This is a genomic window from Klenkia brasiliensis (assembly GCF_900100695.1).
Lineage (GTDB): Bacteria > Actinomycetota > Actinomycetes > Mycobacteriales > Geodermatophilaceae > Klenkia > Klenkia brasiliensis.
The window spans coordinates 619592-677262 of sequence record NZ_FNCF01000001.1; the positions used below are offsets into that span (position 1 = coordinate 619592).

Consider the following 57671-nt stretch of genomic DNA (forward strand, 5'->3'; position numbering starts at 1 on the left):
GAGCCGAACTCCACATCTCCTCCGTCACCTGTACACCCGGGGTCCATAAAGCATTCCAACCGTAGCCGATCCAAGGCTGCGCGTTGATAAACGGGAGTACGGCAGCCCAAATAATTGTTCTTCCGGTCAGGGATGCATCACGACCGAGCAAACCAGAAGCTGCCGAGTAATTGGTGAAAATTATTAGCGCGAAGCCCGCAACCATCGCCGTCACGGCCGCGAGCGTCACCCGTCGGCCAACTTCGCTCATTTTGCGAGTCTGCCTCACAACTAAGCCCAGTAAGAGAACCGCCGCCAGGACAACGAGCGATGTGCTGCTCCGCGCTAAAAGGAGGCACAATAACGTCAGAATTAACCAGAAGCACTCTTTGTGCTTGCGCCCAAGCGACCACTCTCTATCCCAAAGCGCAACCGTACTTATGATGATGACGACCATCACGAACGACGCTACATTGCGCTGAACGAAAAGACCAGTAAACGCTCCTGCCTGATAAAAGCTCTGCTCGCGCCCAATGCTCGGTACAAAGACATACGTGATGGCACTGAGCGCAACCACAACTCTTAGCCCACTCAAGAAGGCCGCCAGAGTCTGCTCGGGACCACAGGTTTCCCACACAGCCGCGGCGGCGAGCAGGAGTAGGAGGGACAACACAACACCATCAAATGTGGCGCCGCCAGCAACCGACCAGAAAGAAGATGCGCCAATCCAGCCGAAAAATATCAGGGATGACCAATGAATCGGAGAGAGCAATGTGCGGCGCGCACACAAAAGGAGTACCACGACACATGCCCCGACGGTCAACGGGCCGCTAAGGCGGAATGGCGACACCGAGACGATCGCCACCAGCGACGCGAAAGCAAGCCGCGCGAGCTGGCGTCGAGAAACCCCGTCCTTACCGCCCGTCAGTGGTTCGCTGTATCCCTGTGCATTTGCTGCAGCCAAGACCGTCTCCCTGCTAAGAACACCGCGATCCATATAACGGCAGTCACTGTCGAACTGCAGGCTATTACCCATAATCCTCCACTTGCTGCCATCCAGATACAGAACGCCGCTACGCTACCTAGAATTGGCAGCGCCAGAAGCGCGCGCACTTTGATCTGCACACCGATCTGCCGATTTGCGCGCAAAAGGACACCGAAGCAACCACCGACTAAGCTGGCGATTAGCTGCACTATGAGCGGTGGCAGGTACTCCCGTGCGTCCCTCCAGTCGCCACCCACCAGGGTGGAGATCCAAGGGCTTGGCAGGAACCAAAGCAACAACCCATAACTGGCGAACGCGACACTGCCGGCAGCTGCCACAGCGGAAGCGAATCGGAGAGCAGAAAGGTCATACCTGCCAAACTTTCGGATGCGCTCGGCCAACAACGGCTGCAAGGCCGCCAGCAGGCCCGAAATTACCACCATGGCTGGCCCCATGAGGATCTGAACTTTTCTGACCAACCCGAGCGAGTCGAGCGAGACCAAGACCGACAGCAATAGTATTGCAATTTGACCCGAAGCCTGTGTCAGCAAGAAGTCGGACACTAGCCTGACCGAGCGACCAAAATTTCCTACTATCCACCTTGAACCAGCGCGGAACTCGGCCCCACGCCATCCTCGCCCACGCAGCAGCAGGCCAAGACCAATTAAGCCCCCTGGCACTGACGACAGACCCCAAATGGCAACAACAAGAGTGCTTGACCGGAGACCGGCTGAGCAAGACAGCCACACCCAAAACGCAGCATTAATGGACCAGCAAGTTGAGATAAGCAACGCTGCACCCATTCGCCGCTCTGCGTAGCAAGTCCATCGCACGTGGTCCTGCAAGACCACCGCCGCCAAGGCTACCGCCAGAAGCGACCATTCCCACCAAACGAAAGAAACTTGCATCAAGAGAGTCGCCACCGCGGCGGCTGCCGCGGCAATTGGCCAGCAGGTCGTCCCAAGGGCAGTTAAACTTGGAAGAGCATTGCTTAAGAATTCAGAAGTACGAGGTCGGGAGGACTCTCCGTACGACAAAATTAGTGTGTCGCCGAACCAGCTGCGTGTCGCCGCCTGCAATGTCACGGCTACGAGGAGTCCTACAGAGAACTGCCCGAAGACCGGCAGGCTCACGTAGTGGGCGACGACCAGGCTCGTAAGGAGATTGCCTAGGCTGGAGACGCCGGCGTCAACCATCCCGAGAGATAGTCTGGACCCTCCCGTCTTCGACCCCAGCGACTTCAACGGTGCCATCAGCGGGCTGGAAATGATGCGTAGACCCGCATCAGGTCCCCTGCCAAACTTTCCAATGCGAAGTTGTTGACGAAGACCTCACGGCTTCGTTCACCTGCACGATCCAGCGGCACCCTTTTCAGGAAGCCTGCCAATAGGGCAGCCACGGAGCTAGCGGAGTCACCCGGGTGGAAAAGAATGCCGTTTTGCCCATCGCGCACAGCCTCTCGGCATCCGCCGACGTCCGGCACAACAACGGGAAGCGACAGCGACAGCGCTTCGAGTAGCGCTAGCGGCAACCCTTCACGCTCAGAACAGAGCAGAAACACGTCCGCAGATGCTAACGCCCGCGCTGGATCGTCAGAGTGACCATGCACATGGAAGTTCTTCACCTGAGCGACTCGCGCCGCGTCGATGACCTCCTGTTGCAAAGACCCTCCCCCGAACCAATGGAATGAGACATTGAGCCCATGGTCCCCGAGTGCTTGGCACAATCTGACCGCGAATAATGGTCGCTTTTCCGGCTCAAGTCGCCCAAGCGTTACAATCTTAAGCAGCGAGTCCGCAGGGTCGGGACTCAGTGTCCTAACAGCCGTTCCGCTTTGATCATCTACCCTATTAGTTACCACATGCAAGCGTGCCTCCGTCCAGGGATATCGCTCCCTTACATGTGCAGCCACTGTTTGAGAACACGCGACTATAGCGTCGGCGCGGTACGACAACTTTCGCGTCGCACCGGCGTCGATGACGTTGTGCACGTGCTCTACGCTTCTCACCCTAAAGAGTCGGCCCCAGGCCGTCGAAACGAGCGAGACACCGCGTTGATGGCTGTGAACTAGCTGAACGGGCCCATTGATCCATAGGCGCGTGAGCCTGATGAACAGAGTCAGCGGCCACAAGAAGTGCCGTCTCGATCGTTCCCCAATGACGGAAGCACCCTGCGGCGGCTTCATAGACGGGTCCACCGGACCGTCAATCACTATCGCGACATTTAAACCCTCGTCGATCAGGACTTGACACAGGTTGAGAACGACACGCGGCAACCCCCCACGGTTTAAATTGTCTGTAACCATAACGATGGTCGGCGTCGCGACCTTCCGGCGCCGACCAAGGGACGCGAATTGACCGTCTCGAAGCGGAGGTCGGCTAATCATTTTTGACCATTTTTATGGTTCCAGCCAGCGGCTTGCGATCGGCGACCGGAATCTCACTGGTCTCGGGTCGGGCGCCCACTGCAATAAAAAGGATGATCTCATCGGCCGGGTCCGCTCCCAAAATTCGAACGACCTCACGACGATCCCGCCTGTACAGGCAGGCGTTTAGGGGCACCGCCCCGAGACCTTCTGCCTCGAGCCCCAGCAATACCGACATCGAGAATAATCCACCGTCGACGAATCCTTGATTGCGCTCAACCGGGCTTATAAAGAAAGCATTTGAGCACGTGATCGTCAAAAGGATCTCGGGCATAACATCGTATGCGAAGCCCCGTTGGTGCTGAAGAATTCGCGCAATGGTCTGCTTATCCTCGCACCAAAACACAGACCAAGCTTGCCTATTGCAGACAGAGGGTGTCTTCAGAGCTGATTGAATAGATCGCTCGACGCCATTCGGGTCTATCGGCTCACCCGTAAATTCCCGAATGCTCACCCGCCGTTTGAACAAGGAATAAAAGTTGTCGCGAACAACTTCATCCGCCAACTCCGATGTGACCCTCTGGGTACCAGCCCCAGCGCGCGCGCGCAGCCGTTCTTCCGCTAGGACGATCGGGTGAAGCAGTTTGTCTAGAAACTGGGTATCAACATCAGCAGCCTCATGACGTTCGCGATACCTTTGAATGACTGAGATTCCCTGATCGAAGGCAAAGGAGTCTGTCCCATATCCTAATTCGATACAACGAGCCAGTGAATCACTCAAGTTCCTGATCGCCGACGTGCCTCGACGGGGTTCCCACTTTCTGCTTTGGGCAAGTCCTTTTTCAATTGAATGCACAAAGTACAGAGTTCGCCCGTGGATTTGATCCCGCGATGAGTCAAAGGTCGAGAGGGACGAACCCCGCCAAAAGCGGGCGGCGTCGGAGACCGCATACATCCCTAGACGGCCTGCCTGTGCAGCTCGCTTGATGAGCTGCCGCCGCCGGCTGTTGTGAAGGGGCATTAGCGCACCGGGTTCATGAGGCGGCCCAGATATTGGCGCGACTTCAATCGCTGTTCGTCGATCCGACTCGAAACTAGATCGAAGTCGAGGGTGGCCGGCAGCACTTCAGTCAGCTGATCAACATCATACAGGCCCCTCCCTCGTAGTCCGAGTTGCTCCAAAAGGAACGTCAATTTCTCCTCGTTGCCGTATCCATGGGTGCGGCTTCGGCGGATAAGACTTACGAACGGGGTTTTGCTGATAACCGAGAAGATAGTTCCGTGAAACGTATCAGTCACCACAGCCTGAGCTCCAGCGAAATAGCTTAGTACCTCCAGCGGGCTGCAATCGACGAATGTCCCCTCACCAGGCTGGATTCCGCCGATAAAAACAATCTCAAGCCCAGCGTTCTTCGCATACCGCTGGACAGTTCTACTCTCCGATTCGGAGAAGCGTCCGGAGTAGCCGTAAACAACTACATATGGTTTCGGTCGTTTGGCATGGACGAGGTGTTGAGGAGAAAATTCGTGAATTAGGGTCGGGTCCAGATGTAGCTCTGGGTCCGTCCCAATAAGCTCTTGCACAATTGCCCTAGAATTTTGATCCCGAACCGATAGCGCAGCAAATCGCCGCAAGTCCGAGGCTAGCTCGGCCTTGATGCCGGCAGCAACAATTTTGTCCATCGTGGTGTTTCCGAACGAAGCCGCATAGCTAGCTAGGGTGCTCGCGGACGATCCATGACCGAAGAGTTGCCTCGCATAACCAACGTCGGGGTTCGGCTGGACGCAGTTGAACACCTCGTCGCTACCGATGATCTGTAGGTCAACCTCAGTGCCAAGATCACGCTCTGGGGTAATGTCAAGTTGTGAAAAGTACCGACGGTCGTATGACCGCTTGTGATTCAAGAACGCGATCTTGTTGCGGGGTTTTCCTGGTCCGCCAGCATGGGCGAGGGCTTTAGACAGCTTCCCCGCCAGGCCGATTTTGCTGCCGCGGGGACCCGTTCCAGGGCCGATAAGCGGATCACCGGGCTCGTAGTCAATGAATCGGACCTCCGCGTTCGGCTGAATCTGACGGAGAGTGTGACTAAGAGCAAAGGCTTGCAGCGACGATCCATAATTCTTTATGCGCTGCATCGACATGATTCCAACCGTCAACATATGTATCGCTCCCCGGTCGCGAAGGTCGAGCTCAGCCGCTTCTCGAAAAGTGCACTTCCAGATATGGTAGCGTCCCGCGGCACCCTACCATGCGACTGGAATTCGGTGACCGTTATGTTGGCTTCGGTCAATCAAGTTAAGATTAAGTTACTTCGTGGCAACATTAGCCTGCTCACGAGTCGTGATGTTGCTGCGCTAGCCATGAGCCACTCTGCGGCACACCAGCCTCTCTTGATCGGTAACCTTAATCTGCACGGTGTTTTCCTGCGAGAATCAAACGAAAAGTTTGCCCGGTTTTGCGCCCAGGTCGACATTATGTTGGCGGACGGTATGCCACTTGTTTGGCTCTCCGGTGCACCGGCGTCCGCTCGGATCAGCAGCACCGACTGGATAACGGAGCTGGGCGTATTGGCCCACGGCCTCAAGGTCCTGATCGTGTCCGGCACGCCGTCCGATGCGGCTGTAACGCAACAAGTGCTGACCGCCCGCTTTCCTCGCATTCATTGGGATTGCGTGGACGGCTACGCAGGGGCGGTTATGAGTTCAGAGCTAAGATCGAAAATTGACACTGCGAACGTCATCCTGGTCGGCATGGGAATGCCGTTACAAGAGGAATGGATTCTCGAGAATTTCTCTTTGCTCGCCCCAAAAGTGGTCGCCAATGTGGGTGGGTGTTTCGACTATTTTAACGGACGCCAGAAAGTTCCTCCCCGGCTGCTTAGCAGCGTCGGGCTTGAGTGGTTATTTCGTCTGCTACATAGTCCTAGACGACTAGGGCGACGGTATCTAGTGGAGCCGCTCCACTTAATTCTGATCATCACCCGCCGAAGCTTGTTTGGATATGGGAAAGGCGCAACTAGCTCCGCTCCTGAAGGGCATCGTCGATCCTAGCTCCCAAAGCCGCGGTGGAGAACTTATCGTGCGCCACGGAGCGGGCGTAACGACTAGCTTGATAAAGACTATCGGAGGACAGGTTTGTGATTGCTGCCGGGAATTGGTCCATCGATTGAACTAGAGCCGCTGCCGCCTTGGTGGGGATTCCCTCCATACCCTGATAAGTAGAAACGACGGGAATTCCATAGCCCATAAAGGTGAGAGTTTTTAACTTAAGCCCTGCTCCCGTAAGAATGGGAACAATGCCCACTCGTGCTCCGCGGAGAGCAGTTGATAGCTCGGGGGCATAACCGACATAATCCACCATTGACTGAGCCTTTAGCCACCGTTCTTTACCCTTCGACGCCCCACCGCCGACAACTCGAACCGTGAAGCCATGGGCGTCGAGCCATTTTCCATTTGTTCGGATAAATTCCTTTAATCCATCCCAATTTGGACCATAATTGAGCGTCCCCATCCACAGTAATGTCCGGGATTCGGGATCAAATCCAGTCGGATCGATGGGAACGTCGAACACAGATGGGATTACTTCGACCACCGGAGTCGAATAGTATTTTGCAAGTCGTTCGTGTTCCGCGGTCGTCGTAACCCAGACTTGGTTGGCCACCCCGAGCACGCGTTTCTCAAATCGGAAGGCCAATGGTGCCTGCAGTGCACCGCGTATTCGCTGCGTGATGCCGCGCGCTTCCCTCACGGCCCGCAAGTCCGAGCTTACGAGGACGTTGCTTTTGTCCCAAATCAGCTCCGAATTCGACCTGCGAGCCGCTAGTCCCGCCGCTTCTCCGAGCAGGATCAGAGTTGAGAATTCTCCTGCTTCGATCCGGTCGCCGACCATCCGCACAGATTGGGGTGTCACTAGGGTGAGGACCCAGGGGGGAATACCCTGGGCTAGCCCTTGCAGCGTTCGTCTAAGTCTCGAAGTGACGGATCGTGACGATGTTTCTAGGCGTGGGGCAAGAACCCATTCGATGGACGGATTTCGAGCGGCAACTTCTCGTATGTGGGCCTCTGAAGTTCCGTCTCGTCTGATCGTGATGACGGTTGTTTGATATCGTTTCGCAATTTCGTCGATTATCGCAAGGCGTCGGAGCGCGTCGCCGTGATTCTGCGGCCACGGGAAAAATGGGCTGAATATCAGGACCTTTGGACCAGCCGCGCACATGGGCATAGCCTACATTCTACTGCCTCCGAGCGGAGCCCGGGCGACCTTCATTGGTCCAAATGGCTTCTGGCCTTTTGCGTAGGGCGGACACGTGAAAGTGGCCGATGAGAAGTTCTAGATGGTCATCGCACTTGCGCGTAGTCGCACTTGTCGCAGGCGGGATCTGCAGCCCGAGGGAAAGATGTGTTGAGGCACATTCCGTATCATCTAGACTATAGTATTTACATACTGGGTTTTCTCCACTCCTACCCATGAGCGACCGGTCTTTGTCAACTAGGAAAACGGCAGTTTTCAGGCAACCGCTGTCGCCGTCGGTTGGACTCCCGGCGCCTCAGTTCCGGTCTTAGCGTAGGGCTGGACCAGCGACCTCAATATGCGCGCCACGCATGCTTGAATCTGCTCAGCAACAGCCACTATGTCCGCCTCATTCCCAATTAGATCGGGTAGGTCGTCCGATCCATCAAACGCCCGATGAAACCGGCGCAGGGAGGCCATTCCGGCGACGAAAGCACGAGCGTGGGCCTCAAACTCCGGCGCTAGCGGAACCTCGACCTGCAACGCATCGCAAAGTCGCGCAGCCTCGAGCAACGTAAAGGTGCTCCGGAGACGGAGCGGGTGCAGTGCCAGTGCCGCGTCGCGCTGGATCGCACCCATGGTGAGTACGAGGTCCGCATGATCGAGGACCTCGCTGGTCATCCAACGGGCACGGTGGTTCTCCGCGCGCAATCCAAGGCCGGCCAAAACTCGCTGGGCGGGTGCGGGAATGACCGCGCCTATTTGAGGGCGCACCCCCACGCTCTCGATCTGAATAAGGTTGCGGTCTGGATCCCACTGGGCAAGCAGAGATCGCGCCATGAGGTCGGCCATGGCCGAGCCCCACACGTTGGTGGTGCAGACGAAGACGATGCGCACAGATCAGACCGTAGGGACCGGCCCGTCACACACCGGCTCGCCACGCTCACTCATTGTCGACATGTCTGCACCGGGGTCTCGGCAGCACTCGCCAGCCCGTCGTCGCCGATCGCCATCCGACCAGTGACCGATACAGCACCGGCCGCCGTCCCTACATCGGGGCGGCGGCCGGTTTCGTCACGACGAATGTCAGCGGGTGGCGGTGCGCAGCGCTCCCCGCAGCAGGACGGTGGCAGCGACGAGTCCGCCGGCGTTACCGGCGAGCAGACCGGCCACCGCGGTCAGGACCAGGTCCCCGCCGGTCGAGCCCAGCAGCAGTCCGACGGTCAGCGCGACGGCCAGCCCGGTGAGCAGTCCGACGACCAACAGCCACCAACCCTGTCGCAGGACCTCGCGCACGTCCGCACCCACTGTGGACTCCTCACCATCCGGAACCGGCGGGAAGTCGACCGGCGGCGATGAAGCTAGCGTGATCGCACCGCTACGCATGGTTAGGTCCGCAGGTGTCGCTACGTGTCGTCCCCACCCGCACCATCAGCCCCGGGCGGTTGTCAGCTCGTGCGCGCCGACTCCACCAGCGGAGCGATCTGCTGGGACAGGAAGACGTGCCCGGCGTCCAGCAGCGAGATGCCGTCGATGGGCGACACCAGCCCGTTCGGGTCCGAGAACCAGCCCAGGGTGAGCGGGTCGACGTAGGTCGCCCCGGCGGCCGTGGCCGCCGTCCGCACCGCGTCGGACACCGCGGTCAGCTCCGCCGGCGCACCCGAGCTGCTCCAGCACGGCCCGATGACTACCAGCTTGGTCGTCGGGTCTGCGGCCAGGATCGCCTGGAAGGTGCTGGTCGCCGCAGCCTGCACCTCGGCCGGCGTCGCCGCCACGTCGTTCCGGCTGCCGAACACCACCGTCACCGCGGCGTCCGCCGGCGGCTGCGCCTGCACCAGCTGCGGGTAGGTCTGCCCCGTCGAGCCCGGGCGCACATAGCCGGCGAGGGTTGCCGCCCGCAGCTCCAGCTGCATGCCGAGCTGCTGCGCCACCAGCGCCGGCCACCCGGCCGCACCCTCGCCGCCCTCGGAGTTGCCCGACGAGTAGCCGTCGCCGTAGACCGCGAGCGCGCCGCCCTGCGACGTCGTCTCGGCCGTACTCGGGGACGTGCTCGCGGTGGAGCTCCCGCTCGGTGTCGACGAGGTGCGGGTGCTCGACGTCGCGGTGGCGGAGGCCGCCACGGCCGGACCGGCGTCGGGAGCGCTGTTGTTGCGTTGCACCAGCAGCAGGACCAGGCCCACGTTGGCGAGCAGCAACACCACGATCGCGATCAGGCCCCACCGCGGGGGACGCTCCAGGGACACCACTCGTGCCAACCTACTGAGACCCCGGTGCCGAGCCCGACGCCGTGGCGCGCCCCTCACCACCTGCGACCGGGCCAGCGCGAACGGGCACGAGCATGGGCCTGATAAGCAGTTCCTGTGAACCAGTCCGTTCCTGATCACCGCATGCCCGGCGTAGGGGCGGCCGCCGCCGTCCTCGGGTTCGTCGAGGCGGGCCTCGCTCTCGTCGTCGTCACCGCGATCCTCGTGGACGAATCGGACCGGTACAGCTCCAGCGGTGGCACCGGGCTGCTGGCGCTGATCCTGCTGGTCCTGCTCGGGCTCGCCGGCGTTACCGCCGTCGGCAGCCTGCTGGTGCTCCGCCGCGCCACCCGCGCCCTGCTCGTCGGCGCCACCATCGCCGAGCTCGTCGCGATCGCCGGCCTCTAGGTGGTGCTGCTCGTCGAGTTCAGCACCGACGACTTCGTCGACTACGGCCCCGGCGTCTGGGCGGCAGCGACCGTGATGGCGGTGGTCGCGGCGACGACCCCCGTCGTCCGGCTGGTCCTGGTCTCCCGGCCGTCGGTGACGAGCTGGATCAGCAACCGTCCGCCGGCCGAGCCCGTGTGGTCCGCCGAGCAGCAGCAGTGGGTGCAGCGACGCAGCACCACCGCCGCCGCCGTCCTCGCCGTCCTGACGCCCCTGCTGCTCGTGCTCGTGCTGGCCGTCGTCGTGCTGAGCACCCAGGAGGAGCGCGTCGACTACGGCATCCCGGAGCCCCCGGAAATCAGCGGCGACTAGACCTCCCTCCGTGCGGTGAGCCGCGTTGACCGCACCGGTGCGTTCGCACATGATCGCGCTCCACCGGAGACCGTCCGGCCTGGTCACACGGGGGTTCCGCACGATGTCCCAGCCCTACCCGATCTACGCCCCGCAGCCGCGCACACCCGGCCTGGCGATCGCCGCCGCCGTCCTCGGCTTCGTCGACGCCGCCTCCGTGCTGAGCATCGTGGTGTTCGTCCTCGCCGAGACCTCGGCGAGCGGGACCAACGGGGCCGGGGTCGGCATCGCGCTCGGGTCGGCGCTCGCCCTCGCGGTGTCCGCCGTCCTGCTGCTGGGCAGCCTCGCCCTGCTGCGCGGCACCGGGCGGACCCTGCTCGTCGTCGGTGCCGCGCTGCAGGTCGCGGTGACCGTGGCGCTCGCCGTCGCCGTCCTCCTCGCGATGGGTGACGACCCGTTCGGGTTCGCCGACTCGGTGCGCGGCCTCGTCATCGGGGCGGTGGTCGTGTCGTTGGCGACGCCCGTCGTCCGGCTGGTTCTCGCCCTGCAGAGGCCGGTGGCTGCCTGGCTCACCTCCCGCCGCGCGGCCGCGCCGGTGTGGCAGCCCGAGACCGGCCAGTGGGTGACCCCGCGCCGGTCCCCCGGCACCGCCGTCGCCGTCCTGGCGCCCGTCGGTGCGCTGGCCGTCGCCACCGTGCTGGTGCTCGCGACCGCGCCGGAGTCCTCCCCCGCCGAGGAGGCCGCGTACGGCTGGTTCGCCTCTGACCCGGCCCTGGGGTTCGACCCGTACGCGATGGACCCGTACGCGACCGACCCCTACGGCCTGGGCTACGGGCCCAGCGAGCCGATGCTCGACCCGGACGCGACCCAGTACGCCGACCTGTACCAGGGCGGCGAGCCCGTCGCCCCGCCCACTGCCGGCGACCAGGACTACGACGAGCAGTACGACGCCTTCGCGCAGAGCTGCTTCGAGGGGGCCGTCGGGTCCTGCGACGACCTCTACTACTCGACCCAGAGCGGGTCGTTCTACGAGTGGTACGGGTCGACCTGCGCCGGCCGGCTGGACGCACTCACGTCCGGGACCTGCATCTACGTCCCGTTCGACGAGGACTGACAGGCCTGGCGCGGAGGCCGCCCGGCACGGTGATGGGCTGCGACCGGCAATCAACGGGCATCACTGGTCGCGCCCGCGGCCGGGACCCGAGACCATCCGGGCGTGGACCTCGACCTCCTGGCCGCCTTCTCCCCCTCGAGCGGGCAAGGTGGTGGTCCGATGGACTGGCCACAGTTCATCACCTTCGCCGTGGTGTTCGTGCTCATCGGCGGCTGGATCTTGTGGAACAAGATGAAGGGCCGCGGGTGAACCAATGCCGCACGCGCAGGCGGTGGCGACATCATGCGCCCCAGATCGGGTCGAAGTCGGGGTGGTCGGCGTACTGCTCAGCGATGGGCCGGAGAGCGGCGACCGTGCCGTCCCGGAACCCGAGCAGCCAGTCATGCGGGTCGGAACGATCGTCGCCGGGTCCTGTCCGGCGGGCAGCCTGTTGGGCTGCGGCCACGAGGCAGCGGGTGGCGTAGCAGGCGCGGAGCACGCGGTGAGGCGACCACCCCACGTCACCGATGACGTCGCCGTCCTCGATCAGGACGGCCCAGTCCTCGTCGCCTTGACCGACGCCGAGCTTGGCCCTTCGCTCGTCCTCGGCGACACGGGCCAGGACGAAGTCGGTGATGTGCACGGGCTCATGCTGACGCGGCGAGATCGAGCCCGCCGAGCCCGAGTGGGCACTGACGGACTGACGCGTCTCCTTCGCTCTGGGCTAGTCGTCGGATGCGACGACCAGGACGAGGCTCCGTGCAGGCCGGTCGATGGCGACGAATTCGTGGAAGCCCGTCGCCCCCACCACCCCACCCCAGTCATGCTGTCCGTCAGGGCGGAGGTCTGGGAGGTAGTACAGCGGGGTCACCGAGAGAAGTGGGAAGACCCTCTTCTCGAGGATCACGTGGGTCTCTGACGAAGGCGGCTCGGGGTCATCAGCCCACTTCTGGATCGTTGCCCGGGCCGAAGCTGGGTCCGTGGACTGGAAGCTTGCTGGCTGGATGGCGTGCAGCCAGTAGGGCCCGTGAACGAAGGGCTCCTCCTGCTCGGCCGGCTCGACCCGGTAGGACTCCGCGTAGGTGTCCCGGTACTGGCGGTCCGCCAGGAGCGTCGCCACGAGGTCGTGGTCGCTGCCGTTCTCCTCGATGGCGAACCTCTTGATGTCCACCCAGCTGTACAGACCTTCGTCCATGGGCAGGAGGTCGTGCCCGACGAACGTGAGGATGGGTGGCGGCACGCCGGCATGGTGCCATGTGGTGGGGTACCTGCCCGCCTCGTGAACCGGGCCCTGGCGTGCCCCGCTGAGCGAGCAGTCCAGTGCGTCTGAATCCGCCATACCTGCCGACTGCCACATGCCCCGCTGCCAAGCCCGGCTGTGCAAGGCGTCCCGTCCGTCCAAGGCTGACGAAGTCCCAGCCGCCTCATCCGGGTGAGTCGCGCACAGGTGACACCAATACGAGACATGCAGGGCTCATCATCTGCTCACCCGGCCGTTGGTGCCGGCCCAACAGGGAGACCTGCATGTCCCTCGGTTCCTGGTACCTCAGCCGTGGCCGCATCGACCGGCCCACCTTCTGGCTGAAGTACTTCCTGCCCCTCGCTGTCCTCGGCATCGTCGCCAGCGTCCTCGACGTCGCCCTGTTCGGTGGCGAGGCGACCGCCACCACCACCTCCACGTCGGCATCCGTCTCCTTCGACACCGGCGGCCCCATCACCCTGGTCGTCACGCTGCTGACGCTGGTGCCGTCGATCTCCTCCGCCGTCACCCGCCTGCACGACACCGGCCGGTCCGCCTGGTGGCTGCTCATCGCGCTCGTGCCGATTGCCGGGTTCATCGTGCTCATCGTCTTCTGGGCGCTCGCCGGCGACGCGCAGCCGAACAAGTACGGCCCGCCGACCGGCAACACCCGCGGCTACCCCGACCCCGGCTACCCGCAGGCCTCCTACGGGGTCTGACCTCCCCCAGCAACGGCACCGGCCGCCGTCCCCCGGTGGGGACGGCGGCCGGTGCCGCTTGACAGGGCGGGCGGTCGCGGTGCTGACCGCCTGGCGCCCCCTAGGCTCCTTGTCCCACGTCGTCGACAGTGCCCTCCGTGGCTCTCGGGCGGGCCACCGGGGCGGACCGCGCAGGGCTCAAGGGCACGACGAGGTACTCCAGCGCGTCCGAGTTCACAGCCATCCGGCCGGCTGCACGGCGTGCCTCTGCTTCGTCGTCGAAGCGCACCGCCTGGGCCTCGTACGGGGACCAACGCTCGGCGGAACGGCCGCCGTCGTCCCGGTAGCGATCGTCCTGGAAGTACCAGGACCGGCGACCATCCGACAGGCGGACCTGGATGCCCCATCCAGGTCCGCTGCGAGCCGGCCGCGATCTGCTCTTGTTCTTGCCCACCCCGACATCCTCCGGCCACGGGCAACCCGGACATGCCCGCCGTCGTCCTGCAGCTGACAAGCAGACACCTCTGCCACGACCATGCCTACGTGAACTCCGACGTCGTGACCGCCGCTCCCCTCAACCCGGGCAATGGCGGTGGCGGCGGTCCGGTGGACTGGCCTGTCTTCATCACCTTCGCGGTGGTCTTCCTCCTCGTCGGCGGCTGGATCGTCTGGAACAAGATCAAGGGGCGCGGCTGAAGCGGTCACACGAGCTGCGCCCGCAACGGCACCGGCCGCCGTCCCCTTGGTGGGGACGGCGGCCGGTGTCGTCGGGCGGTGCGGGTCAGGCGCGGCGGCGGGTGGCCACCAGGGCGCCGGCGCCGGTGGCCAGCAGGCCGCCGCCGACCATGGCCATCACCGCGGTCGGGGTGCCGGTGTTGGCCAGCACGGCCGGCTGCTGCGCGACCGGTTGCACCACGACGGGCGCGGCGACCGGCTGGGTGGGCTGCGCCGGGGTGGTCGGGTGCGCGCCCTCGTCGACCGCGCACGCCACGACCTCGCCGCTGCCGGTGATCGACGTCGTCAGGTCACCGACCAGGTAGACCTCGTAGTCGACGGTGAAGGCGCCCTCGGCGACGGTGGCGTCCTGGTCCTCGGTCACCGGGATGGTGACCGCGCCGGCGCCGGCCCCGTCGGTGTCGAACTCCGCCGGGACGAAGGGCTCGTCACCGGACGCAGACACGAAGCCCTTCGACGTGGAGACGACCACGTAGGACGAGTCGGGCAGCAGGCCGGTCGCCCGGAAGTCCAGCGTCAGGGTCTCGGGCACCAGGCAGTCGCGGGTGACGGCCAGCTCGGCCTCGCCCTGGCAGGTCTGCACGACCTCGACCTCGCCGGACGCGATCGTGTTCTCGTCCGGCTGCTCCACGTCGTAGTTCACGAAACCGGTGGCGTTCGGGACGAACTCGGTGAACAGCTCCACCACGCCGTCCTCGTCGGCGGGGAACGGCTCCGACCGGGCAGTGCGGTCGCCGTTCGCGTAGATCGTGTACGCCACGCCCGGCTCGGCACCCTCGACGTAGACGTCCAGCACGCCCACACCGTCGCAGCCCACCGAGGCGTAGACCTCGTGCGTCGGGAAGTCGCCGGGCGCGCAGTCGGGGAACGGCAACCCGCCGTCGCCCTCGGACTCCGCGGTCACCTGCAACGCGGGCAGGCAGCCCTCGTCGGTCCCCCCGGTCGGGTCGGCCGAGGCGATGCCGGCTCCCCCGGCCCACGCCACGGCGAACGCCGCACCCACCACTGCCCACTGCCGAACCCGCACGCACCGCTCCCGCCGTCGGGGTCCGGCCGGGCGCCGGACCTCAGGTGTCGGCGGGCAGGTTCACATCCGATCCGCAGGTTCCCGCAACGCAGACCCATGGTTGCGCGGACGATCCGGTCCGGCGTTGCGCGCCGCAACCGTCCGTGAGCGGACGGTGCAGTCCGCTACGACATTCGGCCCTCAGGCCCCGGCGGGGTCCAGCCGGTCGGCGGTCCAGGCCGCCGGCACGCAGACCAGCTCGTCGACCGCGGTGCCGGGCGAGCGGCGGCGGAGCATGCGACCGGTCGAGACCGCCACCAGGGGCGCGCTCGCACACCATCCGACCAACCCGGCCGCCACCCACCACATCACGGCGACAGGATGGCCCCCGCCGCGCGTCACAGGAAGGACCTGTGACGGCGTGTCACCAAGCGATTGCGATCAGTACGCTCCGGAACCCTTGACGACGGCGCCGAAGGTCTTGGCCAGGATCATGAAGTCGAAGGACAGCGACCAGTTCTCGACGTACCGCACGTCGATGCGCACCGACTCGTCCCACGACAGGTCCGACCGGCCGCTGATCTGCCACAGCCCGGTGATGCCCGGCTTCACCAGCAGCCGGCGCCGCATGTCGACGCCGTAGGCCTCGACCTCGCGGGTCACGTGCGGCCGCGGGCCGACCAGCGACATGCTGCCGCCGAGCACGTTGAACAGCTGGGGCAGCTCGTCGAGGGAGTAGCGCCGCAGCACCGCGCCGACCCCGGTGATGCGGGGGTCGGCCTTCATCTTGAACTGGACGTCGTTGCCCTCGTTCGAGGTGGCGAACAGCTGGTCGACCTCGCGGTCGGAACCCGGCCGCATGCTGCGGAACTTCAGCACCTCGAACGGCTGGCCGTCCATGCCGATGCGCTGGTGCCGGTAGAACACCGGACCGGGGCTGGTCAGCTTCACGGCCAGCGCGATCACCAGCAGCGCCGGCGCGGTCATGAGCACCAGCAGCCCGGCCACCGTGCGGTCGAAGGCCGACTTCGCCCAGCGCCGCGGGCCGCTGAACTCGGGGCTGTCCATGTGCAGCAGCGGCAGGCCCGAGACCGGCCGGATGGCGACCCGGGTACCGACGATCTCGGTCACCGCGGGCGCGAGCAGCAGCTCCGCGCGGGTGGCCTCCAGCTCCCAGCCCAGCCGGCGCAGGTCCGGCCCGTCGAGCTCGGGGGACGGCAGGACGGCGACGGTGTCGACCTCGTACCGGCGCACCACCTCCGCGACCTGGGTCATGTCGCCGAGCACCGGCAGGCCGTCGAACTCGTCCTGGGACTCGTCCACGCCCTGGCCGGGGGGCAGCACGCAGCCGATCACGCGGTAGCCGTGGTGGGCCTCGCGGTCGATCTGGCGGTGCAGGTGGGCCACGCCGCTGCGGTGGCCGACGATGACCGTGGTCTGGGTGTGCCGGCCGGCGATCCGCTGCCGGTGCAGCACCTTCCGGTGCACCCACCGGCCGAGCAGGGTCAGCACGGCGGCCATCGGGATGGCCGTCATGGTGAACCCGCGGGCCAGGTCGAGCTTGAGCGCCCAGGACACGAACGCCACGCCGCCCAGCAGCGCGAGGGTCGCGCGGGCCACCCGGCGGTACTCCTCCGGGCCGATCCAGAGGTAGCGCTCCTCGTAGCTGCGGGCGGCGAACATCAGCGCGACCCAGCCCAGCGGCATCGCGAAGGCGAGGAAGCGCGCCGCCGACTGCGGGACACCGTCGATGGGGGCGTCGTCCCCGAAGTGCAACCAGTAGCTCACCGCGGTGGCCAGCGTCGCGGCGACCAGGTCGGTCAGCGCGATGCGGCGGCGGTAGGCGCCCCGCCAGGCCCGGCGGGCGTCGGTCCCCTGGCCCCGGAGCCGGGACGCGAAGGGCCGACGGCGGGTCCGCAGCGGGCGGGCCGGCCGCGCGTGCGGCGCCCGCGCGGCGGTGCTCAGGTCGGTCGAGTCGATCACGTGGTTCGGTGTCCCCCGCACGGAGCCCCCGCGGGCCCTGGTGGTTCCTGCCGCCCTCCGTTGGACGCTGACTGGGGTGAACCGTAACCGCCGTCGTCACGCTCCGTCGCCCCGGAACAGGGTCTTGACAGCGAATGTCACGGGAAGTTCACGAACTCCGCGACGAGTCGCGGTTCATCGATCACGGTGAGTGACGACCACTCCGGAGTCGAGCCGCCGGTGTGCCGTTCTACGGCTCGACGCAGGACCGGATATGAGTCGACTCACACGGACCCCCACCCGAGGGGGTCACCACCGCCTCCGCGGGACAGCAATGCCCTCTACCCTCGTCCGCTGGAGACCGTCACGGCAGGGACGTCGGGCGACGAGCCTGAGGAGCCCCGTGTCCGAACAACCCGCAGCCGACCCCGCCGTCGAGGTGACCGCCCGCCGCGGCACGGTGTCCGGCGGGCTGTGGAACGCGGCCGCCACGGTGCTGCCGATGGGCAGCACGCTGGCGCTGTCCATCGTCATCAGCCGCGAGCTCGGCGCCGCCGTCCTGGGCGAGCAGAGCGTCATCGCCTACGTGGCCTCGCTGCTGGTCTCTGTCTTCATCTTCTCCTTCACCACGGCGAGCATCCAGCTGCTGGCCACCGCGGTCGGCGCCCGGGACGACGACCGGCTGGCCTGGCTGGCCCGCTGGTCGGGCTCGGCCCACCTGTCCGGCGGTGTGCTCGCGGCAGCCCTGATGACCGGCATCGGCATCTTCCGCGACGACTACAAGCTGCTGTGGTTCCTCGCCGCGGCCACGGCCCTGGTCGACGCGCTGGGCTGGTCGCGCACCGTCCGCGACATCGCCCACCGCGGCTGGACCCGCACCTCCCGGCGCCGGCTGGTCGCCCAGGCCGCCGCCCCGCTGATGTCCATCGCCGCCATCTACCTGGGCTGGGGCATCGAGGGCGTCTTCACCGCCCAGCTCGTGGTGGCCGTCGGCCTGCTGACCTCGCTGGCCTTCCTCGACCGGACCCTGCCGCACCCGCCCCGGCGCCGCGCCGGCCGGCCGGACTGGCGGCCGGTGGCCCGCACCTGGCTGATGTTCACCGGCTCGCTGCTGATCAGCCAGATCGTGCAGCGCCGCATCGAGCTGGTCTTCCTCGACCAGTACCACGACGGCCCGACCGTGGCCATGTTCTCGGTGGCGGCCAACGTCATCACCATCCCCGTCGTGCTCACCAGCACCCTCATCGGCGCCTCGCTGCCGGCCATCGCGGCGCGCTACGTGCAGGACCCCGACGTCGTCACCGCGGTCATGGGCCGCACCGCCCGGGTCGTGTGCACCCTCGGCGTCCTGCTCAGCGCCGCCACCCTCGCCGTCGGCCCGGGCCTGGTGCGCACCGCCTACGGCGCCGAGTTCACCCAGGCCGCCGAGATCGTGCGCTACCTGGCGCTCATGCTCCTGGTCGTCCCACTGGGCCAGGTCTGCACCACGCTGTGGACCGGCATCGGGCGGTTGACCCCCGTGCTGTGGTCCGGCGGCACCGCGGCCGCGGTCGACGTCCTGCTCTCGCTGGTGCTCATCCCGCCGTTCTCGCTCACCGGCGCGATCATCGCCACCTTCGCCGCGCAGACCGTCGGGGCCGTGCTGATCCTGGGCTACACGGTGCGGCGCGGCATCGCGCTGCAGCTCGCCCCGCTGCGACTGCTGGCGGCGGTCCTGGTCAGCGCCGTGGCCGCGGCGGCCGCGATCCTCGTCCGGGCCGAGGTCGACGGCCTGCTCGGCGACCTCGCCGCCGGCACCGTGTTCCTCGTGCTGGCCGCCGTCGGCGTCCGGCTGGCGCGGGTCTTCGCCCCCGCCGACCTCGGCTGGCTGGCCGACGCCCTGCCGGGGCCGGTCGGCCGCGGCGTCCGGCTGCTGGCGCCGTGACCCGCCGGGGGGACGGCGCCCTGCGCATCGCCCACGTCGTCGTCACGCCGTCCTTCGCCGGCACCGAGCGCTACGTCGTCGAGGTCGCCGCCGCCCAGGCCGACCGCGGCCACCGGGTGGCCGTCGTCGGCGGCTCCCCCGACCGGATGCGCTCCGAGCTGCCCGACGCCGTCGACTGGCTGCCCGGCGCCACCGCGCCCGCCGCGCTGACCTCCCTGCGCCGCTCCGGCCGCCGCGACGTCGTGCACTCCCACATGGCCAAGGCCGACTTCGTCGCGCTCGCCGCCGCCCCGGCCACCCGCGGCCGCCGGTTCTCCACCCGCCACATCACCGCGGCGCGGGGCTACGGGCGGGCGGCCCACCTGCTGGCCCCTGTGGTGCGGCGGGCGCTGCACGCCGAGCTGGCGGTCAGCGACTTCGTCGCCCGAGAGGTGGAGACCCGGCCCGACGTCGTGCTGCTCAACGGCGTGCGGCCGCAGGAGCCCGGCCCGGAGCAGCGCCGGCCCGTCGTCCTGGTCGCCCAGCGGCTCGCCCCGGAGAAGGACACCGGCACCGCTCTGGCCGCCTTCGCCGCGTCCGGGCTCGCCGCGCACGGCTGGACCCTCGTCGTCGCCGGCGACGGCCCCGAACGGGCCGACCTGCAGCACCGGGCGCTGGAGCTGGGCCTGGGCGGTGCCGTGGAGTTCCGCGGCTGGGTCGAGGACCCCGCCGACCTGCTGGCCTGCTCGGCCGTGCTGCTGTCGACGGCCCCCGCCGAGCCGTGCGGCCTGTCCATCCTGGAGGCCATGGCGGTGGCCACGCCGGTCGCCGCCGCCGCGGCCGGCGGCCCGCTGGAGACCGTGGGCCGCGCGCCCGGGGCGGCGCTGTTCCCGCCGGGCGACGCCGCGGCGGCCGGGGCGGTCCTGGCCCGGCTGGCCGGTGACCCCGCAGGGCGGGCCGCGTACGGCACCGCCCTGCGCGAGCTCCAGCGGTCGAGCTTCGACCTGGCCGGCCACGTGGACCGGCTGGAGCAGGTCTACCGGGCCTGACCCCGCAGGCCCAGCACGGCCCGCTTGGCACCGCGCAGGGCGCGCTTGTGCAGCGGGGCGGTGGCGAAGTCGATGACCCAGGCCCGGCGGGTGTGCTCGCCGTGGTTCTGGCCCGCGCCGTGGACCATGTAGAAGTCGTGCATCGTCACGCCACCGGCCCGGCAGGGCACGTCGACGGCGGAGTCGTCGTCGACCTCGAGGTGGAAGACCTCCTTGCCGCCGGGGCCGATGCGGGTCAGGTGCTCCATGCGGCCGGCCAGGTGGCTGCGCGGCACGTAGCGCATGCACCCGTCGACGACGTCGGTGTCCTGGAAGGGCACCCAGATCGCCAGGCCGTGGTCGAGCACCTGGTCGAACCCGGCGTCCTGGTGCCACGAGGTGCGCCCGCCGATGCCCGGGGGCTTGTAGATGGCGTGGTCGTAGGTGGAGTAGGTGCCGCTGCCCAGGACCGCGCGGGCCACCTCGTGCGCGGCCGCCCAGACGGCGGTGTCGCGCAGGCGGGGCTCGAGGGTGGAGCAGTCGAGGACCTCGGGGACCGTGGGGCGGCCCGGCTGGCCGCCGGTGCCCAGGTCGTGCGCCTTGTCGGCGGGCAGCTCGTCGAAGCGGTCGAACAACCCGTCCAGCAGGCGGCGGGTCTCGGCCAGGTCGGCCGCGCTGACCCCCAGCTCGGGGAGGTGGGCGTAGCCCTCGGACCGGACCTGGTCGGCGAGGTGGCCGTACCGGCCGGTCGGGGCCGTGGTGGACGTCATCCGGGCAAGGTATGACGCTCCGTGTGCACCGGGCCCGGCGAGTTCCCCGTTCTCCCGGCCTGTCGCGCCCCCCGGCGGCACGTCGTCACGCTGGGTGCAGCTCGCCTCGCACCGGACGGTCGGCCAGGTGGGCGGCCAGCCGCAGCGCCAGCGCCACGATCGTCAGGGTCGGGTTGGCGTACCCGGCGATCGGGAACACGCTGCTGCTGGCGACGTAGAGGCCCTCGACGCCGTGCACCCGCAGGTCGGGGTCCACCACGCCCTGCGCCGGGTCGACCGACATCCGGGTGGTGCCGGCCGGGTGGAAGGCGTCGGACACGGCCGCGCGCCAGGCGTCGTCGTCGGTCATCGCCGGCAGCTCGGTGACCTCGGCCAGCCCGTGCGACCGCAGGTCCTCGGCCACCCAGCGGGCCATCGTCCGGCTGGTGCGCACCTCGGTCTCCGACACCCGCCAGTCCACCCGCGGCAGCGGCAGCCCGAAGGCGTCCCGGTCGGCCGCGTCGAGGGTGACCCGGCTGTCGGGGTCGGGCACCTGCTCCAGCCACACGTCCAGCCGCACCCGCGACGCTGGCCGGCCCGAGGACAGCCCGCGCGCCCAGCGCCGCCAGCCCGTGCGGACCGTCGGGCCCACCGCGCGCAGCGCCAGCCGGAGGTCACCGGCCAGGCCCTGCGGCACCCGCCGCCGCTTGAGCGCACCGGCCAGCCGGCGGACGGCGTCCAGCTCGGGCTCCTCGACCTCGTGCACCAGCACCGCGTTGGCCGCCACCAGCTCCTCGCGCTCCTGCGCGGCGGGGGCCAGCCGGACCTTGGGCCAGATGCGGGCGTCGCGGGCGAACAGGTGCGACGTGCGGTCCTGCAGCCAGGCGCGCCGGGTGGGCGCGACCTCCAGCAGCGGCACGACCGGGTGGTCCTGCAGGAACCGGCCGGTCAGCGCGCGGCCGGTGCCCAGCCCCACCCCCTCGGGGTCGGACAGCATCAGCAGCCGGGCGCTCTCCACCGCCCCGGCGGCCACGACCACGCGGCCGGCGGCCAGGAACAGCTCCCGGCCGGCGGCGTCGCGCAGCTCGACGCCCTGCACCCGGTCCTCGACCACCCGCACCCCGACCGCGGTGGCCTGCACCAGCGTGGTCAGCGTGGTGCTGGTGCGCAGGTGCTCGTGGAACCGGTCGCCCAGGTGCGGGGTGGCCGTGTACTCGGCGAAGTCGGCCAGCAGGCGGTCGCCCGACCAGGGCAGGGGCGAGAGCCGGCGGTGCTCGGCCCACCGGGAGTCGTCGTAGCCCCGGCCGCTGAGCCCGAACCAGCGCTCGGCCGCGTCGTACCAGGGGTCGAGCACCTCGAGGTCCAGCGGCCAGCCGCTGTGCGGGAGCCAGGACCGCTGCGCCAGGTCGCCGCTGCGCAGCCGGGTGCACTGGCCGTGCCAGAGCTGGGTGGCCCCGCCCAGGCTGCGCTGGCGGCCGTCCTGCAGCCCGCGGTAGTGCAGGCCCCCGACCACCGCGCCCTCGTTCAGCGGCGCGGCGGCGGCGATCGCGGCGTCGTCCCGGGCGTCGCCGCCGGACTCCAGCAGCACCACCGGGGAGCCGAGCTCCTCCAGCCGGAGCGCGAGCGCCAGGCCGGCCGCTCCCCCACCCACCACGACGGTGGCGTCGGGTCGGGCCAGCTCGGGGGCCGAGGGCTCCAGGGTGGCCAGGTCGACGATCATGCGGTGCGGGGCTCCGTCCGTGGGGGCGGCCGACGGGTGCCGGCGTCCCCCCAGCATGACCGCCGCCACCGGCCCGTGCGCACCACCGGGCCGTGATCCCGGCGACCCCGGCACCGCTAGCGTCCACCCCGACGTCGGACCACCGGGGCCGCACCGCGTCCCCGCGCCCCCCGAGGAGCCCGCCCGTGCGCATCCTGCTGCTGCTGTCCGACCTCGGCGACAACGGGGCCCACCGGGTCGCGCTGGAGCGCGCCCTCGCCTGGCAGCGGGCCGGGGACGAGGTCGCCCTGCTCAGCCTCGTGCACCCCGGACCCGGTGACCTGGCGGTCCCCCGGGAGCTGCGCCTGCTGTTCGCCACCGACGACCCGCGGCCGCTGCGCGTCGCGCTGCCCGCGGGGCTGGCGCGTGCCCGCCGGTGGGCCGCCCGCGCCGACGTCGTGGTGTCCGCGACCGAGATCGGCCTCGGGCTGCTGGTGGCGACGGCGGCGGCCCGGGCCGCCCGGCGGCCGGTGAGCGTGCTCGTGCAGTCCGACCCGGCGCACGCCCTGGCCTCCTACGTGCCGCCCTGGGCGCAGCCACCCACCCGCGCGGCCCTGGCCACGGCGACCCAGGCGGTCTGCGTCGGCGTCGACCTCGCCGCCCGGGTGGCCCCGCTGCGGCACGACCGGGAGACCGTCGCGGTGCCCAACGCCGTGCCCGGGCCGGAGGTCGCCGCCGCCGCGCGCCGCGGCCCCCGCCGCGACCCCGGCGCACCCCCGCTGGTGGTGGGCTGCGGCCGGCTGACCCGGCAGAAGGGCTTCGACCTGCTGCTGGAGGCCGTGGCGGCGGCCCGCGGGCTCGGCGCACCGGCCGTGGAGGTGGTCGTGCTGGGCGAGGGCGACGACCGGACGGCGCTCGAGGCGCAGGCGGAGCGGCTGCTCGGCCCCGGCGTGGTCGCCTTCCCCGGGCACGTCGCGGACCCGCACGCCGTCGTCGGGACGGCGGACGTGTTCGTGTTGCCCTCGCGCTGGGAGGGGTACGCGCTGGCGCTGGTCGAGGCGCTGGCCGCCGGGACGCCGTGCGTGGCCCTCGACTGCCCGACCGGGCCCCGCGAGGTGCTCGCCGACGGGGCGTTCGGCGCCCTGGTCCCTGCGGAGGACGTGCCCGCGCTGGCCCGGGCGCTGGCCGACCACCTGGCCGACCCCGCCCCGCTGCGGGCCGCCGCCGCCCGGGCGGTGGTGGAGGCACCGCGGATGTTCGACCCGGCCGCCGCCGCGGCCGAGCACCGGGCCGCGCTGGCCCGCCTGGTCGACGGCCGGCGCTGACCCGGGGCCGTCAGGCCCTCGGGGTGGCCAGGGCGGCGAGGGCGTCCTGCACGGCCTGCGGCGCGGGGCCGGCGGCGACCGCGGCCACCGCGCCCGCCAGCCGCCCCGGGCGGGAGGTGGCCAGCACGACCTCGTCCACGCCCTCGGGACGGCGGGCCAGCAGCGCGCGGGCCAGGCCGTCCTCGGCGTCGTAGCCGGTGCCGGCCACCGCGGCCCGCCACCGCTGCGCGGCGGCGGGGTCCTCGCGCAGCCGGTCGCCGAGCTGCCGCAGCGCCCCGCCACCGGCGCCGAGCAGGCCGTGCCCGACCCGCGTGGTCACCGTGGGCGGCAGGTGCACCGGCGGGTCCAGCGGGCCGGCGGCGTACTGGGCGACGGTGAGCACGCCCTCGCCCCGCTCGACGGCCGCCGCGGTGAGCTCGACCTGGGTGGCCACGCCCACCGCGCCGACGTCCCCGGCCTGCACCGCGCGGCGCAGCACGGCGACCAGCTCCGGGGTGACCTCCGCGGGCTGCACCTCGTGCAGCAGGTAGCGGTCGATGCGCCCGCCGAGCCGGCGCAGCGACTCCGCCAGCGACTCCTGCACGGCGGCCGGGTCGAACCGGCCGCGGGAGCGCTCCTGGCTGGCCTTCCTCAGCCGGCGGGTGACCGCCTCGGGCAGCACCGCCCGCGCGACCCGGACCAGCTGCCGGCCACCGCCGCGGGTGCCCAGCGCCGGGGCCAGGCCGACCTTGGTGGCCACCACCTGCACGCCCTCGCGCCCGGCCAGGAAGGCGCCCAGCTCGGCCTCGGTGCGCCCGCCGCCGTAGGAGGGCGCGGTGTCGAACCGGCGGACGCCGGCGTCCCACGCCTCCTGCAGCAGGGCGCGCGACGCGTCGTCGCCCTCGACGAGGCCGAACAGGTGGGCCGTGCCGGCGACGACGGTCGGGGGCACGGCCGGTGCGGGGGTGGCGGTCACCCAGGCGAAGGTACGGCCCCGGTCCTACCCGCGGCGGCGGAGCAGCAGCTCCCGCCGCACCCGCAGCGGGACCCGGGCCAGCCGCGACCGGTCGACCCGGCCCAGCCAGCGGGCGGCCCACCGCACCGGGCCGGGGCTCAGCCGCACGGTGCCGGCCAGCCAGAACGTCGGCTCCCGCCAGGTCGCCGGTCCCACCCCGGCCCGGCGCAGCAGCCGGCGGGCGGTGAGCGGGCGGGCCAGCGGCCACCAGCGCTGGTTGGCGAAGTCCTCCCCGTAGGGCTGGGCGCCCCAGGCCAGGGCCTCGGCGCGGGTGGGGTGCCGCCACAGGTCCAGCAGCTGCTGCCAGGCCGTCGGCCGCAGGTCCACCGCCGTGCCGGGCGGGTCGCCGTCGACGAAGGCGGCCACCGCGAGGTCGAGCGCGGCGCGGTAGTCGGCGAACCCCCACCCGGCCGTCGCGGGGTTGACCGGCGCCGACAGCACCGGGCCGACCCGGCCGTCGCGCTCGGCGAACCCGGTGGTGGTGCCCTCGCCGCCCATGGCCAGGGTCTCCACCAGCATCACCGGGTCCTCGCCCGGCCGGCTGCGGGCGTGCCGGCCGCGCGCCTCGTCCAGCAGCCAGCCCGCGCTGCGGTCGAACAGCTCGTCGCCCATCGTGCGCTGCGCCGGGGCCAGCAGGCCGACGAACAGGTGCGCGGCGGGCACCGGCCGGCCGGCGGCGGTGAGCAGGTCCTCCAGCGCGCGGGTGGCCCGGCCGGTCCAGCCGACGTCGACGAACCCGACCCGGCCGGGGGCGGTCACGCCCTCCTGGTCCAGGTAGGCCAGCAGCAGGTCCGCGCGCCCGCCGGCCCGCCGGGCCGCCTCGGCGCCCACCGGGCCCGACGCCAGCGCGGCGAGGAACGCCGGGGCCCCCGCGCCCAGCGGCCGGTCCGCGGTCCCCGGCGGCACGGCGGCCGGGTCGAGGGCGGCGGCCTCGTCGGGGTCGAGGTCGAGCAGGTGCAGCAGCTCGCGCGGGCTCAGGTCCTCCACCGCAAGCCCGTCGGGCACCCACAGGTCGGCCAGCACGTCGTGCCCGGGCCGGCCGGCCGACGCCAGGGTCCAGCTGCGCCGGGACCCGTGCAGGTAGCGCAGCTCGGGCGCCCCGGGCCGGGACGCCGCCAGCCGCGCGGTCACCTCGCGCAGCACCTCGCCGTCCCGGGCCACGAAGTACAGCCGGTCCAGTCCGCGGCGGGCGGCCTCGTCCAGCACCCAGCGGGCGAACCCGGCGAACAGCGGCAGCGCCACCGTGCCGGCCACCGAGACCAGGCCGGCGTCCAGGCCGGCGGCGGCGCCCTGCAGCCGGGCGGTGCGGGCCGCGGCGGCCAGCCGGGCCGCCAGGCCGTCGGTGGCCCGCCCGCCGGCGGCCAGCAGCCGTTCCCGGCCGGCCAGGTGCGCGCTGCCGTCGAGGGTGACCTGCCAGCCCCGCTCCAGGGCGTGCACGCCGTCGGACCAGCGGTCGTCCCCGGTGTGCCGCAGCTCCCCGGCCGGGTCGCCGAGCCGCTCGCGGACGACGTCGAAGAGCGCGCCGTGCTGCTTGGAGCTGCCCGTGTCGGCCGAGGCGACCAGGTCGTCGCCGTCCCGGAACAGGCCCTCCCGCCGCAGCACCTCGACGAGGAACGCGGCGGGCAGCGGGGTGTCGGAGACGAACACCACGCCCCGGCCGGTCGCGGCGCGGGCGGCGTCCACGCGGGCCACCGCGCCGGGCACGGCGCGGCAGGCGGCCCGCTCCACCTCGAGCTCGGCGGCCTCGAGGTGCGCGGCGGCACCGGGCACGCCGAGCCGGTCGGCGACGTCCCGGGCGAGGTCGGCCAGCCGCGGGTGCACCGCGACGTCGGGGGTGCGGTCGTCCTGGGCGGCCCGCCGGGCGGCGGCGTAGACCGCCGGGGAGACCGGCAGGACGCACCGGGCCCGCAGCAGGCGGCCGGTCTCCTCGGCCACGTGCTCGGGGCCGCCCAGGGCGCGCACCAGCACGGTCTCGAAGACGTCGAACGTCGCGACCGCCACGGCTCCCCTCCCGGGCCGCGTGCACCACGACCCCGGAGGCACCGTAGGGGGTTACGGAGCCGACCGGGACCCGTTCCTCCCCCGCCGGGGTGAGGTGCTCAGCCGGCGCCGGGCAGCAGCCGGTCGACCAGCGCACCGACGGCGGTCACCGCGGCGGCCGGCCGGAACCGGTCGCGGTAGAGCTGCTCGCCCGCGTCGACGAGCCGGTCGCGCAGCTCCGCGTCCTTCACCAGCCGGGCCACCGCCTCCGCCGTCCCGGCGGCGTCGTCGCGCAGCAGCAGGTGCTCGCCGTCGACGGCGCCGGTGCCCTCGCTGCCCAGCGTCGTGCTGACCACCGGCCGGCGGTGGGCGAAGGCCTCCAGCACCTTCAGCCGCGTGCCGCCGCCGTAGCGCATCGGCACCACGACGACGTCGGCGCCGGCCAGCTCGGTGCCGACCTCCTCGACCGGCCCGACCACCTCGACGCCGGGCAGGTCGGCCAGCTCGGCGACCCGGTGCGCCTCGCGGCCGACCAGGCGCAGCCGGGCGCCGGGCAGCAGCCGGCGGACCGCCGGCAGCACCTCGCGCGCGCCCCACCCGGCGGCGTCCACGTTCTGGTCGGTGCCCCAGTTGGCCACCAGGGCCAGCACCGGGGCGCCCGGGTGCTCACCGGCCGGGGGCGGCGGCACGGACGCCGGCTCCGGGTAGGTGTTGGGCAGCACGGCCACCGGCCCGGTGCCGAAGCGCTGCGCGTCCAGCTCGCTGCAGACCACCACCGCGTCGGCCCAGCCGGCGACGTCGTCCTGGATGCGCTGCCACAGCGGCAGCTCCAGCCGGCGCTGCACCCGCTCGACCCGGCCGCCGCTGCCGGCCTCCAGGTAGGCCCGCCACTTCTCGGTCTCGACGTCGTCGCAGTCGACCACCCAGCGGGCGCGCGGGAACCGCCGCGCCAGCACGGGGTGCAGCGCCCGCGCGTGGTCCAGCCCGCCGAACCAGACCAGGTCGTAGTCCTCGGCCAGCCACGGGCCGAGCTCGGCCTCGACGACGTCCCAGCGCTGGGCGCCGACGTGCACCGGCAGCCGGCGGGCCAGCGCCGTGGCCGCCCCGGCCACCCGGCCGCGCGGGGCCGGCTGCACCCGCAGCCACCGCTGCACCTCGACGCCGGGGGGCACCGGGTCACCGCCCTCGGGGGCGGTGGAGAAGAGCACGGCCAGGTCCACCCGGCCCGCGGCGGCCAGCCCGCGCAGCACCCCGGCGCAGCGCAGCCGCTTCCCCCCGTCGGCCGGCTGCGCCACGTCGGGGAGCGTCACCAGGATGCGGGGCCCCTGCCCCGTCACTCAGTTCCCCTCGCGGTCGGCCACGTCGTCGCCGTCCCGCGTGATGCCGGTCATCGTCACGTCCGCGTCGTCGTCGTTCGTGCCGTACACCGAGTCCGGGCCGTCGCCGTCGAGGGCGAGGTCGGTGAGCGAGATGCCCCCGACGCTGCCGGCGTCCACGACCACGCCCAGCCAGCGGCTGGCGCTCGGGCGGGTGTCGGAGACCTCCAGGTCGGACACGGTCACGTCGTCGACCGACCGGCCGTCGGCACCGCTGTAGACCAGGACCGCACCGTGGTCGATGCCCTCGTCGGTGTTGGCGTCGGTGACCGACCCGCCCTCGACCCGGACGCCGTCCACCGAGGTGGTGTCGTAGCTGCCCTCGGCGGCCACGTAGACCCCGGCCGCGGCCGTGTCGGACACGGTGATGTCGGTGTAGGTGACGTCGGTGCCGCCGACCACCGAGATGCCGCGGGCGTCGGTGCCGTCGACGACCGGCGAGACCACCCGGATGCGCGCGCACGGGTCGCCGTCCTGGGCGTAGGACACCACCGCCACGCCGTCGTCGCCGACGTCGCGGACCTGCGGGGCGAGCACCTCGCCGTCCGATGCCCCGGCCGTGATGTGCACGCCGTCGGCGCGGGTGCCGCTGACCTGCACGCCGTCGAGCACGAAGTCGCGGGTGCCGTAGACGTAGATGCCGGCCGCGGCCGAGCCCTCGACGGAGACGTCGCGCACGACGACGCCGCTGTGGCCGTCCAGCCACAGCCGCTGCTGCTCGAAGGCGTCGAAGCGGCGGGAGGTCTCCTCGATGGTCAGCCGCACGTCCTGCACGACGACGTCGTCGGCGGCGACCTTCAGCGCGGACCGCTCCTCGTCGGTCGACAGCAGCGTGCCGCCCCCGGTCAGCACCGCGCCCGGGACCGAGAGGGTGAGGACGTCGTCGACCGCGTAGGTGCGGCCCTCGGCCAGCAGCACCGCGCCACCGGGGCGGACGGCGTCGAAGGCCTCCTGCACCGCGGCGGTGTCGTCGGTGCGGCCGTCGCCCACCGCGCCGTAGTCCTCCACGCGGACGGCGTCGGCCGGGTCGTAGGCCGCCTGGTCGGGGTCGCCGGACCCGCCCCGGCCGGTCAGCCACCAGACCAGGCCGGCGGCGACCAGGAGCACGACCACGGCGGCGGCGATCAGCGGTCCCCGCCGGCGGCGGGTCGGGGGCGCCTGCTCGGGCGGGGCGTCCTGGGGCGGGGCGGTCGAGCTGCCGGTGGCGGCCATGAGCACTGTCCCGTCGTCGGTCGAGGGCCGGGGGGCGTGGTGCGGCTCTGCACACATTGCTGCGCCGAAGGGTCCACCTGGGCCAGTTGCCAGGCTCGGTCGTGGATACTCGAACGGCCCGGCCCCCGCCACGGGGCGGTTCGGCGTTCCGGTGACCATACCGTGCGTTGCACGACGACGGCCGGGTCGAAGGGGAGCCACGATCGTGACCAGCCAGGCCGTACCCGGCACCGACGCCTCCTCCGCCGACGACCCCGCACGCCGCCCCGGCGGGTCCGGACGCCGTCGCCGCGCCCTCGTCGGCGCCCTGGTCGGCGCGGTCGTGCTCGGCGCGGTGGGCGGTGTGCTGGCCGCCACCGCCGACCCCGAGGTGAGCGCGTCGGCGCTGGTGCAGAGCTACCCCGACCCCGGCTCGGTGGAGAACCCGACGACCGGCGCCGTGGACGGCGACCAGGCCGCACGCAACGCCACCTACGTCGAGACCGAGCTGGTGAGCCTCAACAGCGCCGACCTGGCCGCCCAGGTCGCGGCGGCCGTGGGCCAGCCGGTCGACGACGTGCAGCTGGAGGCCGTCCGGGTGGGCGACTCCAACGTCATCACCATCACCGCCACCGCCGGCACCGCCGCCGAGGCCGCGGCCGAGGCGCAGTCGGCCGCCGACCTGTACGTCGCGGGCCGCCAGCAGCGGCTGGCCGCGCGCATCACCGGCCTGCAGGGCACCGTCGAGTCCCAGATCACCGCCAACCAGCAGGCCTTGGACGCGCTGCCCACCCCGCCGACCAACGGCGTCGACGTCAACGAGCAGCAGCGGGCCGCGCTGGCCCAGCAGAACGTCGAGCTGCTCGGCGCGCGCGACACCCTGCAGCGGGCCGCCGCCGACACCGGCCAGGTCGCCGGGGTCATCCAGCAGGCCACCGCCCAGCCCAGCGGCGCGCTGTCCACCGCGGTGCTCACCGTCGTCGCCGCCGTCCTGGTGGGCGCGCTGCTCGGCGGCGTCCTGGCCCCGGTGGTCTCCTCGCTGCGCGGCCGGGTCCGCGACGCCCACGACGTCACCGGGCTCGGCGTCCCCGTGCTCACCCCCGACCTGCCCGTCGCCGCCCGCGGCCGGCGCGCGAGCGACCTGCGCCGGGTGGTGCAGCTGCAGGCCCTGCAGCTGCCCGACGGCCCGGTCAACGGCGGCAGCCTCGCCGTGGTCGGCCCCGCCCCCGCGGTCGGCACGACGTTCACCGCGATCGCCCACGCCCGGCACGCCGCCGTCCGCCGGCCCACCCTGCTCGTCACCTACGACCTGGACGAGGCCGCCGAGCTGGTCGGCGGGCTGCGCGAGCCGTCCATGCTGCTGCTCGGCGGGCGCATCGACACCTCCGGCCACGGCGTGCCCGACGACCGCCCCACCGAGCTGCCGGTCCGCCGCGCGAGCTCGGTGCCCGGGCTGGCCGTGCTCGAGGTGCCCGCCGGCGGCAGCGTCGCCGACCTCGTGCCCACCGGCCTGGCCGACGCCGCGGCCGCGGCCGGCTGGGCGGTGGTCGTCGACGCCCCGCCGCTGGACCGCTCCGACGAGGCCCTGCGCGCCGCGCTGCAGTGCCGCGAGACCGTCGTCGTGACCGCCGTCGGCGCCAGCCGGGTGGCCGACGTCGACCGCGCCGTGCAGATCCTGCACGGCGCGGGCGCCACCCCCGCGGGCATCGTGGTCAACCACGCCCCGCGCAGCGGCCGGCGCACCCGCAAGACGGCCCGGCCCGAGGCAGCAGCGCCCGCCCCCGCCGCCGCGCCGAACGCGGTCGAGGAGGCACCCGCGGACGCCCCCGTCGACGCACCCGACCCGTCGGAGCAGACCGGACGCATGCCGGTGGTCCCCGCCGAGGAGCGGGCCGGCCTGCCCACCAGCCGTGGGTGAGCCGACCGCACCGGTGCTCTCCCTGGTGGTGAGCACCGTCGGCCGGCCCGAGGAGTTCGCCCGGCTCGTGGACTCCCTGGTGCGCACCGCCCCGGCCGGCCAGGTCGAGCTGGTGGTGTGCGACCAGAGCAGCGACCAGTCCTGCGCCCGGCTGCTCGCCGAGCTCGACCCCCCGCTGCCGTGGGCGGCCACCACGTCGGGGCGCGGCGCCTCGGTGGGCCGCAACGCCGGCCTGGAACTGGCCCGGGGCAGCGTGCTCGGCTTCCCCGACGACAACTGCTGGTTCCCGCCGGGGGCGCTGGAGCGGGTGCTGGCGACCTTCGCGGCGGAGCCGTCGCTGGACGGGCTGTCCGGTCAGCAGCAGACCGTGGACGGCCGGCCGTCGATGCTGCGCTGGCCCGACCGGGGCGGTCCGGTGACCCGGACCAACTTCATGAAGACCTCGATCATGAGCACGATGTTCTTCCGGCGGTCCCGGCTGGACCGGGTGGGCCGCTTCGACGAGGGCATGGGCGTCGGCTCGGCCGGCTGGTACGGCGCCGGCGAGGAGTCCGACCTGCTCCTGCGGGTGCTCGACGACGGCGGCGCGGTGCGGTACGACCCCGCCGTCGTGGTGCTGCAGGACGAGCCGCGGGACGAGGCCGACGACCGGTTCGTGGCCAAGATGCTGCGCTACGGCTGCGGCAACGGGCACCTGTGGCGGCTGCACCGCCTCCCCCGCTGGCTGCTGGCCTGGTACTCGGCCCGCAAGGCGGTGGGCGCCGGCGTCCGGCTCGCCCGCGGGCAGCGCGCGCTGGCCCGGGCCGACATCGCCTACCTGCGCGGCACCTGGGCCGGCTGGGTGGACCGGCGCCCCCGCGACTGGCCGGCCGGGACCGGCTCGTGACCAGCCCGGTGCGGCCGCGGGCGCCGTGGTGGATCACGCCCGCGGGCGCCCTGTCGCTGCTGGTGCCGATCACGCTGCTGCTCACCTGGCGGCTGGACGACTCGGCGTTCCGGCTGTTCTACCGCACCTCGAAGTCGGTCACCGACAGCACGCTGCTGCTCATCGCCGTCGCGGCCCTGGTGCTGGCCGGGGTGGCCACGGCGACCGCGGTCCTAGCACCCCGCGGCCGGCGGACGCTCATCCCCACCCCCGGCGTCGTGCCCGACCGGCTCGCCGCGGCGGCGCAGGGCCTGTTCTGGGTCACCATCGGCGGCTACGTGCTCTACACCGGGGCCGGCATCGCCAACGGCCTGGACCCCGCGGCCGTCGTCCAGGCCCTGGTCACGCAGGAGAACTACGGCGGGCAGGCCAAGGAGGCCCTGCAGGGCATCGCCGGGGTCACCAGCCTCACCCAGGTCGGCATCGCCTTCGTCGTCGTGGCCACCTGGGTGCTGGTCACCCGCTGGCAGCGGCGGCTGGCCTGGCAGCTGGCGATCGTGCTGCTGCTCAGCCTCATCCGGTCGTTCGTGGCCAGCGAGCGCCTGGCGCTGGTGGAGGTCGCCGTCCCCGCGGTGGTCATCGTCGTGCTCGCCGCGGCCCGCTCGCGCTCCCGGGCCCGCCGGCTGGCCGCCTCCTGGGCCCCGGTCGTGCTCACCCCGCTGGTCTTCGTGCTCTTCGCCGCCTTCGAGTACTCCCGCAGCTGGCAGTTCTTCAAGACCCGCACCGACGAGACGTTCCCGGTCTTCGCGCTGATCCGGCTGGTGGGCTACTACGCCACCTCCTACAACAACGGCCAGCTGCACCTGGACCACGACCCGTTCCCGGGCCGGCTGCCGCTGGACTCGATCGCGGCGTTCTGGACCGCGCCCGGCATCGCGCAGCTCGACCTCTACGACCGCCTCTCGGCCCCCGCGCCGGCGGTGTCCCAGGACGTGCTGGAGCGGTTCGGGAACCCCGAGTTCAACAACCCGGGCGGCTTCACCACCCCGTTCGTGGACTTCGGCACCGTGGGCGGGCTGCTGTTCTTCGTCGTCCTCGGGGTGGCCATCGGCCTGCTGTTCCGCGGGTTCCTGGAGGGGTCGCCGGTCGGCATGCTGCTCTACCCGATGGTGGTCACCGGCCTGCTCGACCTGCCCCGCTACCTCTACTGGACCCAGGGCCGCGTCGTCCCCGCCGTGCTGGCGCTGCTCGTCGTCGCCCTCTACGTCGGGCGGCCGACCACCCCGCGCCGGGAACCGCACCTGCGGTCCGAGCGCGACCGGCCGCCCACGCCGGCGCACGCCGTCCTGGTCGGGGGACGGCGGTGACCCGTCCGCTGCGCTGGCTGCTCATGGCCGGCCACGTCCCCGGCAGCACCCGCGGCGGCGGCATCGTGCGCTACACCGTCGAGCTGGCCCGCGCGCTGCACCGCCGTCCCGACGTCGAGCTGCACCTGCTGGCCGACCGCGCCGCCGTCGACGGGCTCACCGACCTGGTCGGCTCCCGCGACCGGGTGCACGTGCTGCCCGCCCTGCCCGGGCCCGCGCTGCCCGCCTACGAGCGGACCGCCCTGGGTGCGCGGCTGCGCGGCCGGTACGACGTCGTGCAGGGCGTCAAGCACCTGCTCCCCCGCGGCCTCGGGCGCACGCACGGCGTGCTCACCGTGCACGACATGCTGCTCATGGACCGCCCGCAGGACTTCGGCGCCGCCAAGCGCACGCTCCTGCAGCTGCCCTACGCCGGGTCCATCCGCGGCGCGGACACCCTGGTCTGCGTCAGCGAGGCGACCCGGTCCCGGCTGACCGCCTTCGACCCGCGGACCGCCGCCCGCAGCACCGCGGTGCCGCTGGCCACCAGCCCGACCCTGCTCACCTCGGCGCCGGTGCCGGTGCCGGGCCTGGCGGGCCGGCCCTTCGCGCTGGTCGTGGGCGACACCCAGCCCCGCAAGAACCTGCCCACGATCATCACCGCGTGGCGGCGGGTGGTGACCCAGCGGCCCGACGCCGTCCTGGTCCAGGTGGGCCCGCCGCCGTGGGGCGAGGAGTCCTACGGCCCGGACTTCGAGCCCCTGGTCGCCGCGGGCCGCCTGCAGCAGCTGCAGGGCATCGACGACGGCACCCTGCGGTGGTTGTACGAGAACGCGGCCGTGGTGCTGGCCCCCAGCCTCGCCGAGGGGTTCGGGCTGCCGGCCGCCGAGGCGCTGGACCTGGGCACCCCGCTGATCACCTCGACCGACGCCGCGCTGGTCGAGGTCAGCGGTGACCGCGCGCTGCACCTGCCGGCCGAGGACGTCGCGGCCTGGGCGGCCGCCGTCCTGGACCAGCTGGGCCGGCCACGGACCGGGCGGACGGCGCCGCCGTCCCCGCGGACCTGGGACGACGTGGCCGCCGGGACGGTCGACGCCGTCCGGCGGGGTCAGGCCGGCCGGACGCCCTCGACGTAGAGGCTCTCGGCCGCCCGGTGCGGGGCGTCGGGCACCGGGCTGACCCGCCCCTGCCCGTACGCCGAGGCGGCCACGTCGACGAAACCGGCCGTGCGCAGCAGCGCCACCATCGTGTCGGTGTCCCAGACCGAGACGTGCCCGTGGTCGTAGACCACCTCGGCCAGCGCCAGCAGGTCGGTGGGCCGGCCGGGCCGGACCAGGTCGAGCAGGTCGGGCGAGGACGCCCGGCCGGCCCGGCGGTCGGCGTAGTCGGCGGCCCAGCGGCCGAAGTCGGGCACGCTGACCCGGACCACCCCGCCCGGGCGCAGCAGCCGGAAGGCCTGGTCCATCGCCGCCAGGCCGACGGCGGCCGGCAGGTGCTCCAGCACGTGCTCGCTGAAGACCGCGTCGACGGAGCCGTCGGGCAGCGGGAGCGGGCGCCGCAGGTCCCAGACCACGTCCGGGTGCACGCCCCACAGCGCGTGCAGGCCCCACAGGTCGACGTTCACCCAGCCCGGCGCGTTGTAGGTCCCGCTGCCCAGGTTGAGCAGCAGCGGCTGCCCGGAGGCGTGCAGGTCGCGCAGCCGGCGGGTCGACCGGCCGGCCAGCAGCCGGGTGCCCAGGTGCTTGGCCGCGGCGCGCTGCCGGGGGCCGACCAGCGACCGCGCCGCGCCCAGCAGGGTGCCCACGCCGGCCGTCGGCACCGTCGCCGAGCGGTCGGTGAGGTAGCTGCGCAGCCCGTCCTGGCCGGCGGGCGCCGCCGGTCCTGCCGCGGCCGCGGCCTCGGCCAGGGTGTGCTCCATCGACGTGCCTCCGTGGCGTGCTCCCCGACCGCGCGCCGGCACGGGTGCGGTGAACCTAGACCGGGCGCGCCGGGGCGCGCACCGGCCCGTGCCCCGGTGGGGTGAGCTCAGCCCTCGGCCAGGACCCCGGCCACCACGTCCCGCATCCGCTCGCGGAAGGCCGCGCGGGAGAACCCCTCGGCGTGCCGGCGGATGGTGGCGGGGTCGTACCGGGCCGGGTCGAAGTCGCGCAGCGCCGCGGCCCAGGTGGCCACCTCGTCCCGCGCGTCGACCGGGGGCACCAGCTCGCCGGTGACCCCGGGCCGCACGGTGTCCTGCGTGCCGCCGGCGTCCACGGCGATGACCGGGGTGCCGCAGGCCTGGGCCTCGACCGGCACGATGCCGAAGTCCTCCACGCCGGGCATGAGCAGCGCGGTGCAGCTGCGGAACAGCCGGCGCAGCTCGTCGTCGTCGACGCGGCCGACGAAGCGGGTGTGCGGGCCGGCCAGCGCCTCGAGCTCGGCGCGGGCCCGGCCCTCCCCGGCGACCACCAGCGGGACCCCGGCCGCCTCGGCCGCGCGGACGGCGAGGTCGGGCCGCTTGTAGGCGACCAGGCGGCCGGCCAGCAGGAAGAACTCCTCCCGGGGCACGTCCGGGTCGGGGCGGTAGCTCTCGGTGTCCACCGGCGGGTGCACGACGGTGGCCGGTCGCTGCCACCAGTCGCGGATGCGGCCCACGACCGCCGTGGAGTTGCCCAGCAGGGTGTGCACGCGTGCCGCCGCCCGGACGTCGACGGGGCGGTACAGGGCGGAGAACGCGGCCAGCCCGGCGCCGCCGACCCGGCCGCCGATCTCCCCGGCCCGCATCGAGGGGTCCCACGCCCAGCGCGCGGGCGAGTGCACGTAGGACACCACGGGGGCGTCGGTGGCGTGCACGACCTGGTTGGCGAAGGCGTGGTGGGAGGCGACGACGACGTCCGAGGGCGGCACCGGCAGCCGGCGCACCGCCACCGGCAGCGCGGGCAGCAGGTGGGCGTAGGTGCGGCCCCGCAGCAGCCGGCTCAGCGCCGTCGTCCGCACCCGGGGCTCGATGTCGGCGGGCATGACGCCGGGCAGGCCGACGGGGGCGAGCACCGGGGCGTCCGGCCACTCCCGGGCGAGCTGCTCGACGACTGCCTCGGACCCGGCGAACTCGGTGAAGCGTTCGTGCACCAGGGTCACGCGCGGAGGGCTGCTCACCGCACGAGCCTGCCACGGCCGATCAGCGGAAGTACCCCCCGGTCCGCACCAGGGCGGCTCCGTTGCGCAGCACGGACGTGAGGCCGAAGGTCGTGGCGGTCTGGTTGCTGACCAGCGCGGCCGGCCGGGTGTCACCGGAGATGGCGATGCCCGAGAGCGTCGCGTTGCGGATCCCCGGCGAGGACGCCGAGTCCACGATCAGGCCCAGCACCCGGCTGACGGTGGCCCGGTAGCCGGTCACGGTCAGCCCGGTGAGGGTGACGTCGGTGACCACCTGGTCGGGGGTGCCGTTGTAGATGAGCACGGACCCGTGGTCGATGGAGGGGTCGTCGTTGGCGTTGGTGATGGTGCCGCCGCTGACCCGGACCCGGGCCACCCCGGTGGTGCCCCAGCCGCCCTCGGCGGCCAGGTAGACACCGGCGCCGTAGGTGTTGCGCACGTCGATGCCGGTGATGTCCACGTCGGTGCCGCCCACGACGGACACGCCGCGCCCGCCCGTGGAGCCGTCGACCGACGGCGAGGTGATGGTGATCCGGGCACTGGGGGCGCCGTCCTGGCGGTAGGAGACCACGGCGACGCCGTCGTCCCCCACGTTGCGGATGACCGGGGCGACGACCTGGCCGTCGCTGGACCCCTGGGTGATGTGGATGCCGTCGGCGCGGGTGTTCTTGACCGTCACCCGGTCCAGCAGGAAGCCGGTGGTGCCGCCGCCGACGTAGACGCCGGCCGCCGCGGACCCGTCCACGACCACGTCGCGCACGACCGCACCGGTGGCGCCGGCCAGCCGCAGACGCTGCTGCTCGTAGGCGTCCCAGCGCCGGGTCGTGCCGCTGATCGTGAGGGTGATGCCGCTGACGGTGACCCGCGGGGCGGAGACGGTGAGGGAGGACGACGCCTCGCGGGTGGCCCGCAGGGTGCCCCCGCCGGTCAGCGTGATGCCGGCGGACCGGATGGTCAGCACGCGGCTGTGCGCGAAGACCGTGCCGGCCGGGAGGATCACGACGTCGCCGTCCTCGGCGAGGTCGAAGGCGGCCTGCAGGGCGACCGAGTCGTCGGTGGTGCCGTCGCCGACCGCGCCGGTGTCGAAGGGCGAGATGGCCCGGACGGCGCCCTGCGCCGGCGGGTTGGCCGGGGGCACGACCGGTGCCGCCGGGAGGGCGGCCGGCCGGGAGGCGGTGGTCGGGACGGCGGCGGGGGCCGTGGACGGCGCCGCGCTCGCGGAGGTGGCCGCACCGGTGGGGGCCGTGGCCGGGGCGGTTTGACCGGGGCGGGCGGTGCCCGCCGAGGACTGCGGCGCCCCGGACGACGAGGTGGCGGGGGCGTCGGTGGACGCCGGCGCGGACGGGGCGGCGCTGGTGGTCACCGCGGAGCCGTCGGCGGAGGTGGGGGCCGCCGCGATCGGCACGGCGGACCGGTCGCCGGAGCCGGAGGTCGCGATGGCGGCCACCGGCACGACCACGGCGGCGACGACGGCGACCGTGCCCGCGAGCACGGCGCGTCGCACCCGTGGTGCCTGGACCGAGCGCATGCTGTTCCTCCTCGTGGCAGACCTGCACGAGAAGGATCGGTCCGCTCCGAGGGTTCCTTGAGTGTGACTCGCCGAACATGTTCCGTCACGGTCAGGAACTGGGTCCCGGCTGCCCCACCCGACCCGCCCGGCTCAGGCCCCCGGACGGCTGCCGAACTGCCGGTCGGCGACCACCTCGGTGTAGGCGCGGACCCACTGGTCGGTCGGGCGGACCGGGGTGCCCAGGGCCAGGGCCCGGGCGAAGAGCACGCAGGCCCGCAGCGCGCGCAGCAGGCCGGCCGGGTCGGGACGCCGCAGGTGCCCGACCGCGGCCTGCACCGCCCACAGCAGCCACCGCAGGGTCAGCCGCCGCCAGACCCGCCGCGTCGTCCGCAGCTGCGCGGGGGTGTTCTCCGCGGCGTGCGCGGCCTTCCAGCGGGCCCACTGCGAGTACAGCGCCACCCGGCCGGACCGCTTGGTGACGTTGGCGGGGTGCTGCCGGTAGCCCGCGACCACCCGGTCGACCGGCACCATGTGGCCCTGCCTGGTCATGCGCAGGTAGAGGTCCCAGTCCTGGATCTGCCGGAAGAAGGGGTCGAAGCCGCCCACGCCGGTGACCACCGACCGGCGGTGCAGCGCGACGCCCGCGGGCCACAGCGTCCCCGACACCAGCATCGCGTCGTGGGTGTAGGGCTCGTCGACCGGCAGGTCGACCAGGTCGAGGCGGCCCATCACCCGCCGGTCCCGCTGCGCGGCCGGGTGGCGGCCCCCGTCGAGGACCTCGTCGCGCTCGTCGATGTACTCGGCCAGGCCGTAGGAGCTGACCGCGGACCCGTCGCCCTGCAGGGAACCCACCAGCACGGCCAGGGCGTCGGGCGTCCACAGGTCGTCGGCGTCGAGGAACGCGAGGAACTCGCTGCCCGGCGACGCCGCCGCGATCCCGGCGTTGCGCGCCACGGGGGTGCCCCGGTTCTCCTGCTGCACCAGCCGGATGCGCGGGTCCTCGTCGGCGGCGGCGCGGACGAGGTCGGCGGTGGCGTCGGTCGAGCCGTCGTCGACCACCACGCACTCCCACCGGTCGTAGGTCTGCGCGCGGACGGAGTCCAGGGTGCGGCTGATGAAGGACTCGGCGTCCAGGGCGGCGACCACCACCGTCACCAGCGGGGGCCGGTCCAGCACGGGCGGGGAGTGCACGGGGACGGACCTCCGGTCGACGGGGGGCGTACCGGAAGCGTAGGTGCTCCCCGTCGGCGGCGGACAGCGGCAGGTCAGCCGGTGGACGCCTCCGCCGCCGCGCGGGCGGCCAGGCGCTCGCGCTGGGGGACGACGACGTACTTGGGGTCCTTGGACGACGCCATCCCCGCGTCGAACACCCCGAACCGGGTCAGCGCCGAGCCCGCCGCCAGCAGCGCGCCCGACGCCACCGCGCCCCAGCGCCGGCCGCCCAGCACCGCCGCACCCACCGCGCCGGCGGCCGTGCACGCCTTCGCGATGCGCAGCAGCTTCCCGGCCCGCCCGATGTGGAAGGGCTCGCTGACGATGCCGTGGTCGTGCTCGACCTTGTGCATCGCGGCCAGCTCGACCGCGGCGCCCACGACGGCGGCCTTGCGAGCCGGGGAGGCCTGGTCGACCGGGGTGAAGGCCATGCACAGCCCGCCGCCGGCGGCCAGGCCCGACCCGGTGAACACGAAGGGCAGCTGGTTGCCGGGCTCGTGCCAGCTCGGCGTCGCGGTGTTGGCCAGCAGCACCGCGGTGTAGGCCGCCATCGGCCCGCCGAACACCGCGCCGCCCACGCCCGCCGTCTTCCGCAGCCACGGCGCCTTCACCCAGCCCGGCACCCACGACAGGTTCTCCGCGATCGTCAGCGCGGCCGCGGCCCCGGTCAGCGCGCTGAACGGCGACAGGATGTAGGAGCCCACGCTCAGCGGGCTGGTCGGCTTGAACACCCGCAGCATGTGCAGGAAGCGCTCGGGCCGGCCCAGGTCGTGGATGAGGAACCCCACGCTGGCGATCGCCCCGCCGCCGGCGATGAGGTGCGCGGTGCGGGCCAGCGCGGGCCGGTCGGTGAACTCCGCCGCCGCGCCCAGCACCGCCGAGGACCCGGCTGCGCCACCCAGGAACAGGTAGAGCGGCACGTCGGGGGTCTTCCACACCGCCGACTTCACGATCTGCCGGCCGTAGTAGCTCTGGAACTCGGCGTCCTCGACCGTCGGGTCGCCGTCCCGTCCGCGGCCGCCGCCCTTGCGCTTGCGGCGCTCGCGCTTCAGCGACGGGCCGTCGGCGCGGCGCCAGCCGCCGCCCGGCGTCGCCACGCCCGAGGTCCCCGGGCGGTGGTCCAGCGGGGCGTCGACCGCCTCGTGCGGCCGGCCGCTGGTGCCCATCTCCGGCGTCGCCCCGTGGTCCAGCTCGGGAGCGGGCAGCTGCTCGCCCCGGCCGTGCGGGTGGTCGACCGGTTCCGGGGTGCCGTCGGCGTGCCTGGCCATCAGCGTCGCCGTCCCAGGAAGCCGCTCAGCGCGACGCCGACCAGCATCGCCGCGGCACCGGCGGCGTGCCGCCACATCGAGGGCAGGTCGCGGGTGGTCACCACCGGGTCCGGCGGCAGGCCGTAGACCTCGGGCTCGTCGAGCAGCAGGAAGAACGCCCCCGCGCCGCCCACGCCGTCGTCGGTGTCCCGGCCGTACAGCCGCGCCGTCGTCACACCCTGCTCGGTGAGCGTGGCCAGCCGGGCGTCGGCGCGGGCCTGCAGCTCGTCGAGGTCGCCGAACTGGATGGACTGCGTCGGGCACGCCGTGGCGCACGCCGGCTGCAGACCGTCGGTGAGCCGGTCGTAGCACATCGTGCACTTGAAGACCCGGCCGTCGCCCTTGCGCTGGTCGATCACGCCGTAGGGGCAGGCCGGCACGCAGTAGCCGCAGCCGTTGCAGATGTCGTCCTGCACCACCACGGTGCCGAACTCGGTGCGGAACAGCGCCCCGGTCGGGCAGACGTCCAGGCAGCCGGCGTGCGTGCAGTGCTTGCACACGTCCGAGGACATCAGCCAGCGGATCTCCCGGTCGGCCGACTGCGCGGTCTGCGGGTCGAAGGACGAGAGCGCCTGCGCGTTCAGCACGCTGTGCTGGTCGATCGTCGTGCCGTCGGCGTCCCCGTGCGCCGGCGTCTCGGCCGACCCGCGCGACCCACCGCAGCCACCACCGGAACCCGCACCCTGGCCGGGCGCGGCCGGCAGGCCGATCCCCGGCATCGGCAGGTCGACCGACCGCGACTGCTCCACGAACGCCACGTGCCGCCACGAGTTGGCGCCGAGCATGCCGGTGTTGTCGTAGGACATGCCCGACAGCCCGAGGGCGTCGCGGTTGCCGTCGGCGTCGTCCATCGGGAGCGTGTTCCACTCCTTGCAGGCCACCTCGCAGGCCTTGCACCCGATGCACACGCTGGTGTCGGTGAAGAAGCCCACCCGCGCCGGGTGGTCGGCCTCGTAGCCGGCCTCCCCGGTGACGTCGGGCAGCGGCCCGTAGAGCCGGTTCTCCGGGTCGTGCCCGGTGAACGCCGGGCTGGCGGAGCTGAACTGGCTCACGGCTGTGCCTCCGCGACGTGGTCGGGGGCGCTCTGCGTGGTGTGCGCCTGCCCCTTCTCCTCGCCGGTCATGTTGGTCTCCTCGACGGGCGCGCGGCCACCGACGGGCACCCGCCCGCTCTTGACGCCGGCGCGCCGCCGGTAGGACTCCACCAGGTCGACCAGCGCGGGACCGCGCGGCCGCCGTCCGGGCTGGATGTCGCAGGTGGCGACCTTGGACTCCTGGATGTGCACGTTCGGGTCCATCACCACGCCGAACAGGTCGTTGCCGCTGTCGCCGGTGGAGATGCCCTGCTCACCCCAGTGGTACGGGATGCCGATCTGGTGCACGACCTTCCCGCGCCCCATCTTCAGCGGCCGCATCCGCTCGGTGACCAGCACCCGCGCCTCGATCGCCGTGCGGGCGCTGACCAGCGTCGCCCAGCCCGCGTTCTCCAGGCCGCGCTCGTCGGCGAGCTCCGGGGAGACCTCGACGAAGAACTCCGGCTGCAGCTCGCTCAGGTAGGGCAGCGTGCGGCTCATCCCGCCGGCGGTGTGGTGCTCGGTCAGCCGGTAGGTGGTGAACACGTACGGGTAGACGTCGCTGGTCGGCGGGTTGCTGCGGTTCCAGGCCGCCTCGATGACCTCGCGGCCGGGGTTGGCCTGCTGCCGGTAGAGCGCGTTGGGCACCGGCGACTCGTCGGGCTCGTAGTGCGTGGGCAGCGGTCCGTCGGCCAGGCCGGACGGTGCGAACAGCCAGGCCTTGCCGTCGTTCTGCATGATGAACGCGTCCGCGCCGCTGATGCCGTCGGGCCCCTTGGCGCCGGGCTCGGGCCGGTAGGACGGCGGCTTGGTCGCCTCGAAGTCGGGGACGTCGTGCCCCGTCCACCGCTGGGCGTCCTCGTCCCACCAGACGTAGGCCTTGCGCTCGCTCCACGGCTTGCCCTCGGGGTCGGCCGAGGCACGGTTGTAGAGCGTGCGGCGGTTGGCCGGCCACGCCCAGCCCCACTCCGGGGCCACCCAGTTCTGCTCCCGCCCGGGCTTGCGGCGGTCGGACTGGTTGACCTCGTCGGCGTACACCCCGGTGTAGATCCAGCAGCCGGCCGTCGTCGTCCCGTCGTCCTTGAGCTCGGTGTAGCTCGACAGCGCCGTGCCGTCCGGGCCGGTGCCGTTGATCTCGCGCAGCACGGCCTCGGCGCTGGGCTCCACGAGCGGGCCGTGCGTCGGGTAGTCCCACGTCAGCGCCTGCAGGGCGGCGTCGCGGGGGTCGGTGGAGTCCTTCAGCCGGTCGCGCAGGATGCGGCCCAGGTGGAAGTAGAACCACAGGTCGCTGCGGGCGTCGTCCGGCGGCTCGACCGCCTGCCGGTGCCACTGCAGCAGCCGCTGCGTGTTGGTGAAGGTGCCCTCCTTCTCCGTGTGCGTGGCCGCCGGCATGAAGAAGACCTCGGTGCCGATCTCCTCGGTGACCAGCTCGCCGGTCTCGATCTCCGGCGCGGTCCTCCAGAAGGTGGCCGATTCGATCATCTGCAGGTCGCGGACGACGAGCCAGTCGAGGTTGGCCAGACCCAGGCGCTGCATCTTCCCGTTGGCGTGGCCGACCGCCGGGTTCTCCCCGACCAGGAAGTAGCCGGGGATCTTGCCCTGGATCATGTCCGCGACCTGGCGGTAGGAGCCGTGGTCGCCGTTGATCTTGGGCAGCAGGTCGAAGCAGTAGTCGTTCTCGGCCGTCGCGGCGTCGCCGAACCAGGCCTTGAGGAGGCTGACCATGTAGGCCCGGGTGCCGCCCCAGAACCCGACCATCTCGTCGCCGACCGCGCAGTACTCGTCGAGGCTCATGTGCTCGGCGGCGTGCGGCATGGCCAGGTAGCCCGGCAGCAGGTTGTACAGCGTCGGGATGTCGGTCGAGCCCTGGATGGAGGCGTGCCCGCGCAGCGCGAGGATGCCGCCGCCGGGGCGGCCCATGTTGCCCAGCAGCGCCTGCAGGATGCCGGCGGTGCGGATGTACTGCACGCCCACGGTGTGGTGCGTCCAGCCCACCGAGTAGACCCACGCCGTCGTCCGGTCGCGGTTGCTGTTCGCCGTCACCGCACGGGCGACGTCGAGGAACACCTCCGGCTCGATGCCGCAGACGTCACCCACCATCTCCGGGGTGTAGCGGGCGAAGTGCCGCCTGAGCACCTGGTAGACGCTGCGCGGGTGCTGCAGGGTCGGGTCGGTGGCCGGCTGCCCGATGGCGTCGGAGTCGGGGGCCACCGGGTCGATCTCGTCGGTGCCGGTCGCCGAGGGCTCGTGCGCACCCTCGAACTGCCACGACGTCTTGTCGTAGGAGGACGACTCGGGGTCCCAGCCCGAGAACAGGCCGTCGAGGTCCTCGGTGTCCTGGAAGTCCTCACCGACGATCGAGGCGGCGTTGGTGTAGGCCAGCACGTAGTCGCGGAAGTCGAGCTCGTTCTCCAGCACGTAGGAGATCAGCCCGCCGAGGAACGCGATGTCGGTGCCCGCCCGCAGCGGCACGTGGGTGTCCGCCACGGCCGACGTCCGGGTGAACCGGGGGTCGACGTGGATCACCTTCGCGCCGCGCGCCTTCGCCTCCATCACCCACTGGAACCCGACGGGATGGCACTCGGCCATGTTCGAGCCCTCGATGACGATGCAGTCCGCGTTGACCAGGTCCTGCTGGAACCCGGTGGCGCCGCCGCGCCCGTACGTGGCACCCAGACCGGGCACCGTGGCGGAGTGCTATATGCGCGCCTGGTTCTCGATCTGGATCGCGCCCATGGCGCTGTACAGCTTCTTCATCAGGTAGTTCTCTTCGTTGTCCAGCGTCGCGCCACCGAGGCTGGCCAGCCCCATGGTGCGGTTCACCCGCTGGTCGCCGTCGAACTCCTGCCAGCCCTTCTCCCGCGCCGCGAGCACGCGGTCGGCGATCATCTCCATCGCCGTGTCGAGCGGGAGGTCCTCCCACTCCGTGCCGTGCGGACGGCGGTACTTCACCGTGGTCACCCGGGTGGGGCTGGTGACCAGCTGCTTGCTGGCACTGCCCTTGGGGCACAGCCGGCCCCGGCTGACCGGCGAGTCCGGGTCGCCCTCGATCTGCACGATCTGCTCGTCCTTGACGAACACCCGCTGCCCGCAGCCCACGGCGCAGTAGGGGCAGATGCTCTTCACCACGCGGTCGGCGGTGGCCGTCCGGCTCGTCACGGCCTCGGTCCGCTTGCTCCGCGCCGCGTGGCCCCGACCCAGCGGGTCGGGACCGGTCAGCTGGCGGAACACCGGCCAGGAGTCGAGCCACGTCTTCACTCCCGCCACTGTGCCACCGCGCCCAGTGGCGCGCCTCACGGGGCCCGGGCTCGGTCGCGCCCGCTGCGCACCAGGACGACGAGCGCCGCCACCGCGGGTGCAGCAGCACGGTGGTCCCGGTCAGCACGACCGCGACGACGAGGGCAGCCGCGGTGCGCATGCACGGACGCCAGGCGGTCGCCCCACGAGTCACACCGGGTCACTCCTGCCGCGTGTCCCGACGACACGCCCGGACAGGCTGTTGTCAGACACCTGCGGAGTGTCACCATCTCCGCCGATCGGGTGACCTCGGACAGGCACCCGCAACGGGGAAGGACCACGGTGGACGAACGCCCGACGCCCCGCCGCGCGCTGCCGCCGGTGCCGCCCCCGGCCCGACCGTCGGCCACCACGGTGCTCGCGCCGCCCGCGGACGAGACCGCCTGGTTCGACGCGCTCGACCCGATGGTCGACTCGATGCTGCACGGCACGCTCGGCCCGCTGGACGACGGCACCGCCGCCGGCGCCGCCCGCGACCTCATCCGCGACTCCGCCCGCCAGCCCGTGCTGGACGCCGCGCTGCTCGAGGCGCTGGACGCCGCCGCCAAGGCCGCCGCCGCCCGCCGCGCCGTCACCGTCGCCGTGCCCGCCCCGCCGACCGGCTCGCTGCCGGCCGCCCCCGTCGCCGCCACCCCGGCCGCCGCTGCGCCTGCCGCCGCCGCGCCTGCCGCCCCGGTTGCTCCCCCTGCCGTGGTCGCGCCGGCCGCCGTGCCGGTGCCGCCCGCGGTCCCGGTGCCGCCCGCCGCGGCTGCCGTCCCGGCCGCGGACGAGCTCGCGGTGCCCGACGACCTCGCGGACGTCGACGACGAGCCGGTCGACGAGCTGGACGACGAGCCGGCCAGCACGGGGCCGGACGACGCTCCCCCGCCCGCGCCGGGTCTGCGCACCGCGCACGCGGCGTCCCTGCGCATCGCCCCGCAGCCGGTCGTCGAGCCGGTCACCGAGGTCGACGTCGCCGCCGAGTTCGCCCGGCACGACGACCTGGTCGAGACCGGCCGGCACGCCGTCGACCAGGAGTGGCTGTCCGACACCGGCCGGCACCACGTCATCACCGACACCGGCCGGCACTACGCCGTCACCGACACCGGCCGGCACGAGCCCGTCGAGGACGTCGCCGTCGAGACCGGGGCCGCCCTGACCCACCGCACGGTGATCGCCCGGTCGTCCACGCTGCGCCGCTGGATCCCCGCCGGCGTCGGCGTCGGGGTGCTGTCGATCGTCGCGGCGGTCCTGCTGACCAGCGGGTTCGCCAGCAACGGCGCGCCCACCGGCACCGACGAGGCCGCCCGCACCGGCTCGGCCGGCACCGGGGCCCCGGCGACCACCGCACCGACGTCGACCGTGCCCGGGATGGGCACCATCGACCTCTCGGGCACCGTGGCACCCGGCAGCGCGGACGCCGTGCAGCCCACCGTCGAGGCGCCCGGCACCGACGCCCGGCCCCAGGTCGCCACCCCGCCCGCCGCGCCGCGCGGCAGCACCCAGGTCGTCGTCCCCGCTCCCGGCGCCGGCTCCGGGACCGGCGCGGGTACGGGTTCGGGCACGGGCAGCGGCTCCGCGGGCGGCGGCTCGACCGGCGGCGGGTCCACCACCGCTGGCACCACGACCGGCGGCACCACCACGGGCGGCACCACGACCGGCGGCGGCTCGGGCACCAGCACCGCGCCGACCAGCTCCAGCGAGGCCACCGCCACGAACGAGACCGCCGCCCCGCCGTCCAGCGACACCCCGCCGGTGACCGACGGGTCCACCAGCACCCCCTGACCCCGGCTCGGCACGCCTGCTGGGCATCCCCCGCGCGGGATGCCCAGCATCCGTGCCAGGTCGTCTCCGGCCCTCAGTTCGGGGACGCCCCCGGCTCGGCCCGGATGGGTCCGCGCCGCCCGCCGCGGGCACCTCCCCGGGCATCGGCGGGCGCACCCGGGCGCGACATCTGCGACAGGTGGGACAGCTGGTACCGGCCCGCCGGATGTGAGCGTGAACATCACCCGGCGTGTCCTTGTCGACACGCCGATTGGGACTGGTTCGTCACTCAGAGCCCCGTTACCTTCCCTCTCCGTCAGCACTGAATGACATGCGTGCAATTCACCGGGGGACGAACGTGGGAAGTCGGCATCGCGCCGGGGGCGGACGGCACGCCCGGTCGGAGGGCTCCGTGCTGGAGGCCCCCTCCCTGCCCACCCCCGTCCCGCCGCTGCCCCCGCTGACCAGCCTGCGCGTCGTCGACGAGCCCGCCGGCGCCGCACGCGACGGGTCGCCGTTCCCCGCCTTCGGCCAGATCACCACCGACGGCGTCGGCACCGGCGCCCGCCGCGCCGCGTCCACCGGCGCCACCGCGGCGCCCACCACGGGACCGACCGCCGCGCCCGCCACCGGCGGCACCGCCACCGGGTCGTGCCGGACGACGGGCCCGGCCACCGGGTCGCGCGGGACGACCGGCCCGGCCACCGGCTCGCGCGGCACGACCGGCCCCGCCACCGGCACCCGCCGCGCCCCCGGCCGGGACGTGCGCTGGGTGCCCGTCGCGCTGGCCATCTGGATCGCCAGCTTCCTCGCCGTCCCCGCCGCCGTCCTGGTGCACCAGGCGGTCTCGGCCGGCGACACCACCGTGCGCAGCACCGCCGACACCTCCGAGGGCACCGCCCCCGCCGACGCACCCGCCGCGGGCACCTCCGCCGGCGCCGGGGTCCCGGGCGGTGCCCCGGCCGACGCCGGCCAGGCCGACGCCGGGCTCCCCGCGCAGGACGCCGCCGTGCAGCAGGCCGCCGACGGCCAGGTGGCGGGGGCCGTGGACGCCGCCGACCCCACCGCCGCCGCGGTCGTCGTCCCGGGTCAGGCCACCGCCGGCGCCGGCGGGGTCGTCGTCCCCTCGCCGGTGGGTGCTGCCGCGTCGGCCGCCGCCGCGGTGGTCAGCCGCGCCGCACAGGTGACCGCCGCCGTCCCCACGGTCGTGCCGACCACCCCGGTCGAGGTCGCGCTGCCCACCGAGGCCGCCGTCGTGACGCTGCCGCCCGTCGAGGTGCCCGTGCCCGACCCGGGCGTCGTCGAGGCCCTCGTCCCCTGACCCCCGGGGCTCAGAGGCCGGCGAGCTCCCGCTCGAGGGCGCGGTCGACGTCCAGGCGCACGTCCTCGTTGTCCTCGGCGGTGCGCAGCACCCGCCCGAGCCAGAGCCCGAGCGCGCAGGCGAGGGCCAACCACATCAGGGAGAGCCAGAGCCACATCATCGGGACCTCGCGGGCTACTGCAGGGCTGGTGCCGGGAACGTACAGGTGAACGCCACATTCCACGACTGCAACACCGCGAAACGCCGGTCACCGGTCAACCCCGAGGGGTGACGACCGGCGCGGGGCGCTCAACGCGGCCTCCGCCGGGGCCGACCACCACCCCGTGAACCCTGGCCCCCCGGCACTGCCCGGCGGCCCCCCGCTGGCCGCGACACCCCGTCGGGTGGCCACCGGGGCCGTCGTGCTGTCCGCGGGCATCGTCGTCTCGGCCACCCAGCCCGCGCCGCTCTCCGAGGTCGGCGTGGCGCTGTTCTCCGTGCTGGCCTTCCTCGGCGGCGCCGTGCTGGCCCGCGCCGCCGCCCGCCGCAGCTGCCACCCCGGCGTGTGGGGCTGGTACGCCGGCGCCCTCCTCGTCGCCGGGGCCGGGGCCGCGCTCGCCCTGCACACCCCCGGGTCGACCGTGCCGATGACCGTCGGCGCGCTGCCCGGGATGCTGCTCACCGTCCCGCCGCTGCTCCGGCTCATCCCGGTGGGCACCTGGCGGCGGCTCAGGGCCCAGCTGGTCACCTCGCTGCTGCTGTTCCTCGACGCCTGCCTGCTGTGCGCCCTGGCCACCTTCGAGCTGGTCAGCGGCCGGTCGCTGGGCCTGACCACCCTCTTCGACGTCACCCTGGTGGCCCTGGGCGCCACCCTGGCGCTGCTCACCGCGATGGGCCTGCTCGTGGTCGCGAGCACCTCCGGTGCGCTGCGCCGGGTCGCCGTGCTCGCGCTCTCCGGCCAGGTCGCGATCACCGGCGCCCTGGTGCTGATGGCCTTCTCCGACGAGCAGGACGCCGCCACCCCGCCGCTGGTGGCCACCGCGGTCGCCGCCACCCTCGGCCTCGCCCTGCTGGTCGGCGCGGCCCTGCAGGACCACACCCCCGGCGAGCCGCTGGCCGAGGACGACCCGCTGTCCTTCGCCGCGGCCGTCCTCCCGCACCTGACCGCGCTGGCGGCCGGCTGCCTGCTGCTCAGCGGCGTGCTGGTCACCGGCGCCCTGGACGTCGCGCAGACCGTCCTCGGCGGCGTCGGGCTCGTCCTGCTCGCGGCCCACCAGACCGTCTCGTGGCGCGACAGCCGCGACCTGACCCGCACGCTGCAGCGCAGCCAGGCCTACTTCCGCGCGGTGGTCCGTTCCGCCGTCGACCCGGTGGTGATCCTGGACGGCGACCTCGCCATCACCTGGACCTCCCCCGGCTTCGGCGACATCATCGGCCGCTCCGCCGAGCGGCTGGTGGGCCGCGACGTGCGCACCGCCGTGCACCCCGACGACCGGCCGGCGCTCACCGCCGCCCTGCTGGCCCCCCAGGTCGGCGCCCCCCGCGAGGGCCGCACGGCCACCGCCCGGGTGCGGCACGACGACGGCCGCTGGCTGCTGCTGCAGGCCCGGGTCCGCGACCTGCGCCAGGACCCCGCCGTCGGCGCCCTGGTGCTGCACTGCCGCGACCTGACCCGCGCCACCCCGGCACGCCCCGCCGTCGCCGACGCCCTGCCCCTGGGCGGCAGCGACCCCGAGACCGGCCTGCCCGACCGCAGCGCCCTGGTCGCCCGGCTCGCCGAGCTCGCCCGCGGCGGCGCCGAGGTGGGCCTGGTCAAGATCGGCATCGGCGGGCTGCCCGACGACCCGGCGGCCGACGTCGCCCGCGACCTGGCCGGCCGGCTGTCCCGGGTGCTGCGCACCGGCGACCGGCTGCTGCGCTCGGGCCCGGCCGAGTTCGCCGTCCTCGTCGACGGCGGGATCAGCGACGCCGAGACCCTCGCCGAGCGGCTGGTCGGCGCCGTCCCCGCCGACGCCCCCGTGCACGGCCTGCGGCTGACCGCCTGCGCCGGCATCACCGCACTGGAGGGCAGCGACCGGGAGCCGGTCGCGGTGCTCCGGCGCGCCTCGATGGCGCTGGACAGCGCCCGCGGCGCGGGCCCCGGCCGGGTCCGCCGGCACTCCGTCGCCCTGCTCATCGCGCAGAACCGCCGCGAGGCGCTGCGCACCGACCTCGCCCTGGCCCTCGCCCGCGACGAGCTGCGGCTGGTCTACCAACCCGTCGTCGACCTCGCGCTGCAGCGGGTCACCTCCGTCGAGGCGTTGCTGCGCTGGCAGCACCCCACCTGGGGCGCGGTCTCCCCGGCCGAGTTCGTGCCGCTGGCCGAGGAGTCGGCGCTGGTCACCACGCTGGGCCGCTGGGTCATGCGCACCGCCACGGCGGCGGTGGCCGGCCTGGACGCCGACCTGTGCGTGGCGGTCAACGTCTCCGCCCGGCACGTGCGCAGCGGCGAGCTGCTGGGGGACGTCAGCGAGGCCCTCGCCGCCAGCGGCCTGCCGCCCGAGCGGCTGGTCCTCGAGCTCACCGAGTCGGTGCTGCTGGACGAGGCGCACGTGACCGACGAGCTGGCCGCCCTGCGCCGGCTCGGCGTGCGCATCGCCGTCGACGACTTCGGCACCGGCTGGTCCTCGCTGGCCTACCTGGTCGGGCTGCCCGTCGACGTGCTGAAGATGGACCGCGCCTTCCTCGCCTCGGTCGAGACCGACCCGCGGCACCAGGCGCTGTGCCGCTCGGTGCTGCACCTGGGCACCAGCCTGGGCCTGGACGTCGTCGTCGAGGGCGTGGAGACCCCGCGCGAGCTGCAGCTGCTGCGCGACATGGGCCACCGCTTCGTGCAGGGCTTCCTGCTCGCCCGGCCCACCGAGCTCCCCGCCCTGCCCGGCGCCGTGCAGGCCGTCCCGGCGGCGCTGGCCCAGGGGGCGGCGCGATGAGCGGGCAGCTGCGCCGCAGCGCGCTGGCCGTGCTGCTGGGCGCGGTCGTGCTGGCCGCCGCGCTCGCCGTCACCCCGGCGACCAGCGTCGGGTTCCAGGCCGACAACACCGCGCTCGGGCTGCTCACCGCGGTCAGCGCCGTCCGCGCGGCCCGGCTGGCCCGGGGCACCACCGGACGGCGGGGGACGTCGTGGCGGCTGCTCGCCGGGTCCGGTGCGCTGTTCTCCGTCGCGGCGCTGGTCACCGGCAGCGGGTTCGGCGACTCCTTCGGCGTGGCCGGCCTCGGCGACGTGCTGCTGCTGCCGGTCCTCGTCATCCCCCCGCTGGTCTGCGTCCGGCTGGCCACCGAGGTGCGCCGCGGCCGCAGCGCCGCGCTGCTGGTGGACGGCGCCGCCGTGGTGCTGGCGCTGGCCTTCGTGGTCGACGTGCTCGCGCTGTCGGCCCCCGACGCGGTCCGCACGCCCACCCCGCTGGTGCTGGCCTACGCCGGGTACGCGGTGCTCGCCGTCGGCCTGGCCGGCGCGGTCCTGACGGTGACCACCCGCGAGCTGCAGCGCCCGGCCACCGCGATGGTGGTCATGAGCTCGATGGTCGCCCTCGCCGCGGCCATGCTGGCCGTCGGGCTGGACCGGCCCGGCCTGCTCTGGCAGGGCATCGGGGACCTCGCCTGCCTGCTGGCGCTGGAGGCCGGCGTCGCCGCCGTCGCCACCGCCCCCCGCCGGCCCTCCTCCCCCGAGGACGTCGCCGCCCGCAGCCCGCGGGTCAACGTCGCCGGGCTGGCGATCACCCTGGTGGCGCTCGGTGGGGTGCCCGTCGCGCTGCTGGTCGCGCTGCTGCGCGGGCAGGCGGTCACCCCGTGGTCGATGACCGCGCTGGCCGCCGTCGTGGGGCTGCTGCTGGTCCGCAGCACGATCCGCATCCGCACCAGCACCGGCCTGGTGGCCGACCTGGTGCGCAACGAGGAGGACGTGCGCGCCTTGGTCGAGGGCAGCAGCGACGGCGTGGTCATCGTCGACGACGACCTGCGGCTGCGCTTCACCTCCCCCGCCGCCCGCACCCTGCTCGGGGTGGGCGAGGACGCCGCCGACCGCGACCTGCTCGACCTGCTGGTGCCCGCCGACCGCGAGGCCGCCGGCGCGGCGCTGACCGCCGGGGTCCCGACCCTGCACCTGCGGGTCCCCGGGGACGCCGGCCAGCCCGCCGAGCTCGAGGTCACCCAGCACCAGCGCGCCGGCCAGGGCCGCCGGGTGCTGCACCTGCGCGACGCCACCGTCCGGCTGCGCCGCGAGCGCGAGCTGGAGCGGATGGCCTACACCGACCACCTCACCCGGCTGCCCAACCGCGCGCTGCTGTTCGAGGAGCTGGCCGCCCCCGCCGGCGAGCGCTGCCTGCTGGTGCTCGACCTCGACGGGTTCAAGGCGGTCAACGACGTGGCCGGCCACGAGGCCGGGGACCAGCTGCTGGTCGAGGTCGCCCGCCGGCTGCGCACCGTCGTCCGCGACCAGGACGTCGTCTGCCGGCTCGGTGGCGACGAGTTCGCCGTGGTCGTCGACGGCACCGTCCCCGAGGCGGTCGAGGCCGCCCAGCGCGTCGTCGACGCGATGGCGCTGCCGCACCGCACCGCCGACCGCACCTTCGCCCTGGGCGCCAGCGTCGGGGTCGCCGAGCTGCGGCCCGGCAGCGGCCAGCTGGCCTTCCGCGAGGCCGACACCGCCCTGCGCGCGGCCAAGCGCGCCGGCAAGGGCTGCGTCCGGGTCTGGGACGGCGGCGCCCGCGGCGACGCGGCCGGCTCGGTCGCCGCGGCGCTGGCCGGCGGCGAGGTCGAGCTGCGCTACAGCGTCACCGGCCGCACCGGCCAGGAGCGCGCGATGCACGGCGAACCGTCCTGGGCCCACCCGTCGGGCGCCCTGCTCCCCGCCGCCGAGCTGTGGGCCGCCGCCGGCCGGCAGGGCTGCGACGCCGAGCTGCAGACCTGGGTCCTCGCCGAGGCCACCCGGCACGCCGCCTCCCTGCCCGCGATCACCCTGCTCGCGCTGGACCTGCCCGCCGGGCACGTGCAGGCCGGGCGCCTGGTCGACGACGTCCACTCCGCCCTGGCCGCCTCGGGGCTGCCGCCGGGCCGGTTGTCGCTGGTCTTCACCGAGGAGGCCGTGCTCACCTCCACCGCCGACCTGGTGCCCGCGCTGCACGAGCTGCGCGCCGCCGGCGTCCGGCTGTGCCTCGACGACTTCGGCATGGGCCAGACCCTCTACGCCCACCTGTCGCGGGTGCCGCTGACCAGCGTCCGGATCGACGTCTCCGCGCTCGGCGCCCGGGACGAGCAGGACCTGCTGCTCCGGGTGCGGGCGATCGTGGCCAGCGCCGACATGTTCGGCCTGCGCACCGTCGCCCACGGCATCGGCCCGGGGCCGCTGCTCGACCGCGTCATGGAGTGCGGGGTGTCGATGGTGCGCACCCGCGAGGACCTGCGGAACGTCCCCTTCGCCCGGGTGCAGCAGGAGCTCGCTGCAGGACCGGCGGGCACCCGGATACTGGCCGGGTGAGCCTGACGTTCCTCGGACACTCCACCGTCCGGGTCGAACTGGCCGGCCGCACCGTGCTCACCGACCCGCTGCTCACCGGCCGGGTCGGCCCGCTGCGCCGGGTGGCGCCGCCGCTGCCCGCCTCCGCGCGGGCCGGCGTCGACCTGGTGCTGCTCAGCCACCTGCACGGCGACCACACCCACCTGCCCTCGCTGCGGCTGCTCGGCCGCGGCACCCGGGTCGTCGTCCCGCCCGGCGGCGGGGACTGGCTGCGCGGCCACGGGTTCACCCGCGTCGAGGAGCTCGCGCCCGGGGAGTCGCTCACCGACGGCGGGCTGACCGTCACCGGGGTGCAGGCCGTGCACAGCGGCCACCGGTGGGGGCCGCGCTCGACCCGCGGGCCGGACGCCGTCGCCATGGGCCACCTGATCAGCGGCGGGGGCCGCACCGTCTACGCGGCCGGCGACACCGACGTCTTCCCGGCCATGACCGACCTGGCGCCCGTCGACGTCGCGCTGCTGCCCGTGTGGGGCTGGGGCCTCACCCTCGGCCCGGGCCACATGGACCCCGCCGGCGCGGCGCTGGCGTGCTCGCTGCTGCGGCCGGACGTCGCCGTCCCCGTGCACTGGGGCACCCTCGCGCTGCCCGGCGTGGCCGGCACGCGGCGGATGCGCTCGCTGCTGGTCGACCCGCCGCGCCGCTTCGCCGCCGACGTCGCCGCGGCGGGCCTGCCCACCCGGGTGCTGGTCACCGAGCCCGGCGCGGCGGTGGCGCTGTGAGCGTGCAGGTGCTGGCCTCAGGCTGGACCGACAGCAGCTCGCTGGGCTACCCGGTGCTGTTCGGCGGCGTGCTGCTGGGCTCGATCGTGCCCGTGGTGCCCACCGGCCCGCTGCTGTCGGTGGCCGCCGCGGTGGCGATGACCACCGACCGGCTGGAGATCGCGCTGGTCCTGCTGCTGGCTACCCTCGCCGCGTTCACCGGCGACGTCGTCACCTTCGCGATCGCCCGGTTCGGCGGGCCCGCCGCGGTGCGCTGGGTCGCCCGCGGCCAGCACGCCGACCGGCTGGAGGAGGTGCGCGGCCAGTTCGCCGCGCACGGCTGGCAGATCGTCGTCGTCGGCCGGCTGCTGCCCGCCGGCCGCATCCCGGTGCTGGTCGCGGCCGGCGCGCTGGCCTACCCGTGGCGGCGGCTGCTGCCGGCCTCGTTCGCCGCGGCCGCGCTGTGGGCGGTCGCCTACGCGCTGCTGGGCGTGGTCAGCGGCGGCATCTTCGACAACCCGCTGGTCGCCACCCTCGTCGCCACCGGCCTGGTGCTGCTGGTCGGGCTGGTCTCCAACCTGGTCGCCTCCCGACGGCGCAGGGCCAAGGCCGCCCGGGCCGGGGCCGCGCAGGAGCACCCGTCGTGATGCCCCCGCACCGGCCCCCGGGCCGGGTGCTCACCGGCGGGCGGATCGTCGCCCGCGTGCTGCTGGTCTGGGCGCTGACCACCGGCGCCCTGCTGCTGCTGGACCGCTGGCTCACCGGGTTCGCCATGACCGACTGGTGGCAGCCCCCGGTGGCCGCGCTGCTGCTGGGCGTGCTGGCCGGCGTCGTGTGGCCGCTGCTCATGCGCATCGCGCTGCCGATCGCCTTCTTCACCCTCGGCCTGGGTGGGTTCGTCGTGCTGGGCGCCGGGGTCCTCGGCATCTTCCTGGCCATCCCCGGGGTCGAGGTCACCTCGTTCAAGACCTCCGTCGTCGTCGCGGTCTCCATGGCCGGGGTGGCCGCGCTGATCAGCAGCCTGCTGGCGCTCGACGAGGACGAGCTGTTCTTCCGCCGGGCCGCCCGCAGGCGCACCGGGGGCGAGGCCACCCCGGTGCCCGGCGTGCTGTTCCTCCAGGTCGACGGCCTGGGCCACGCCACCGCGCAGCGCGCCGTCCGCGACGGCACGATGCCCACGCTGGCCGCCTGGCTGCGCGAGGGCAGCCACCGGCTCACCTCGTGGCACACCGACTGGAGCTCGCAGACCGGCGCCAGCGTGTGCGGCATCCTGCACGGCTCCAACCACGACGTCGTCGGCTTCCGCTGGTACGAGAAGGAGCGGGACAAGGTCGTCAGCGTCTCCCACCCCGAGGACGCCGCCCTGGTCGAGGCCCGGCACTCCGACGGCGGCGGGCTGCTGGCCCCCGACGGCGCCGGGCGGGGCAACCTGTTCACCGGCGACGCCCGCTACGTCTCGCTCACCATGAGCTCGCTGGCCGTCGTCGTCCCGAAGGGGTCCCGGCGCACGCGACGCGGCCGCGACCGGGTGGGCGCCGGCTACTACGCCTACTTCGCCAACCCGGTGAACGCGCTGCGCACCCTGGCGGTGTCGCTGGTGGACGTCGTCCGGGAGCTGGTGGCCGCCGGCCGGCAGCGGCGGGCCGACGTCCGGCCGCGGATCGACCGCGGGGGGCTCTACCCGCTGGCCCGCCCCGGGACGACGGTCATCGCCCGCGACGTCGTGGTGGCCGCCCTCATCGAGGACATGCTGGCCGGCCGGCCGGTGGCCTACGCGGACTTCCTCGGCTACGACGAGGTCGCCCACCACTCCGGCATCGAGCGGTTCGACACCCTGCAGGTGCTGCGCTCGATCGACCAGCAGATCGGCCGGCTGTGGCGGGCCACCCAGCTCGCGCCCCGGCCCTACCACCTGGTCTGCCTGTCCGACCACGGCCAGACCCAGGGCCAGGCCTTCGCGCAGCGCTTCGGCGAGACCATCGAGGAGCTGGTCGGCCGGCTGTGCGGCGGCCCCACCGCGGAGGCCCACCGCCGCGGCCACCGGCAGCGGGCCACCGAGGGCTGGCAGGTCGGCGCCGCGATCGCCGAGGCGGCCAGCGGCCCGGGTCTGGTCGCCCGCCGGCTGCGCGACCGGGTGGAGCGGGCCGGGTCGGCCGAGCACACGCCCCGCGACACCGCCGGTGCCCCCGGCAAGGTCGCCCGCGTCGCCCCCGGCGTGGTCTGCGTGGTCAGCGGCCACACCGCGATGGTCTCCTTCACCGACCTGGCCGGGCGGGTGCCGATCGAGGAGATCGAGCGGCGCTGGCCGACCCTGCTCCCCACGCTGGTCGACCACCCCGGGGTGGGGTTCCTGCTGGTGCACTCCACCGAGTTCGGCCCGGTCGTGCTCGGCCGCGACGGCCTGCACCGGCTGGACTCCGGCACGGTGATCGGCGAGGACCCGCTGGCGCCCTACGGCGAGCACGCCGCCCGGCTGGTGGCTCGCACCTCCACCTTCCCGCACTGCGCCGACGTGATGATCAACAGCCGGTTCGACCCGACCACGGAGGAGGCCTCGGCCTTCGAGCCGCACGTGGGCTCGCACGGCGGCCTGGGCGGCCCGCAGCAGCGCGGTTTCCTGCTGCACCCCGCCGGGTTCGCCGAGCCCGGGGAGGTGGTCGGCGCCGAGCACCTGCACCGCGTGCTGCGCGGCTGGCTCACCGACCTGGGGCACCCCGACCCGCGGGCCTCAAGTGCACCGGCACAGGAGCCGATCACCACCGTGTGACCCTGCTGGAGCACCCCGTGACCGCGCCGCCGAGCGCCGGTTCGCTGGCGGCTGCCCTGCTCGTCGCCGGCCCGCTGGCCTCGGTGCTGGTCGTCGCCGTCGAGGGTCCGGCCCAGACCGCCGCCGTCCGGTCGGCGCTGCGCCGGGAGTCGCGCACCGAGGACTGGGTGGGCACCGACGGCGACGACGTCGTCGTGGTGCTCGCCGTGCTGCCCGCCGACCTCGACGCCGTGGCCGACCGGCTGCTGTCGGTGGCCGAGCGGGTCAGCGGCCGGCCGGCCGCCGGCGGGCTGACCGCGGCGTCGGCCGAGCGCTCCCCCGGCGACCTGCTCGACCGTGCCCGGGTGGGCCTGCGGGTGGCCTGGGCCTGCGGTGGGGGCCGCGTCGTCCGCCACCCCTGATCACCGCTGCTGTTCCGCTCCTGTGAAGA

48 protein-coding genes (1 of these 48 cut by a window edge) are annotated in these 57671 nt (G+C 73.1%); 21 read left to right on the forward strand and 27 right to left on the reverse strand.

Features of this window, described 5'->3' with window-relative positions:
- The 4 genes from BLT39_RS03110 to BLT39_RS03125 all read right to left on the reverse strand — a co-directional run.
- Positions 1–1015: the 5' portion of an O-antigen ligase family protein gene (locus tag BLT39_RS03110; protein ID WP_091058366.1), read on the reverse strand. Its footprint begins 269 nt before the window's first position; 1015 of the gene's 1284 nt are visible here — the first part of the coding sequence; its start codon is at positions 1013–1015; the stop codon falls past the left edge of the window.
- A gap of 1201 nt (positions 1016–2216) precedes the next feature.
- Positions 2217–3350 (reverse strand): glycosyltransferase family 4 protein, encoded by a 1134-nt coding sequence (locus tag BLT39_RS03115; RefSeq protein ID WP_091058368.1) that lies wholly within the window; start codon positions 3348–3350, stop codon positions 2217–2219.
- Positions 3343–4284 carry a nitroreductase family protein gene (locus BLT39_RS03120; RefSeq protein WP_165640110.1) on the reverse strand — a complete coding sequence of 314 codons (942 nt, stop codon included), beginning with the start codon at positions 4282–4284 and terminating at the stop codon, positions 3343–3345. The genes BLT39_RS03115 and BLT39_RS03120 overlap by 8 nt, the downstream gene beginning before the upstream one ends.
- Before the next feature lie 65 nt (positions 4285–4349).
- Positions 4350–5471 (reverse strand): polysaccharide pyruvyl transferase family protein, encoded by a 1122-nt coding sequence (locus tag BLT39_RS03125; protein WP_165640111.1) that lies wholly within the window; start codon positions 5469–5471, stop codon positions 4350–4352.
- A 132-nt stretch (positions 5472–5603) separates the two neighbouring features.
- Between BLT39_RS03125 and BLT39_RS03130 the strand changes: the two genes are divergently transcribed.
- Positions 5604–6380, forward strand: a complete 777-nt coding sequence (locus tag BLT39_RS03130) for a WecB/TagA/CpsF family glycosyltransferase (RefSeq protein WP_242658150.1) — start codon at positions 5604–5606, stop codon at positions 6378–6380.
- Here BLT39_RS03130 and BLT39_RS03135 read toward each other — a convergent pair.
- The 4 genes from BLT39_RS03135 to BLT39_RS21990 all read right to left on the reverse strand — a co-directional run bounded on the left by BLT39_RS03135 (position 6346) and on the right by BLT39_RS21990 (position 9806).
- Positions 6346–7218, reverse strand: a complete 873-nt coding sequence (locus tag BLT39_RS03135; protein WP_165640113.1) for a glycosyltransferase family 4 protein — start codon at positions 7216–7218, stop codon at positions 6346–6348. The genes BLT39_RS03130 and BLT39_RS03135 overlap by 35 nt on opposite strands.
- Positions 7219–7836: 618 nt before the next feature.
- Entirely contained in the window at positions 7837–8457 is a 621-nt protein-coding gene (locus BLT39_RS03140) for an arsenate reductase/protein-tyrosine-phosphatase family protein (RefSeq protein WP_091058383.1), read from the reverse strand.
- Positions 8458–8646: 189 nt separating this feature from the next.
- On the reverse strand, positions 8647–8856 hold the full coding sequence (locus BLT39_RS03145; RefSeq protein WP_131801390.1) for a hypothetical protein: 210 nt from the start codon (positions 8854–8856) through the stop codon (positions 8647–8649).
- A gap of 152 nt (positions 8857–9008) precedes the next feature.
- Positions 9009–9806, reverse strand: a complete 798-nt coding sequence (locus tag BLT39_RS21990; protein WP_165640114.1) for an SGNH/GDSL hydrolase family protein — start codon at positions 9804–9806, stop codon at positions 9009–9011.
- A 141-nt stretch (positions 9807–9947) separates the two neighbouring features.
- Here BLT39_RS21990 and BLT39_RS21995 point away from each other — a divergent pair, with 141 nt between their 5' ends.
- From BLT39_RS21995 to BLT39_RS03155, 3 genes are all read left to right on the forward strand, one after another.
- A complete protein-coding gene (locus BLT39_RS21995) occupies positions 9948–10211 on the forward strand; it encodes a hypothetical protein (RefSeq protein ID WP_131801392.1) in 264 nt (87 codons plus the stop codon).
- A 3-nt stretch (positions 10212–10214) separates the two neighbouring features.
- Complete coding sequence (locus BLT39_RS22000; protein WP_131801393.1) at positions 10215–10562, forward strand: hypothetical protein; 348 nt, start codon at positions 10215–10217, stop codon at positions 10560–10562.
- Positions 10563–10665: 103 nt separating this feature from the next.
- Positions 10666–11655: a hypothetical protein gene (locus BLT39_RS03155; RefSeq protein WP_091058393.1), complete on the forward strand. Its 990-nt coding sequence runs from the start codon at positions 10666–10668 to the stop codon at positions 11653–11655.
- 280 nt (positions 11656–11935) lie between these two features.
- Here the strand turns inward: BLT39_RS03155 and BLT39_RS03160 are convergent, their stop codons facing one another.
- On the reverse strand, positions 11936–12277 hold the full coding sequence (locus BLT39_RS03160; RefSeq protein ID WP_091058396.1) for a DUF6221 family protein: 342 nt from the start codon (positions 12275–12277) through the stop codon (positions 11936–11938).
- Between the two features lie 81 nt (positions 12278–12358).
- A complete protein-coding gene (locus BLT39_RS03165) occupies positions 12359–12874 on the reverse strand; it encodes a hypothetical protein (RefSeq protein ID WP_131801394.1) in 516 nt (171 codons plus the stop codon).
- A 284-nt stretch (positions 12875–13158) separates the two neighbouring features.
- Here BLT39_RS03165 and BLT39_RS03170 point away from each other — a divergent pair, with 284 nt between their 5' ends.
- Positions 13159–13593, forward strand: coding sequence for a DUF805 domain-containing protein (locus tag BLT39_RS03170; protein WP_091058401.1), 435 nt, complete (start codon positions 13159–13161; stop codon positions 13591–13593).
- Between the two features lie 522 nt (positions 13594–14115).
- The gene (locus tag BLT39_RS22205) at positions 14116–14268 is read left to right on the forward strand and encodes a hypothetical protein (protein WP_165640115.1); all 153 of its coding nucleotides are present in this window, start codon (positions 14116–14118) and stop codon (positions 14266–14268) included.
- A gap of 85 nt (positions 14269–14353) precedes the next feature.
- On the opposite strand, the gene BLT39_RS03180 is transcribed toward BLT39_RS22205, so the two are convergent.
- Together BLT39_RS03180 and BLT39_RS03185 are read right to left on the reverse strand one after the other, a co-directional pair.
- Complete coding sequence (locus tag BLT39_RS03180; protein ID WP_131801395.1) at positions 14354–15334, reverse strand: LPXTG cell wall anchor domain-containing protein; 981 nt, start codon at positions 15332–15334, stop codon at positions 14354–14356.
- Between the two features lie 420 nt (positions 15335–15754).
- Positions 15755–17296 carry a sugar transferase gene (locus BLT39_RS03185; RefSeq protein ID WP_278246932.1) on the reverse strand — a complete coding sequence of 514 codons (1542 nt, stop codon included), beginning with the start codon at positions 17294–17296 and terminating at the stop codon, positions 15755–15757.
- Between the two features lie 382 nt (positions 17297–17678).
- On the opposite strand from BLT39_RS03185, the gene BLT39_RS03190 reads away from it, so the two are divergent.
- Positions 17679–19199, forward strand: coding sequence for a lipopolysaccharide biosynthesis protein (locus BLT39_RS03190; protein ID WP_165640116.1), 1521 nt, complete (start codon positions 17679–17681; stop codon positions 19197–19199).
- Positions 19196–20227, forward strand: coding sequence for a glycosyltransferase (locus BLT39_RS03195; RefSeq protein WP_091058408.1), 1032 nt, complete (start codon positions 19196–19198; stop codon positions 20225–20227). Before BLT39_RS03190 ends, BLT39_RS03195 begins: the two co-directional genes overlap by 4 nt.
- On the opposite strand, the gene BLT39_RS03200 is transcribed toward BLT39_RS03195, so the two are convergent.
- Both BLT39_RS03200 and BLT39_RS03205 read right to left on the reverse strand, forming a co-directional pair.
- Positions 20215–20976, reverse strand: coding sequence for a phytanoyl-CoA dioxygenase family protein (locus tag BLT39_RS03200; RefSeq protein WP_091058409.1), 762 nt, complete (start codon positions 20974–20976; stop codon positions 20215–20217). The two genes, BLT39_RS03195 and BLT39_RS03200, sit on opposite strands and share 13 nt — an antisense overlap.
- An 85-nt stretch (positions 20977–21061) precedes the next feature.
- Complete coding sequence (locus BLT39_RS03205) at positions 21062–22675, reverse strand: FAD-dependent oxidoreductase (protein ID WP_165640117.1); 1614 nt, start codon at positions 22673–22675, stop codon at positions 21062–21064.
- 185 nt (positions 22676–22860) lie between these two features.
- Here BLT39_RS03205 and BLT39_RS03210 point away from each other — a divergent pair, with 185 nt between their 5' ends.
- Complete coding sequence (locus BLT39_RS03210) at positions 22861–23979, forward strand: glycosyltransferase (RefSeq protein WP_131801396.1); 1119 nt, start codon at positions 22861–22863, stop codon at positions 23977–23979.
- Positions 23980–23989: 10 nt separating this feature from the next.
- On the opposite strand, the gene BLT39_RS03215 is transcribed toward BLT39_RS03210, so the two are convergent.
- The 4 genes from BLT39_RS03215 to BLT39_RS03230 form a co-directional block, all read right to left on the reverse strand.
- Positions 23990–24934 carry an aldo/keto reductase gene (locus BLT39_RS03215; protein ID WP_091058415.1) on the reverse strand — a complete coding sequence of 315 codons (945 nt, stop codon included), beginning with the start codon at positions 24932–24934 and terminating at the stop codon, positions 23990–23992.
- 24 nt (positions 24935–24958) lie between these two features.
- Positions 24959–26974, reverse strand: coding sequence for a hypothetical protein (locus BLT39_RS03220; protein ID WP_091058417.1), 2016 nt, complete (start codon positions 26972–26974; stop codon positions 24959–24961).
- 98 nt (positions 26975–27072) lie between these two features.
- Positions 27073–28290, reverse strand: a complete 1218-nt coding sequence (locus tag BLT39_RS03225; RefSeq protein ID WP_091058420.1) for a glycosyltransferase family 4 protein — start codon at positions 28288–28290, stop codon at positions 27073–27075.
- Positions 28291–29541, reverse strand: a complete 1251-nt coding sequence (locus tag BLT39_RS03230) for a glycosyl hydrolase family 28-related protein (protein ID WP_165640118.1) — start codon at positions 29539–29541, stop codon at positions 28291–28293. It abuts the gene before it with no gap.
- Positions 29542–29746: 205 nt separating this feature from the next.
- Between BLT39_RS03230 and BLT39_RS03235 the strand changes: the two genes are divergently transcribed.
- From BLT39_RS03235 to BLT39_RS03250, 4 genes are read left to right on the forward strand one after another with little or no spacing between them, the layout of a single operon-like run.
- The gene (locus tag BLT39_RS03235; protein ID WP_091058426.1) at positions 29747–31438 is read left to right on the forward strand and encodes a P-loop NTPase family protein; all 1692 of its coding nucleotides are present in this window, start codon (positions 29747–29749) and stop codon (positions 31436–31438) included.
- Positions 31431–32324, forward strand: coding sequence for a glycosyltransferase family 2 protein (locus tag BLT39_RS03240; protein ID WP_207507538.1), 894 nt, complete (start codon positions 31431–31433; stop codon positions 32322–32324). Before BLT39_RS03235 ends, BLT39_RS03240 begins: the two co-directional genes overlap by 8 nt.
- Positions 32321–33670, forward strand: coding sequence for an O-antigen polymerase (locus tag BLT39_RS03245; protein ID WP_091058431.1), 1350 nt, complete (start codon positions 32321–32323; stop codon positions 33668–33670). The genes BLT39_RS03240 and BLT39_RS03245 overlap by 4 nt, the downstream gene beginning before the upstream one ends.
- Positions 33667–34785, forward strand: a complete 1119-nt coding sequence (locus tag BLT39_RS03250) for a glycosyltransferase family 4 protein (protein ID WP_242658118.1) — start codon at positions 33667–33669, stop codon at positions 34783–34785. Before BLT39_RS03245 ends, BLT39_RS03250 begins: the two co-directional genes overlap by 4 nt.
- Here the strand turns inward: BLT39_RS03250 and BLT39_RS03255 are convergent.
- From BLT39_RS03255 to BLT39_RS23560, 8 genes are all read right to left on the reverse strand, one after another.
- Entirely contained in the window at positions 34758–35567 is an 810-nt protein-coding gene (locus BLT39_RS03255; RefSeq protein ID WP_091058434.1) for a class I SAM-dependent methyltransferase, read from the reverse strand. The two genes, BLT39_RS03250 and BLT39_RS03255, sit on opposite strands and share 28 nt — an antisense overlap.
- A gap of 107 nt (positions 35568–35674) precedes the next feature.
- Positions 35675–36784, reverse strand: coding sequence for a glycosyltransferase (locus BLT39_RS03260; RefSeq protein ID WP_242658119.1), 1110 nt, complete (start codon positions 36782–36784; stop codon positions 35675–35677).
- A 22-nt stretch (positions 36785–36806) separates the two neighbouring features.
- Positions 36807–38288, reverse strand: a complete 1482-nt coding sequence (locus tag BLT39_RS03265) for a glycosyl hydrolase family 28-related protein (RefSeq protein ID WP_131801397.1) — start codon at positions 38286–38288, stop codon at positions 36807–36809.
- Between the two features lie 156 nt (positions 38289–38444).
- Complete coding sequence (locus tag BLT39_RS03270) at positions 38445–39485, reverse strand: glycosyltransferase family 2 protein (RefSeq protein ID WP_165640119.1); 1041 nt, start codon at positions 39483–39485, stop codon at positions 38445–38447.
- A 74-nt stretch (positions 39486–39559) separates the two neighbouring features.
- On the reverse strand, positions 39560–40774 hold the full coding sequence (gene nrfD / locus BLT39_RS03275) for an NrfD/PsrC family molybdoenzyme membrane anchor subunit (RefSeq protein WP_242658120.1): 1215 nt from the start codon (positions 40772–40774) through the stop codon (positions 39560–39562).
- Positions 40774–41865: a 4Fe-4S dicluster domain-containing protein gene (locus BLT39_RS03280; RefSeq protein WP_091058448.1), complete on the reverse strand. Its 1092-nt coding sequence runs from the start codon at positions 41863–41865 to the stop codon at positions 40774–40776. The genes nrfD and BLT39_RS03280 overlap by 1 nt, the downstream gene beginning before the upstream one ends.
- A complete protein-coding gene (gene fdh, locus BLT39_RS03285) occupies positions 41862–44570 on the reverse strand; it encodes a formate dehydrogenase (RefSeq protein WP_091058451.1) in 2709 nt (902 codons plus the stop codon). Before fdh ends, BLT39_RS03280 begins: the two co-directional genes overlap by 4 nt.
- A 12-nt stretch (positions 44571–44582) precedes the next feature.
- A complete protein-coding gene (locus BLT39_RS23560) occupies positions 44583–45143 on the reverse strand; it encodes a molybdopterin-binding domain-containing protein (protein ID WP_091058454.1) in 561 nt (186 codons plus the stop codon).
- Between the two features lie 321 nt (positions 45144–45464).
- Here BLT39_RS23560 and BLT39_RS03295 point away from each other — a divergent pair, with 321 nt between their 5' ends.
- Positions 45465–46946, forward strand: a complete 1482-nt coding sequence (locus BLT39_RS03295) for a hypothetical protein (RefSeq protein WP_091058458.1) — start codon at positions 45465–45467, stop codon at positions 46944–46946.
- Positions 46947–47337: 391 nt separating this feature from the next.
- Complete coding sequence (locus BLT39_RS22210; protein WP_091058462.1) at positions 47338–48246, forward strand: hypothetical protein; 909 nt, start codon at positions 47338–47340, stop codon at positions 48244–48246.
- Positions 48247–48256: 10 nt separating this feature from the next.
- Here BLT39_RS22210 and BLT39_RS22215 read toward each other — a convergent pair whose 3' ends face one another.
- Entirely contained in the window at positions 48257–48406 is a 150-nt protein-coding gene (locus BLT39_RS22215; protein WP_165640121.1) for a hypothetical protein, read from the reverse strand.
- A gap of 223 nt (positions 48407–48629) precedes the next feature.
- Between BLT39_RS22215 and BLT39_RS03305 the strand changes: the two genes are divergently transcribed.
- From BLT39_RS03305 to BLT39_RS03330, 6 genes are read left to right on the forward strand one after another with little or no spacing between them, the layout of a single operon-like run.
- Positions 48630–51194, forward strand: coding sequence for a putative bifunctional diguanylate cyclase/phosphodiesterase (locus BLT39_RS03305; RefSeq protein WP_091058465.1), 2565 nt, complete (start codon positions 48630–48632; stop codon positions 51192–51194).
- Positions 51191–53737 (forward strand): diguanylate cyclase domain-containing protein, encoded by a 2547-nt coding sequence (locus BLT39_RS03310; RefSeq protein WP_091058470.1) that lies wholly within the window; start codon positions 51191–51193, stop codon positions 53735–53737. Before BLT39_RS03305 ends, BLT39_RS03310 begins: the two co-directional genes overlap by 4 nt.
- Entirely contained in the window at positions 53734–54495 is a 762-nt protein-coding gene (locus BLT39_RS03315; protein ID WP_207507539.1) for an MBL fold metallo-hydrolase, read from the forward strand. The genes BLT39_RS03310 and BLT39_RS03315 overlap by 4 nt, the downstream gene beginning before the upstream one ends.
- Positions 54492–55121, forward strand: a complete 630-nt coding sequence (locus BLT39_RS03320) for a DedA family protein (protein WP_091058473.1) — start codon at positions 54492–54494, stop codon at positions 55119–55121. Before BLT39_RS03315 ends, BLT39_RS03320 begins: the two co-directional genes overlap by 4 nt.
- A complete protein-coding gene (locus BLT39_RS03325; protein ID WP_091059405.1) occupies positions 55121–57241 on the forward strand; it encodes a phage holin family protein in 2121 nt (706 codons plus the stop codon). The genes BLT39_RS03320 and BLT39_RS03325 overlap by 1 nt, the downstream gene beginning before the upstream one ends.
- A 17-nt stretch (positions 57242–57258) precedes the next feature.
- Positions 57259–57642 carry a hypothetical protein gene (locus BLT39_RS03330; RefSeq protein WP_131801398.1) on the forward strand — a complete coding sequence of 128 codons (384 nt, stop codon included), beginning with the start codon at positions 57259–57261 and terminating at the stop codon, positions 57640–57642.
- Positions 57643–57671: the final 29 nt, after the last annotated feature.

What these genes read in the sequence shown, in the direction of transcription:
- BLT39_RS21995 (WP_131801392.1), top strand. Translation starts at nt 9,948, where the DNA reads ATGCCCGGCGTAGGGGCGGCCGCCGCCGTCCTCGGGTTCGTCGAGGCG.
- BLT39_RS03125 (WP_165640111.1), bottom strand. Translation starts at nt 5,471, where the DNA reads ATGTCGATGCAGCGCATAAAGAATTATGGATCGTCGCTGCAAGCCTTT.
- BLT39_RS03230 (WP_165640118.1), bottom strand. Translation starts at nt 29,541, where the DNA reads ATGGCCGCCACCGGCAGCTCGACCGCCCCGCCCCAGGACGCCCCGCCC.
- BLT39_RS03325 (WP_091059405.1), top strand. Translation starts at nt 55,121, where the DNA reads ATGCCCCCGCACCGGCCCCCGGGCCGGGTGCTCACCGGCGGGCGGATC.
- BLT39_RS03130 (WP_242658150.1), top strand. Translation starts at nt 5,604, where the DNA reads ATGTTGGCTTCGGTCAATCAAGTTAAGATTAAGTTACTTCGTGGCAAC.
- BLT39_RS03200 (WP_091058409.1), bottom strand. Translation starts at nt 20,976, where the DNA reads ATGACGTCCACCACGGCCCCGACCGGCCGGTACGGCCACCTCGCCGAC.
- BLT39_RS03115 (WP_091058368.1), bottom strand. Translation starts at nt 3,350, where the DNA reads ATGATTAGCCGACCTCCGCTTCGAGACGGTCAATTCGCGTCCCTTGGT.
- nrfD (WP_242658120.1), bottom strand. Translation starts at nt 40,774, where the DNA reads ATGGCCAGGCACGCCGACGGCACCCCGGAACCGGTCGACCACCCGCAC.
- BLT39_RS03135 (WP_165640113.1), bottom strand. Translation starts at nt 7,218, where the DNA reads ATGGTCGGCGACCGGATCGAAGCAGGAGAATTCTCAACTCTGATCCTG.
- BLT39_RS22215 (WP_165640121.1), bottom strand. Translation starts at nt 48,406, where the DNA reads ATGATGTGGCTCTGGCTCTCCCTGATGTGGTTGGCCCTCGCCTGCGCG.
- BLT39_RS03310 (WP_091058470.1), top strand. Translation starts at nt 51,191, where the DNA reads ATGAGCGGGCAGCTGCGCCGCAGCGCGCTGGCCGTGCTGCTGGGCGCG.
- BLT39_RS03205 (WP_165640117.1), bottom strand. Translation starts at nt 22,675, where the DNA reads ATGATCGTCGACCTGGCCACCCTGGAGCCCTCGGCCCCCGAGCTGGCC.
- BLT39_RS03255 (WP_091058434.1), bottom strand. Translation starts at nt 35,567, where the DNA reads ATGGAGCACACCCTGGCCGAGGCCGCGGCCGCGGCAGGACCGGCGGCG.
- BLT39_RS03170 (WP_091058401.1), top strand. Translation starts at nt 13,159, where the DNA reads ATGTCCCTCGGTTCCTGGTACCTCAGCCGTGGCCGCATCGACCGGCCC.
- BLT39_RS03155 (WP_091058393.1), top strand. Translation starts at nt 10,666, where the DNA reads ATGTCCCAGCCCTACCCGATCTACGCCCCGCAGCCGCGCACACCCGGC.
- BLT39_RS03120 (WP_165640110.1), bottom strand. Translation starts at nt 4,284, where the DNA reads ATGTATGCGGTCTCCGACGCCGCCCGCTTTTGGCGGGGTTCGTCCCTC.